The 57,671-nt window shown below is 65.9% G+C and carries 44 protein-coding genes, 1 tRNA gene and 2 pseudogenes (1 of these 47 running past the window's edge); 20 read left to right on the forward strand and 27 right to left on the reverse strand.

The window, feature by feature from the left end:
- Nucleotides 1-160: 160 nt before the first annotated feature.
- The 4 genes from ACETK3_RS07950 to ACETK3_RS07965 all read right to left on the reverse strand — a co-directional run bounded on the left by ACETK3_RS07950 (nucleotide 161) and on the right by ACETK3_RS07965 (nucleotide 5,803).
- On the reverse strand, nucleotides 161-1,735 hold the full coding sequence (locus tag ACETK3_RS07950; protein WP_237430560.1) for an APC family permease: 1,575 nt from the start codon (nucleotides 1,733-1,735) through the stop codon (nucleotides 161-163).
- 150 nt (nucleotides 1,736-1,885) lie between these two features.
- Nucleotides 1,886-3,526 (reverse strand): GMC family oxidoreductase, encoded by a 1,641-nt coding sequence (locus ACETK3_RS07955; RefSeq protein WP_373992717.1) that lies wholly within the window; start codon nucleotides 3,524-3,526, stop codon nucleotides 1,886-1,888.
- The gene (locus ACETK3_RS07960) at nucleotides 3,527-5,065 is read right to left on the reverse strand and encodes an aldehyde dehydrogenase family protein (RefSeq protein ID WP_373992718.1); all 1,539 of its coding nucleotides are present in this window, start codon (nucleotides 5,063-5,065) and stop codon (nucleotides 3,527-3,529) included.
- Nucleotides 5,066-5,188: 123 nt separating this feature from the next.
- A complete protein-coding gene (locus tag ACETK3_RS07965) occupies nucleotides 5,189-5,803 on the reverse strand; it encodes a TetR/AcrR family transcriptional regulator (protein ID WP_237429136.1) in 615 nt (204 codons plus the stop codon).
- A gap of 141 nt (nucleotides 5,804-5,944) precedes the next feature.
- Between ACETK3_RS07965 and ACETK3_RS07970 the strand changes: the two genes are divergently transcribed.
- Nucleotides 5,945-6,118, forward strand: a complete 174-nt coding sequence (locus tag ACETK3_RS07970) for a hypothetical protein (protein WP_373992719.1) — start codon at nucleotides 5,945-5,947, stop codon at nucleotides 6,116-6,118.
- A 63-nt stretch (nucleotides 6,119-6,181) separates the two neighbouring features.
- On the opposite strand, the pseudogene ACETK3_RS07975 reads toward ACETK3_RS07970, so the two are convergent.
- Nucleotides 6,182-7,459, reverse strand: a pseudogene (locus tag ACETK3_RS07975) (benzoate/H(+) symporter BenE family transporter).
- A gap of 91 nt (nucleotides 7,460-7,550) precedes the next feature.
- Complete coding sequence (catA, locus tag ACETK3_RS07980) at nucleotides 7,551-8,432, reverse strand: catechol 1,2-dioxygenase (RefSeq protein ID WP_236820703.1); 882 nt, start codon at nucleotides 8,430-8,432, stop codon at nucleotides 7,551-7,553.
- Nucleotides 8,433-8,761: 329 nt separating this feature from the next.
- Here catA and benA point away from each other — a divergent pair, with 329 nt between their 5' ends.
- From benA to ACETK3_RS08005, 5 genes are all read left to right on the forward strand, one after another.
- Nucleotides 8,762-10,147 carry a benzoate 1,2-dioxygenase large subunit gene (gene benA / locus ACETK3_RS07985; protein WP_373992720.1) on the forward strand — a complete coding sequence of 462 codons (1,386 nt, stop codon included), beginning with the start codon at nucleotides 8,762-8,764 and terminating at the stop codon, nucleotides 10,145-10,147.
- A 35-nt stretch (nucleotides 10,148-10,182) separates the two neighbouring features.
- The gene (gene benB / locus ACETK3_RS07990) at nucleotides 10,183-10,719 is read left to right on the forward strand and encodes a benzoate 1,2-dioxygenase small subunit (RefSeq protein WP_306969560.1); all 537 of its coding nucleotides are present in this window, start codon (nucleotides 10,183-10,185) and stop codon (nucleotides 10,717-10,719) included.
- A 126-nt stretch (nucleotides 10,720-10,845) separates the two neighbouring features.
- Nucleotides 10,846-12,417, forward strand: coding sequence for a benzoate 1,2-dioxygenase electron transfer component BenC (gene benC, locus ACETK3_RS07995; RefSeq protein ID WP_237429132.1), 1,572 nt, complete (start codon nucleotides 10,846-10,848; stop codon nucleotides 12,415-12,417).
- Nucleotides 12,417-13,244 carry a 1,6-dihydroxycyclohexa-2,4-diene-1-carboxylate dehydrogenase gene (locus ACETK3_RS08000; protein ID WP_373992721.1) on the forward strand — a complete coding sequence of 276 codons (828 nt, stop codon included), beginning with the start codon at nucleotides 12,417-12,419 and terminating at the stop codon, nucleotides 13,242-13,244. Before benC ends, ACETK3_RS08000 begins: the two co-directional genes overlap by 1 nt.
- Before the next feature lie 59 nt (nucleotides 13,245-13,303).
- Nucleotides 13,304-16,135 carry an AAA family ATPase gene (locus ACETK3_RS08005; RefSeq protein ID WP_306969556.1) on the forward strand — a complete coding sequence of 944 codons (2,832 nt, stop codon included), beginning with the start codon at nucleotides 13,304-13,306 and terminating at the stop codon, nucleotides 16,133-16,135.
- Nucleotides 16,136-16,160: 25 nt separating this feature from the next.
- Here the strand turns inward: ACETK3_RS08005 and catC are convergent, their stop codons facing one another.
- The 4 genes from catC to ACETK3_RS08025 form a co-directional block, all read right to left on the reverse strand.
- Nucleotides 16,161-16,439, reverse strand: coding sequence for a muconolactone Delta-isomerase (catC, locus tag ACETK3_RS08010; protein ID WP_236820697.1), 279 nt, complete (start codon nucleotides 16,437-16,439; stop codon nucleotides 16,161-16,163).
- Nucleotides 16,440-16,467: 28 nt separating this feature from the next.
- Nucleotides 16,468-17,568, reverse strand: a complete 1,101-nt coding sequence (locus ACETK3_RS08015) for a mandelate racemase/muconate lactonizing enzyme family protein (RefSeq protein ID WP_236820696.1) — start codon at nucleotides 17,566-17,568, stop codon at nucleotides 16,468-16,470.
- A complete protein-coding gene (locus tag ACETK3_RS08020; protein ID WP_236820695.1) occupies nucleotides 17,565-18,494 on the reverse strand; it encodes a LysR substrate-binding domain-containing protein in 930 nt (309 codons plus the stop codon). The genes ACETK3_RS08015 and ACETK3_RS08020 overlap by 4 nt, the downstream gene beginning before the upstream one ends.
- A gap of 74 nt (nucleotides 18,495-18,568) precedes the next feature.
- Nucleotides 18,569-19,942: an aromatic acid/H+ symport family MFS transporter gene (locus tag ACETK3_RS08025; protein ID WP_306969552.1), complete on the reverse strand. Its 1,374-nt coding sequence runs from the start codon at nucleotides 19,940-19,942 to the stop codon at nucleotides 18,569-18,571.
- 331 nt (nucleotides 19,943-20,273) lie between these two features.
- On the opposite strand from ACETK3_RS08025, the gene ACETK3_RS08030 reads away from it, so the two are divergent.
- A complete protein-coding gene (locus tag ACETK3_RS08030; RefSeq protein WP_237429127.1) occupies nucleotides 20,274-20,972 on the forward strand; it encodes a maleylpyruvate isomerase family mycothiol-dependent enzyme in 699 nt (232 codons plus the stop codon).
- 74 nt (nucleotides 20,973-21,046) lie between these two features.
- Here ACETK3_RS08030 and ACETK3_RS08035 read toward each other — a convergent pair whose 3' ends face one another.
- The 3 genes from ACETK3_RS08035 to ACETK3_RS08045 all read right to left on the reverse strand — a co-directional run bounded on the left by ACETK3_RS08035 (nucleotide 21,047) and on the right by ACETK3_RS08045 (nucleotide 25,210).
- Complete coding sequence (locus ACETK3_RS08035) at nucleotides 21,047-22,024, reverse strand: ABC transporter substrate-binding protein (protein WP_373992722.1); 978 nt, start codon at nucleotides 22,022-22,024, stop codon at nucleotides 21,047-21,049.
- A 142-nt stretch (nucleotides 22,025-22,166) separates the two neighbouring features.
- Complete coding sequence (locus tag ACETK3_RS08040; protein WP_306969576.1) at nucleotides 22,167-24,017, reverse strand: glycoside hydrolase family 2 protein; 1,851 nt, start codon at nucleotides 24,015-24,017, stop codon at nucleotides 22,167-22,169.
- Between the two features lie 137 nt (nucleotides 24,018-24,154).
- Nucleotides 24,155-25,210: a LacI family DNA-binding transcriptional regulator gene (locus ACETK3_RS08045; protein WP_236820691.1), complete on the reverse strand. Its 1,056-nt coding sequence runs from the start codon at nucleotides 25,208-25,210 to the stop codon at nucleotides 24,155-24,157.
- A 229-nt stretch (nucleotides 25,211-25,439) separates the two neighbouring features.
- Between ACETK3_RS08045 and ACETK3_RS08050 the strand changes: the two genes are divergently transcribed.
- From ACETK3_RS08050 to ACETK3_RS08065, 4 genes are all read left to right on the forward strand, one after another.
- Entirely contained in the window at nucleotides 25,440-26,726 is a 1,287-nt protein-coding gene (locus ACETK3_RS08050) for an extracellular solute-binding protein (RefSeq protein ID WP_306969548.1), read from the forward strand.
- A gap of 12 nt (nucleotides 26,727-26,738) precedes the next feature.
- Nucleotides 26,739-27,662 (forward strand): carbohydrate ABC transporter permease, encoded by a 924-nt coding sequence (locus tag ACETK3_RS08055; RefSeq protein ID WP_306969546.1) that lies wholly within the window; start codon nucleotides 26,739-26,741, stop codon nucleotides 27,660-27,662.
- A gap of 2 nt (nucleotides 27,663-27,664) precedes the next feature.
- Entirely contained in the window at nucleotides 27,665-28,555 is an 891-nt protein-coding gene (locus ACETK3_RS08060) for a carbohydrate ABC transporter permease (RefSeq protein WP_306969543.1), read from the forward strand.
- Nucleotides 28,556-28,766: 211 nt separating this feature from the next.
- A complete protein-coding gene (locus ACETK3_RS08065) occupies nucleotides 28,767-31,100 on the forward strand; it encodes a chromosome segregation ATPase (protein WP_306969541.1) in 2,334 nt (777 codons plus the stop codon).
- A 102-nt stretch (nucleotides 31,101-31,202) separates the two neighbouring features.
- On the opposite strand, the gene ACETK3_RS08070 is transcribed toward ACETK3_RS08065, so the two are convergent.
- Both ACETK3_RS08070 and ACETK3_RS08075 read right to left on the reverse strand, forming a co-directional pair.
- Entirely contained in the window at nucleotides 31,203-31,901 is a 699-nt protein-coding gene (locus ACETK3_RS08070; protein ID WP_306969540.1) for a type 1 glutamine amidotransferase domain-containing protein, read from the reverse strand.
- A gap of 46 nt (nucleotides 31,902-31,947) precedes the next feature.
- Nucleotides 31,948-32,820, reverse strand: a complete 873-nt coding sequence (locus tag ACETK3_RS08075; protein ID WP_236820685.1) for an aldo/keto reductase — start codon at nucleotides 32,818-32,820, stop codon at nucleotides 31,948-31,950.
- A 139-nt stretch (nucleotides 32,821-32,959) separates the two neighbouring features.
- Here ACETK3_RS08075 and ACETK3_RS08080 point away from each other — a divergent pair, with 139 nt between their 5' ends.
- Nucleotides 32,960-33,949: an LLM class flavin-dependent oxidoreductase gene (locus tag ACETK3_RS08080; RefSeq protein WP_236799989.1), complete on the forward strand. Its 990-nt coding sequence runs from the start codon at nucleotides 32,960-32,962 to the stop codon at nucleotides 33,947-33,949.
- Nucleotide 33,950: 1 nt separating this feature from the next.
- On the forward strand, nucleotides 33,951-35,498 hold the full coding sequence (locus ACETK3_RS08085; RefSeq protein ID WP_306969537.1) for an MFS transporter: 1,548 nt from the start codon (nucleotides 33,951-33,953) through the stop codon (nucleotides 35,496-35,498).
- Nucleotides 35,499-35,672: 174 nt separating this feature from the next.
- Here ACETK3_RS08085 and ACETK3_RS08090 read toward each other — a convergent pair.
- The 4 genes and pseudogenes from ACETK3_RS08090 to ACETK3_RS08105 form a co-directional block, all read right to left on the reverse strand.
- Nucleotides 35,673-36,272: pseudogene (locus tag ACETK3_RS08090) on the reverse strand (FAD-dependent oxidoreductase); the annotation flags it as partial.
- Nucleotides 36,273-36,290: 18 nt separating this feature from the next.
- Complete coding sequence (locus tag ACETK3_RS08095; protein WP_237429121.1) at nucleotides 36,291-37,217, reverse strand: AEC family transporter; 927 nt, start codon at nucleotides 37,215-37,217, stop codon at nucleotides 36,291-36,293.
- 53 nt (nucleotides 37,218-37,270) lie between these two features.
- On the reverse strand, nucleotides 37,271-37,696 hold the full coding sequence (panD, locus tag ACETK3_RS08100; protein ID WP_200830651.1) for an aspartate 1-decarboxylase: 426 nt from the start codon (nucleotides 37,694-37,696) through the stop codon (nucleotides 37,271-37,273).
- A 169-nt stretch (nucleotides 37,697-37,865) separates the two neighbouring features.
- Nucleotides 37,866-38,780, reverse strand: a complete 915-nt coding sequence (locus ACETK3_RS08105; RefSeq protein WP_237429120.1) for a LysR family transcriptional regulator — start codon at nucleotides 38,778-38,780, stop codon at nucleotides 37,866-37,868.
- Between the two features lie 155 nt (nucleotides 38,781-38,935).
- On the opposite strand from ACETK3_RS08105, the gene ACETK3_RS08110 reads away from it, so the two are divergent.
- Together ACETK3_RS08110 and ACETK3_RS08115 are read left to right on the forward strand one after the other, a co-directional pair.
- Nucleotides 38,936-40,399 carry an amino acid permease gene (locus ACETK3_RS08110; RefSeq protein WP_237429119.1) on the forward strand — a complete coding sequence of 488 codons (1,464 nt, stop codon included), beginning with the start codon at nucleotides 38,936-38,938 and terminating at the stop codon, nucleotides 40,397-40,399.
- 265 nt (nucleotides 40,400-40,664) lie between these two features.
- Complete coding sequence (locus ACETK3_RS08115; protein ID WP_237429118.1) at nucleotides 40,665-44,183, forward strand: bifunctional proline dehydrogenase/L-glutamate gamma-semialdehyde dehydrogenase; 3,519 nt, start codon at nucleotides 40,665-40,667, stop codon at nucleotides 44,181-44,183.
- An 86-nt stretch (nucleotides 44,184-44,269) separates the two neighbouring features.
- Here ACETK3_RS08115 and ACETK3_RS08120 read toward each other — a convergent pair whose 3' ends face one another.
- Together ACETK3_RS08120 and ACETK3_RS08125 are read right to left on the reverse strand one after the other, a co-directional pair.
- On the reverse strand, nucleotides 44,270-44,584 hold the full coding sequence (locus ACETK3_RS08120) for a hypothetical protein (protein WP_142132330.1): 315 nt from the start codon (nucleotides 44,582-44,584) through the stop codon (nucleotides 44,270-44,272).
- Nucleotides 44,585-44,748: 164 nt separating this feature from the next.
- Complete coding sequence (locus tag ACETK3_RS08125; protein ID WP_236799974.1) at nucleotides 44,749-45,603, reverse strand: LysR substrate-binding domain-containing protein; 855 nt, start codon at nucleotides 45,601-45,603, stop codon at nucleotides 44,749-44,751.
- Between the two features lie 140 nt (nucleotides 45,604-45,743).
- On the opposite strand from ACETK3_RS08125, the gene ACETK3_RS08130 reads away from it, so the two are divergent.
- Nucleotides 45,744-47,123 (forward strand): MFS transporter, encoded by a 1,380-nt coding sequence (locus ACETK3_RS08130; protein ID WP_237429117.1) that lies wholly within the window; start codon nucleotides 45,744-45,746, stop codon nucleotides 47,121-47,123.
- A gap of 105 nt (nucleotides 47,124-47,228) precedes the next feature.
- Here the strand turns inward: ACETK3_RS08130 and ACETK3_RS08135 are convergent, their stop codons facing one another.
- Both ACETK3_RS08135 and ACETK3_RS08140 read right to left on the reverse strand, forming a co-directional pair.
- A complete protein-coding gene (locus ACETK3_RS08135; protein WP_236799972.1) occupies nucleotides 47,229-47,369 on the reverse strand; it encodes a hypothetical protein in 141 nt (46 codons plus the stop codon).
- A 94-nt stretch (nucleotides 47,370-47,463) separates the two neighbouring features.
- A tRNA-Gly gene (locus ACETK3_RS08140) sits at nucleotides 47,464-47,534 on the reverse strand.
- 265 nt (nucleotides 47,535-47,799) lie between these two features.
- Here ACETK3_RS08140 and ACETK3_RS08145 point away from each other — a divergent pair.
- Entirely contained in the window at nucleotides 47,800-48,261 is a 462-nt protein-coding gene (locus ACETK3_RS08145; protein ID WP_236799971.1) for an SRPBCC family protein, read from the forward strand.
- Between the two features lie 60 nt (nucleotides 48,262-48,321).
- Here the strand turns inward: ACETK3_RS08145 and ACETK3_RS08150 are convergent, their stop codons facing one another.
- A complete protein-coding gene (locus ACETK3_RS08150; RefSeq protein ID WP_237429116.1) occupies nucleotides 48,322-50,052 on the reverse strand; it encodes a CAP domain-containing protein in 1,731 nt (576 codons plus the stop codon).
- Between the two features lie 142 nt (nucleotides 50,053-50,194).
- Here ACETK3_RS08150 and dcd point away from each other — a divergent pair, with 142 nt between their 5' ends.
- The gene (gene dcd, locus ACETK3_RS08155; protein ID WP_236820676.1) at nucleotides 50,195-50,770 is read left to right on the forward strand and encodes a dCTP deaminase; all 576 of its coding nucleotides are present in this window, start codon (nucleotides 50,195-50,197) and stop codon (nucleotides 50,768-50,770) included.
- A 55-nt stretch (nucleotides 50,771-50,825) separates the two neighbouring features.
- Here the strand turns inward: dcd and ACETK3_RS08160 are convergent, their stop codons facing one another.
- The 3 genes from ACETK3_RS08160 to ACETK3_RS08170 all read right to left on the reverse strand — a co-directional run bounded on the left by ACETK3_RS08160 (nucleotide 50,826) and on the right by ACETK3_RS08170 (nucleotide 53,964).
- Nucleotides 50,826-52,007 carry a cation:proton antiporter gene (locus ACETK3_RS08160; protein ID WP_237429115.1) on the reverse strand — a complete coding sequence of 394 codons (1,182 nt, stop codon included), beginning with the start codon at nucleotides 52,005-52,007 and terminating at the stop codon, nucleotides 50,826-50,828.
- 5 nt (nucleotides 52,008-52,012) lie between these two features.
- Nucleotides 52,013-52,495, reverse strand: coding sequence for a cation:proton antiporter regulatory subunit (locus ACETK3_RS08165; protein ID WP_142132335.1), 483 nt, complete (start codon nucleotides 52,493-52,495; stop codon nucleotides 52,013-52,015).
- Between the two features lie 65 nt (nucleotides 52,496-52,560).
- Nucleotides 52,561-53,964, reverse strand: coding sequence for an MFS transporter (locus ACETK3_RS08170; RefSeq protein WP_236820675.1), 1,404 nt, complete (start codon nucleotides 53,962-53,964; stop codon nucleotides 52,561-52,563).
- 196 nt (nucleotides 53,965-54,160) lie between these two features.
- On the opposite strand from ACETK3_RS08170, the gene ACETK3_RS08175 reads away from it, so the two are divergent.
- Both ACETK3_RS08175 and ACETK3_RS08180 read left to right on the forward strand, forming a co-directional pair.
- The gene (locus ACETK3_RS08175; RefSeq protein ID WP_237429113.1) at nucleotides 54,161-57,235 is read left to right on the forward strand and encodes a Na+/H+ antiporter subunit A; all 3,075 of its coding nucleotides are present in this window, start codon (nucleotides 54,161-54,163) and stop codon (nucleotides 57,233-57,235) included.
- Nucleotides 57,232-57,671 carry the 5' portion of a Na(+)/H(+) antiporter subunit C gene (locus tag ACETK3_RS08180; protein WP_236799962.1) on the forward strand. Its footprint extends 181 nt past the window's final position, so the window shows 440 of its 621 coding nt (coding positions 1-440); it begins with the start codon at nucleotides 57,232-57,234; its stop codon lies beyond the right edge, outside the window. Before ACETK3_RS08175 ends, ACETK3_RS08180 begins: the two co-directional genes overlap by 4 nt.

Consider the following 57,671-nt stretch of genomic DNA (forward strand, 5'->3'; position numbering starts at 1 on the left):
CCCAAGAACTCAACAGCCGACCACGCAAAACGCTCGGCTGGGACACCCCAGCCGAGCGTCTGCGTGATCTACTAATGACCACATAACACCAGCAGTGTTGCAACGACCCCTAGAAACCGCCAAGCGAGTGCCGCCGTCGACCTTTATTGATGTGGTGTTGTTAGCCTTCGGTTGCCAGGACCGCGTTGGCGGGCACGGCTTCCTCCGGTGCGTCATACCTGGGGTCATTGGACGAAGGATGGGCCGCCACGGCTGCGGCGTGCTCGGCCAGCACGCCGGTTTGGTGCCGGATCTTCAGGCGGTACAGCAGGGCACCGCCAACAACCACGGCAGCCACGAACATCACCCCGCCCCACTGCAGGTACCACTCGAACGGCGGCACCGAGTTGTAGATCTCGGGCCGGGGCCACACCAGGTTGATGGTCATGGCGGCACCCCACAGGACGGCCAGGATGTTCACGGGCAGCCCCCACTTGCCCATGCAGAACCCGGGCTCGGAACCGTCATCCAGGATGGGCCACTTCCTGGCGAACCGCTTGCGCAGCAGGGGCACTGTGACCAGGAGGTAGGACAGGTAGATCAGCACGATGCTGATGCTGGACAGGATGGTGAAGATGGCCGGCTGCATGACGTTGACCAGCAGCGGGATGACCGCCATGATGCCGATGACAATCGCGGCGACCGTGGGGGTCCTGCGGACCGGGTCCACCTTGCTGAGCTGCCGGCTGAAAGGCAGGTTGTTGTCGCGGGCCATGGCGAACATCATGCGGATGGCGGCGGCGTGCACGGCCAGGGTGCAGACCACCACGGCCACCACGATGCAGGCCAGGAAGGCCTTGCCGAAGGGTCCACCCAGGACGGAGAGCACGATGTGCTGCAGCCCGCCGTCGGGAGATCCCACTTGGGGGTCTGCGAGGTCCGGTGCGGCCAGGATGCCGAACAGCAGGATCAGCCCGCCGAGCACGAAGGACGCCGTGACAGCCCGCAGGATGGCCTTGGGTGCGGTCTTCTTGGGGTCCTTGGTTTCCTCACCGAGGGAGCTGGCAGTGTCGAAGCCGTACATGACGTAGCCGGAGGCCATGGCGCCGATCAGGAAGACGCCGAAGAAGCCAAGGTCGTTGCCTTCACCGAAGCCGTTGGTCTGGAAGAAGACCTCCGGTCCGCGCACCACGTGCCAGCCGAGGGCGAGGACCAGCAGCACGGCGGCGATGAGCTCCACGAAGACGCCGATGCTGTTGATCCGGGTCATCAGCTTCACACCGAACGCGTTGATCAGCGTGGAGATGGTGATCATGATGGTGGCCAGCACCACGCCGTTCATGGCGAAGTCGTAGGGGCCGGTGCCGTCACCGACGAACTGGAAGCCCTCCCAGAGCTGGGGGAGGGTGATCTGCAGGGCCAGGGCCACGGAGCCCAGGGCCATGATGGAGGACAACAGCAGCAGCCAGCCGGCCAGCCAGGAGGAGGTTCCGGAGGCGAGCCGCTTGGCCCAGTTGTAGACGGAGCCGGCAACCGGGTAACGGCCCGCCAACTCGGCGAAACACAGGGCCACCATCAGCTGGCCGACGAACACGATGGGCCAGGACCAGGCGTACGCCGGGCCGGCCATGGAAAAGCCGAAGTAGAACAGTTGGAAAACGCCGGTGAGGATGGAGATGTAGCTGACACCCGCGGCGAAGCTGGCGAACTTGCCGATGCTTCGGTCCAGCGTCTGGGTGTAGCCGAATTCGTCCATGCCGCTTGAATCAATACTCTTGCTGGGTTCCAATATGGACTCCTAGATCAGAAAAGCACGATGGGCCGGCCGCCCTGGGGTGCGGCGGAATATTGCTTGGTGGAGGGGCCCGCATTGTTGGGATGTGTGGGCCCCGTTTAGGCCTGCCGCTCAGGCCAGGGACGTGGTGAGCTCCTTCTCTTCCAGGGCGTCGGCGCCGGCGTAATCAGCCTTGATCAGGTCGGCACAGCGCTCGCCGATCATCATGACGGTGATGTTGGGGTTGACGGTGACGTGTTCGGGCATGACGGACGCGTCGGCCACCCGGAGGCCGGTGACGCCCTTGACCCGCAGCTCGGGGTCCAGTGGCGACATGTCGTCGTCGGCCGGTCCCATGCGGACGGTGCCCACGGGGTGGTAGACGGTGTTGTGGGTCTTGCGGATGTAATCCTGCAGTTCCTCGTCAGTCTGCGCCTCGACGCCGGGCGAGAGTTCGCGGCCGGTCCATTCCGCCATGGCGGGCTGGGCGGCGATTTCGCGGGCCTTGCGGATGCCGGCCACCATGACGCGCATGTCGTGGCCGTCCGGGTCCGTGAAGTAGCGGGGATCAACCATGGGCTTGTCGCGGAAGTCGCGGCTGCGCAGCCGGACGGTGCCGCGGGAGCGGGCGTGCGTGACGTTGGGGGTGAGGCTGAAGCCGTTCTCCGTGGTGGGGTAGCCGTGGCGCAGGGTGTTCATGTCGAACGGGACGGAGCCGTAGTGCATCATCAGGTCGGGGCGGTCCAGGCCGTCCTCGGTGGGGGTGAAGATGCCAATTTCCCACCACTGGGTGGAGGTCTGCACCATGGGCTGTTTGGCCTCGAACTGCACCACGCCTTCCGGGTGGTCCTGCAGGTGCTCGCCTACGCCGGGGGAGTCCACCAGGACCGCGATGCCGTGCTGGGCGAGGTGCGCGGCCGGGCCGATGCCGGAGAGCATGAGCAGCTTGGGGGAGTCGATGGCGCCGGTGGACAGGACCACCTCGCGGTGTGCGGTGAGGCGGTGGGTGCGGCCGAAGGCGGAATCCACCACGTCCACGCCGGTGCAGCGCTTGTCCGCGTCGAACACCAGTTGGCGTGCGCGCAGGCCGGTCAGCAGGGTGAAGTTGGGGCGGTCGATGATGGGGTGGATGTAGGAGACGGAGCTGGAGGCGCGGGTGCCGTCAGCTCTGCGGTTGATCTGGAAGAAGTTGGCGCCGTTGACCACCGTGGCGCCGGTGTTGAACTTGGCGCGGGGGATGCCCGCCTGCTCGCACGCATCCAAAAGCGCGACGCCGGCAGGATCTGCCGGGGGCACGTTCATCAGGTGCACGGGGCCTGAGTCGCCGTGGTGGGGTGCGTCCGGTCCGGCATCCTCATTAGTTTCCAGCCGCTTGTACAGGGGCCAGGCGGCGTCGGCGTTCCATCCGGTGGCGCCGTACTTGGATTCCCATTCGTCCAGGTCCTCGCGCGGGGCCCAGAACGCGATGCAGGAGTTATGGCTGGAGCAACCGCCCATCACCTTGGCGCGGGCGTGGCGCATGAAGGAGTTGCCGTTCTCCTGCGGCTCGATGGGGTAGTCCCAGTCGTACCCGGATTCCAGCAGCTCCATCCAGCGGTCCAGCTGCAGGATCTCGGGGATATTGCGGTCATCCGGTCCCGCCTCCACGAGGGCCACGGTCACGTCCGGGTCCTCGCTCAGCCGGGCGGCCACGGCGGCACCTGCGGACCCGCCGCCGATGACGACGTAATCGAAACCGCGTTGGGTGGCGTCGTCGATGTTGTCGAAGTGCATCTAGTTCTCCTTGCCGTGGTCAGCAAACCAGCCGGTGACCTGCGGGCTGGTGTTCTGGTAGATGTGCTTGGCTTCCTGGTATTCGGCCAGGCCCGTGGGGCCAAGCTCGCGGCCGACGCCGGACTGGCCGAAGCCGCCCCACTCGGCCTGGGGGAGGTAAGGGTGGTAGTCGTTGATCCAGATGGTGCCGTGCCGCAGCCGGGATGCCACGCGCTGCGCCTTGCCGGCGTCCTGCGTCCAGACCGCGCCGGCCAGGCCGTAGATGGTGTCGTTGGCAGTGGCGACGGCCTCGTCCTCGGTGCGGAATGTTTCCACGGTGACCACCGGGCCGAATGCCTCGTCGGTGACCACGGACATCCCGCGTTGCACCTGGTCCAGGACGGTCGGCTGGTAGTAGAACCCGGCGTCGTACTTCTCTCCCTGCGGCGCGGCGCCGCCGGTGCGCAGCCGTGCACCCTCCTGGATGCCGCGCTGGACGTAGGCGTGCACCTTGTCCCGGTGCGCGGCGGAGATCAGCGGGCCGGTTTCGGCGGCGTCATCGAAGGGGCCGCCGAGCTTGATGTCCTGGGCGCGGCGGACCAGCTCGTCCACGAAGCGTTCGGCGATGGATTCCTCCACCAGCAGCCGGGCCCCGGCGGAGCAGACCTGGCCGGAGTGGACGAACGCGCCGTTGAGGGCGTTGTCCACGGCGGCGTCGAAGTCGGCGTCGGCGAAGACCACGTTGGGGTTCTTGCCGCCAAGCTCCAGGGCCACCTTCTTGACGGTGCCGGCGGCGGCAGCGGCGATGCGCTTGCCGGTTTCCAGGCCGCCGGTGAAGGAGACGAGGTCGACGGCGGGGTGTTCCGAAAGCGGTGCGCCCGCCTCCGGGCCGGTGCCGGTGACGAGGTTGGCCACGCCGTCCGGCAGGCCGAGGTCCTGCAGCAGATGCATGGCAAGGATGCTGGTGGACGGGGTGAGCTCGGAGGGCTTGAGGACGAAGGTGCAGCCTGCAGCGAGGGCCGGGGCGATCTTCCACGCGGCCTGGAGGAGGGGGTAGTTCCAGGGCGTGATGAGGCCGCAGACACCCACGGGTTCGTAGACGATCCTGCTCACGACGGCGGGGTCCCCGGCGTCCACCACGCGGCCCGCCTGCTGCCCGGCGAGCCTGCCGAAGTATTCGAAGCAGGCGGCGATGTCGTCCATGTCGATGCGGCTTTCCACCATGCGCTTGCCGGTATCGAGCGACTCGGCGCGGGCGAACTCTTCCCGGCGTTCGCGGAGCCCGGCGGCAACCTTCAGGAGGAAGGCGCCGCGCTCCGGTGCCGGGACGCCCGACCAGACGCCGGAGTCGAAGGCGGAGCGGGCGGCAGCGATGGCGCGTTCAGCGTCCGCCCGGCCGGCCTCGGAGACGATGGCCGCCAGCTCGCCGTCGGCCGGATTCCGGATTTCGCGCACAGCGCCGGAGGATGCCGGTTCCCATTTGCCGTTGATGAACAGGGTGGACGCTGTATCGGTTTCGACGCCTGGAACAAGGTCCTGCGTTGATGTGGCGTAAGTCATACGGAGGACAGTAATGCACTTTGAACAAGTGTTCAATAGATTTCTTGAACACTTGTTCAATGCTGCTCATGCAGCTACGGTTGCCTTGCGGCCGGCGTTTTAGGCGTGGTCCGGCCCCGCGTTTTAGTCTCTTTCGCTCAGGTCAGGATCGGGGATCGGCGCGAACGCGATCTCTTCCGTCCGCGCGATACTTCGTTGAATGGAGGCCTTGTCCACCCCGAGCAGCGCCGTCAGCCACATGCCGTTTTGGATGACGACGATGTCCGACGCCCGCTCCCTGCACGCCAGCCAGGGCAGGTCGGGCTTGGCGCTGGACACCAGCGCGGCGAGCCCGTCGATGTACCGGTCAAAGGCGGCGGCGTTGATCTGCGCGTAATCCTCATCCGCTTGGGCCAGGGCCCAAAGATGCAGGCGTAGGGACAGGTACCGGGTGGTGAGCAGGTCGGCGGCCGCCACCCGCCGGAGCGCCTTCCGAAGCTGCTCATCGGGGGACACCGACGGGTCCGGGGCAACGAGCAAAAGATCGTGTTCATCCACCCTGCCCAGGGCTGCCCGGATCAGGGTGGTCTTGTCATCAAAGTAGTAGTTGACCAGGCCCAGCGCCACGCCGGCTTCGCGCGCCACTGCCCGCATACTAACGCCCGAAATACCGTGCCGGGACAGCAGGTCCATTGCTGCGTCAAGGATACGCGATTGCCTGTCAGTCTGTTCGCCCGAGTTCACGGCACTGGTCCCCATCTGGCCAGACTATTGCCTAACACTGCACCTGCCTAACCATGGAGCGGCGTACTTGCCGGCCTGTCGATTGATGTTTGAAGCCTTCTTCTGCCGGGCAGGGTACTGGTACACCCGGGATTTATCAGTACAGCTTGGAGAAAGATGGAAAGCGCAAGCCTCGTTGCCCTCTTGTTTGCGGGCGCCATCCGCGCCGGCGGGAGCGCACTGCCACACGCCCCACAGGTCATCGCAGAAGCCCGGGTGGAAGCGGCGGGCGTGGTTGGCGTTCCGGAGCAGGACAGCAACTTTCCTGCACCGGCTGGCTTGGGCGGTTGAACCGGACCCGCGCTGACACGGAAGAATCCCCGCCCGGTTCTGTGGCACGCGCCCGTTCCCGCCTCACGGCTGGGCGTGGTCCGCGCGCTCCAGCAGGCGGGACACCCCGTAGCCGATGACCAGGCCCCAGAAGGCTGCATGGATGTTGAAGAGGTTCATGCCGGAGATGGCCACCACGAACGTTACCAGCGAGCCCAGGGTGAAGCTGGTGGCGAAGGCCGTGACGAAGGCCTGCTGGAGGGCCCGCAGCATCGCGATGCCGCCCAGCGCCAGCACAAACTCCTTGGGCGCGGCCAGCATCAGCCGGGTCAGAGTGGGAGCAAAAGCAGCGAACACCAGGGCCAGCAGGCCATACGCCACGGCGGCCGTGTATTGGCGCTCCCGCTTCCCGGACGAGGTCAACAGGGCGTTGGTGGGGCCTGTGACGCAGGCCGAAACGGCGCCGAAGCCGGCGTTCAGCACTTAAAAAGCGCCGGAGGCAATGGCGAAGGCATTCACGGGCGGCTGATGGCCGGCGGCACGGAGGACCGCGATGCCCTGGCCATTTTGAACGAACAGGACGGTGAGGGCCAGCGGAACCACCAGTTCGAGCTGGGCAGCCCACGTAAATTCAGGGGCAGTGAAAACCGGGGTGGCCACGAGCGGTCCGCCGGACGGAAGGTTGAACTGGCCGCTGGCCGCTACGGCGATGCAGCCCGCCACCAGTGTGCCCAGGACCGGCGGCAGGAACCTGCCAAGCATGGGAACTGCGGTAAGGACCAGGAACGCGGCCACCATCGGAGCAGCCACGGCCGGGTTGTCCTGGGTTGCGGCGACGATGTCTGTGCCGAACTTCAGGAACACCGCAGCCACCATGGCCATTACGAGCGGCATGGGCACCAGCGCCATGGCTTTGCGCACCACCCCGGTGGCGCCCAGGGCGAGGATCAGCACGCCGGAGGTGAAGAAGGCCCCGACGACTTCGGGGAAGGCCAGGTGCTGAAGGGACGGCCCCAGGAGCACCGTGCCAGGGATGGACCACGCGAAGCCCAAGGGCTGCCGGTAGATGAGCGACATCAGCAGGGTCGCCGCGCCGCCCGAGAAAAGGATGCCAAAAACCCAGGACGACAGTTGGCCCTGGGTCAGGCCGCCGGCCGTGCCGACGGCCAGGGTGACGGCGATGGGTCCGGACGCCGCGAAGATGAGCCCGATCGCCCCGTTGGAGACGTACGACAGGCCCAGGTCGCGAAGAACCCGGCGCGGACCCGCGGGCCGGACCCCCGGGCGCTCCAACAGGGGTTCCGGCGCCGGCGGGGCTGACCCGGCGGATGTGGCGGCCGGGTCGGGGCGGGTATGGCTCATCGGAACTCCTGGCTGGCGCGGAAAAACCGGAGGCGCTCCGAAGCATCAGCTCCGGAGCGCCTCCGTGCGGGGGTATCTCCCAGTTTGCGTGCTACTTCTTCTGGCCCTGCTTTGCCAGGACGTAGTCATAAACTACTTCCTCGCCCTTTCCGTCGGAACGGGGGCGGGGGTCCAGCATCAGTTCAGGCTTCACCGCCGAGGCGATGTCGTCCGCGTTGTGGGGGTCGCCGGGGAAGTACAGCTGCTGCGTGACCGGCTCGTAGCCCGGCGCGGACACCTTGATGTGGATGTGCGCCGGACGCCAGGCGTGCCAGCCCGCGGCGTTGATCAGCTGTCCGCAGGCGCCGTCCGTGGGGATCTGGTAGGGCGCCGGACGCATGGTGTTGATCTCGAACCGGCCGTCGTCCGAGGCCTTGACGGTGGCCCGGAAGAGCCACTCGGGCATGCCCGGGGCGTACTGGGAGTAGAAACCGGCGGCGTCCGCGTGCCAGATCTCCACCTGGGCACCCTGGATGGGGTTGCCGTCGGTGTCGGTGAACTGGCCGGTGAACCGGAGCGGGGTGCCCTCTTCGTCGTCGCGCATTTCCACGGTGGCAGGCGTCTGGAGTTCCGGGGAGTTGGGGACGTAGTAGGGGCCCTCGATGGTGCCCACGGTGCCGGGTCGGTCCTGGGAGTTCACGTCCTCAACGGTGTGTTCAAGCCAGACGTCGAGGAACAGCGGCCATTCACCGTCCGTGCCCACCTTGATCAGCCATGCTTTAAGGGCGTTGTATTCCTCATAGGTGACCTGGTGCTCCACGACGATGTCGTTGGCGGCCTTGATCAGTGCGCCGGCCAGCAGGCTCACCCGTTCCTTGGATACATCCACCCGGGAGAGCTTGCCTGACGCGGCGAAGCGTTCGGTTGCCTTGGAGCCTGCTTCGACGGCGGTGCCTTCGTTTTCCGTGCGGCTGTCCGTTGGGGTCTGGGTCATGACGATGTCCACCTTCTTCATTGAATGGGACAGGAAGGGCTCCTGCTCCCCACGCGGCCTGCTGGGCGGAACGTTCCACCTGCCCTGCTCGGCACCGCGTGATCTCGGTCTCAATCGTAGGGCCGCAGATAAGGACGCTACAAATATCAACTGGGCGTCTTTTGAGTCATTATCGGTACATAAAGACACCCTTGGTGGAACCTAGGTATTTGCCTGATGTGAGGCCAATCACGAGCGGTAAGAATTGCTGGATAACGTCCGCCGCCGAAGCCTCTTCCCGAGTGGACCTCCGCCCGTCCGTCCAGCAATCTCCAATGAAGGAGCACGCCATGACCGAGAACCTGATCCATGCCCGCGAGGTCCTTGCCGACGCCTTGATCGACGACCGCGAGAACGGCGTCATCCGGGCCAAGCGCGAGATCTTCACCGACCAGGAGATCTTCGAACTCGAGATGAAGCACATATTCGAAGGCAACTGGGTGTACCTCGCCCACGAGTCGCAGATCCCCAACGTGGGCGACTACTTCACCACCTACATCGGCCGTACCCCCGTGGTGATCACCCGGGACAAGGACGGGAAGCTGAACTGCCTGGTCAACGCCTGTTCGCACCGCGGCGCCATGCTGTGCCGCCGCAAGACGGACAACCGCACCACCTTCACCTGCCCGTTCCACGGCTGGACCTTCAAGAACTCCGGCGAGCTGCTCAAGGTCAAGGACTCCCGGAACGCCGGCTACCCTGAGACCTTCAACAAGGAAGGCTCGCACGACCTCACCAAGGTGGCCCACTTTGAGTCCTACCGCGGCTTCCTGTTCGGCTCCCTGAAGGCCGACGTGCTCCCGCTCGAGGAGCACCTGGGCGATGCCACCAAGGTCATCGATTCGATCGTTGACCAGTCGCCCGAAGGCCTGGAAGTGCTGCGCGGTTCCTCCACCTACACCTACGACGGCAACTGGAAGGTCCAGGCCGAGAACGGCGCGGACGGCTACCACGTCACCGCCGTGCACTGGAACTACGCAGCCACCACGGCCCGCCGCAGCGCCGGTGACTCCGCCAACAAGACCAAGGCCATGGACGCCGGCAAGTGGGGCAAAGTCAAGGGCGGGTTCTACTCCTACGACCACGGGCACCTGCTGCTGTGGCAGGAATGGACCAACCCCCAGGACCGCCCGTTGTGGGACCGCCGCGACGAGCTTGTGGCCAAGTACGGCGAGGAGATGGCGAACTTCATGATCAACATCTCGCGCAACCTCTGCCTGTACCCGAACGTCTACATCATGGACCAGTTCTCCTCCCAGATCCGCCACTTCCGGCCGATCTCCGCGGACCAGACAGAGGTGACCATCTATTGCATCGCCCCCAAAGGTGAGTCGCAGGAGAACCGCTCCAAGCGCATCCGCCAATACGAGGACTTCTTCAACGCCACGGGAATGGCCACCCCGGACGACCTGGAGGAATTCCGCTCCTGCAACAAGACCTACTGGGCCACCAGCGCCCCGTGGAATGACATGACCCGCGGCTCCACCCACGAGATCACCGGCCCGGACGAGCAGGCGCAGGCGCTGGGCATGACAAGGGTGATCGCCTCCGGCGTGCGCACCGAAGACGAGGGGCTCTACCCCATCCAGCACGGGTACTGGAAGGAAGTCATGGACCGGGCCCTGGCCGAGGAAGAGGAGCGTTCCGCCCTGGAATCCGTTCCCGTCACCGCCTGAGAGAGCCCACAGGAACCACAGAGAGCGCAGAACCCATGACCAACCTGACCCACACCACCCCGGTCCTCAAGACCGCGGAGGAGATCGCAACCCTCGAAACCGTCCGGGCGTTCCTCTACCGGGAAGCCCGCCTCCTGGATGACCGCCAGTTCGATGAATGGCTGGAGTGCTACCACCCGGACTCCGAATTCTGGATGCCGGCCTGGGACGTGGACGACCAGCTGACGCAGGATCCCCAGAACGAGATTTCCCTGATCTACTACGACAACCGCGGCGGCATCGAGGACCGGGTGTTCCGGATCAAGACCGACAGGTCATCAGCCACTTCCCTCCCGGAGCCGCGCACGGGCCACAACATCACCGACGTCGAAGTGTTGGCGAACGACGGCGGCAAGGTGGAGGTGCGCTTCAACTGGTTCACCCTCTACTTCCGCTACAACACGACGGACACCTACTTCGGCACCAGCTACTACACGCTGGACCTGTCCGGCCTGCAGCCGGTGATCCTGAAGAAGAAAGTGGTCCTGAAGAACGACTACATCCACCACGTGGTGGATGTCTACATGATCTGACCTGCCCGCAGCCGGCGCCGGGACATACGGGCGCTGCGCGGCAGCTTCCATCCCTGTGCCCGCCGGGCACGCCACAACTTTTTTACCCGGGACGCGACGACGCGCCCGGCCAGTCAGGAGGACCCCATGGGCCACAAAGTAGCCCTCAGCTTCGAAGACGGCGTCACCAAAGTCATCAAGGTCGGCGATTATGAGACCGTCATGGATGCCGCCTACAAGGCGCGCATCAACATTCCGTCAGACTGCCGGGACGGCGCCTGCGGTACGTGCAAGGCGTTCTGCGATTCCGGCTCGTTCGACCCGGGCGACTTCATCGACGACGCCATGACGGAGGAGGAACTCGAAAAGGGCTACCTGCTGACCTGCCAGGCTGTCCCGGAGTCCGACCTGGCCATCCAGATCCCCGCCACGTCCGAATCGGCCAAGACGGCGGCTGCCACCTTCAGCTCCACCGTCAAGGAGCTCAACCGGCACACGGACACCACGGTGTCCTTCACCCTTGAGGTGGACGACCGCGAGGCGCTGGCCTTCCTCCCCGGGCAGTACGTCAACCTCAAGGTTCCCGGCACCGATGCCGAGCGCTCCTACTCCTTCAGCAGCGGCCCCGAGGTCCAGGATGCGTCCTTCATGGTCCGTGTGACTCCACAGGGCGCGATGTCCGAGTACCTGCGCGACCGCGCCGCCGTAGGCGATGCCATCGAGTTCACCGGCCCGTACGGATCCTTCTTCCTGCGCGAACCTAAGCGGCCCCTCCTGCTCCTGGCCGGTGGCACCGGACTGGCCCCGTTGCTGTCCATCCTGGAAAAGCTTGCCGAAAACCCGCCCTCCAGCCCGGTCCACCTGATTTACGGACTCACCCGTGAGGCGGACATCGTGGGCCTGGACTGGCTCCGCGCCTACGAGGCGAAACTGCCCGGCTTCACCTGGGACTACATCGCCTCCGAGCCCGGCACCTCCGCCCCGCACACCGGCTACGTCACGCAGATCATCGAACCGAAGCACCTCAACGACGGCGACGTGGACATCTACCTCTGCGGCCCGCCGCCCATGGTCAACGCTGTCTCCAAGTGGCTGGATACCGAAGGCATCAAGCCTGCCAACTTCTACTTCGAACGTTTCGCACCGAAGGAAACCACCGGAGGCGACGCTGAAACGGGCGCGCCGGCTCCGGTTGAGAAAGTCCAGGCCGACGGCGACACCATGACCCGCGGCGAGGCCGTGTCCTCGCTGGAAACCGGGCGGTTGGATTTCCGCAAGGAGGACAGCTTCGCCCAGCTTGATGCCCGGATGGGCCTGGAGCTTGCGGTCAGCGAACTGCTGCTGGGAAGGCTCAGTGAACACCAACTTCGCCAGTTCCGCCGGCTCGCGGAAGCCACCACCGGCTCGGTGCAGGGCGGGAGCATCACAGATCCCGAGGAGTTCGCGCGCACCAACGAGGAATTCCACGAGTACCTCTTCATGGTCTGCGACAACCCGATGCTCCTGGAGTCCTACCGGCGCCTGGACGTCCACGCCCAAATGGCCGCGGCGTTCGAAGCCGGGACGCCGATCTTCGAACGCGTCACGCAGGACCACCTTGAGATCGTGAGCGCTTTCGAACGAGGCGACAAGGACCACCTGCGCGCCGTCATCACCGCCCATGCCCAGGACGCGAAGGACACCATGGCCGGGGCCATCGACGCCAAGGCCGCCCTCTGATGGCTGCGCCGTATGCCGGGCAATACATGACGCCGGGCAGGTTCGGCGGCAAGGTCGCCGTCGTCACCGGTGCCGCCCAGGGGATCGGCCAGAAGGTGGCCGAGCGCATCGGCGCCGAAGGCGGCGCAGTGGTCCTGGTGGACCGCGCGGACCTCGTCCACGACGTTGCCCGCGGCATCGACGAGGCCGCCAAGGCGTCGGGTTCGGGCGGGGCGGCCACGTCCGTCACCGCGGACCTGGCGACCTTCGCCGGCGCCACCCAGGCCATCAAGGCAGCGCTCGCAGCCCACGGCCGGGTGGACGTGCTGGTCAACAACGTGGGCGGCACCATCTGGGCCCGTCCCTACCAGGAGTACGACGAGGACAAGATCGAGAAGGAAATCCGCCGTTCGCTCTTTCCCACGCTCTGGACTTGCCGGGCAGTCCTGCCGGCCATGATGGAGCAGGGCTCGGGCACGATCGTGAACGTCTCCTCGGTAGCCACCCGGGGAATGCACCGGGTGCCGTATGCCGCGGCGAAAGGTGGCGTGAACGCCCTGACCCAGTCGCTGGCCATGGAGGTGGCCGGGCAAGGCATCCGCGTGGTGGCCACCGCCCCGGGCGGCACGGAAGCCCCGCCGCGGAAGGTCAAGCGGGGGCCGGACGCCGAATCCGCCACCGAGAAGGACTGGTACCAGACCATCGTTGACCAGACGGTGGAGTCCTCGTTCATGAAGCGCTACGGCACCCTGGACGAGCAGGCGGCGCCCATCGTGTTCCTTGCCTCGGACGAGGCGTCCTACCTGACCGGCAGCATCCTCCCCGTGGCCGGCGGCGACCTGGGCTAGTGCATCCAATCGATGCACGCCATGGGGGGCGCCCAGGCCCCTCCGGTAGGATTGCGGCCATGACAGCGGGCTCCACCCAGGGCGAGATGGCGGAGGACTTCCCGCTGGCGGGCCGGGCAGCGGTGTTCGAGCAGCTGCTGGAAATCCTCCGCACCGTCCGCAAAGGCAAGGTGGGAACCGTTGTCCTCTCCGGCCCGTCCGGATCGGGCAAAACCGCACTCCTGGAACTCTTCCTTGACCACTGCCGCACGGCCGCCCGAGGCGTCCGCGTGCTGTCCGCCATGGGGGACGACTGGGAGGCGCAGTTCGCCTTGGCAGGCTACTCCCAGCTCATGCGGACCCTGCCGCTCCGTACGGCAAAGGATTACGACGACGGCCCGGCCCTGGCGCCGGGGCCCGTCGCCGCCCTGACCCCCGACCAGGTGGTCAACTACGCCTCCACCCTCAGCACCCATCTCGAAGGCCTGCAGACGCACGGCAGCGTGGTGGTCGCCGTCGACGACGTCCACAAGCTCGACGAGGAGAGCCTGCGCATCCTCACCTTCGTCATGCGCAGGCTGCACGACAAGCGGGTCCTCTTCCTGCTGACCCTCAACCCTCTAGACGCACCCCGTGTCCCCGCCGGCGTGCTCGACTTCCTCACCGGCCACCAGGTGGTCCGCATTCCGCTGGAACCCCTCTCGCCGCAGCAGGTCCAGGACGTGGCCCGGAGCCTGTTCGGCCTTGACCTCAGCGCGACGGCGGCCCACGGCCTGGTGACGCACACCGGCGGGATTGCCCAGTCCATCGTGGAGCTGCTCCGCGAGCTGCCGCCGGAAACGTGGCAGTCGTGGTTCCCGTCCCTGCCGCCCACCTCCCGGGTGCGCGCCAGGGTCCGCAGCGTCCTGGCCGCCGCGTCCCCCGCCTTGGTCGCCGCCGCGGAGGCCGCAGCTGTGCTCGGCCCCGGCGCCGGCCTGGCTGAGGTGGCCAGGGTGGGCGGCCTGGAATCCGTCTTGCCGGCACTCGATGAGGGACACCGTGCGGGGCTCCTGGGACTGTCCGTGGACCAGTCCCGCTCCGCCGTCGCCTTCCTGGAACCCGGCACCGCGGAAGCCGTCTACGAACAGATCGTCCCCAGCCGGCGCATTGCCCTGCACCGGAAGGCCGCCGAGGCCGTCCAGTCCGAGGGCGAACAGTTGGGCCACCGGGTTGCCGCCACCCCGGCCGCAGACGAAACCCTGGCCGCGGAACTGGAAGACTTCGCCCGGCGGCAGGCCACGGTCGGGGCGTGGCAGGATGCCTCCACCGCGCTGTTCTCCGCCTCGCGGCTGTCCCCCAATATCCGCGCCCGCAACCTCCGGCTCCTGAAAGCCGTCGACGCCCTGGTCGGCTCCGGCAATGTGGCCCAGGCGCAGGCCTGGGCCGGGGCAGTGGATGCCCTGCCGCCGTCGCCCCTGCGCTCCTCGGTGCTTGGGTACCTGTCCACGGTGTCCGGCCAGAACGACAGCGCCCAAAGCCAACTGGAGATGGCCTGGCGGACCAGCAATCCGCAGCATGAACCCGCTGCCGCAGCACAGGTGGCCCAGCGTTTCGTCCTCCACGGGGTGGCCTCCTGGGACGGCCCGATGATCACCGGTTGGGCCGAACGAGCCATGGCTCTGACCGAGCCCGGAACACCGGCGCACATCGAGTCGGAAGCCATCTACGGCCTGGGCCTGTATGCCCAGGGCCGGATATCGGACGCCGAGGCCTCCTACCAGCGGGCCTCAGCCCAGGCGGCCGAGAATGCCCAGAAGCAACGGGTGCAGATGGGTGCCGGCTGGCTGGCCCTGCGCTTGGACAACGCCGAATCCGCGCTGGTGAATTTTGAGTCGGCCGCCCCCACGGAGTACCGCGGGGGATCGCTGCGGATCTCCCTGTGGGCCGAGGCCTGGCTGGCCCGCACCCACCTTGTGCTGGGCAACTGGGATGCGGCCGCCGCCACCATCTCCCGGGCCAGCGTCCGGCTGGAGACCTCGCGGATGCCGCTGATCCGGCCGCTGCTGTATTGGACGGCCGCCGAGCTGTGGTCCATGCGGGGCGACTGGGACCGCGCACGCTACTACGTCTCGCAGGCCGCGGTGCAGCCGGGAACCTACCGCGCCATGCAGGTCCCGGCCAGCCTGGCGCGCGCCCGCTTCCACGAGGCACGGGCGGACTACGAAAGTGCCCTGGCTGCCATGCAGCCGCTGGCGGAGCTGGACCCCTGGACTGATCAGCGGGTGTCCTTTTGGCCCTGGCAGGACACGTATGTCAACGCCCTGGTCATGACGGACAAGCTCGATGCCGCTGAGACGTTCCTGACCGCGTTCGAGCGAGTGCACCGCGAACGGGAAGTCCCCTCGGACCTGGCCCGCGTGGCGTGGGCGCGGGGGCGGCTGCTGGCCGCGCAGGGCGACCCGGACACGGCAAGGGAGTACTTCGAGGCGGCGCTGGGGCACCTTCGCGGGCTCAACCGCCCTTATCTGCGTGCGCGGATAAGTTTCGCGTTCGGGCAAAGCATGCGCCGGGCCGGAAAGCGGCGCCTGGCCTCATCGGTGCTGCGGGCGGCGCGGGATCTGTACGACACCCTTGGCGCGGCCACGTACGTGGAACGGTGCGACCGCGAGCTGAAGGCAACCGGCCTCGACGTCGGGAACCTGCCGGACCCGGCGGATCCCGTGCTCTCCTCGGTGGGCAGCCACCATCAACAGCTCACCGCCCAGGAACAGGCCGTCGCCGAACTGGTGGCTGCCGGGGCAACCAACAAGGAGGCGGCCCGGTCCCTGTTCCTGGCCGAAAAGACGGTGCAGTACCACCTGACGCGGCTGTACCGGAAGATGGGAATCCGGTCGCGCAGCGAACTTGCTGCCGCGTTCCGGGCCAGGGACTGACCCGGAACGCCGCGGGGACTGCTGCCTACTTGACGTCCGACGGGTGCTTGGCCAGCGGAACCACGGTGATGTCCATGTACGGGAACAGCGGAAGGTCCTGCAGAATCCCGTGCAGCTCGTCGTTCGATTCGACATCGAAGATGGAGTAGTTGGCGTATTCGCCCACCACTCGCCAGATCTCGGGCCACTTGCCGGAACGCTGCAGTTCCTGGGAGTAGGCCTTCTCCTTTGCCTTGATGCCGGCGGCTTCTTCGGCGGGCATGCCGGCGGGCAGTTTGACGTCCATATGGACCAGGTACTTCATGGTGACCTCTCGGTGGAAGGAACGGGTGTCAGTCGGTGCGGTAGTGGGCCAGCTTGTCCTCGTCCACATCGGTGCCTGCGCCGGGAGTTTCGGGAACGTGAATCCGGCCGCCGGTGATGGCCAGTGGTTGCGCCAGCAGGTCATCGGTCATATCCAGGTAGTTGGACAGCTCCGCCGCACGCCTGGCGGTGTGGGCGAAGGCTGCGCCGAACACCACGGAGGCGACCGTGCCCACCTGGGTGTCGATCTGGTTGCCGATGTAGACGTCGATGCCCATGCCCTCGGCCATGCCAACGATCTTGGCGGCCTCGGTGAAGCCCGACCGGGCGGTCTTCACGGACAGCAGGTTGGCCCCGCCGGTCAGGATTTCGCGGGCCGCCTCGCCCAGGTTGGCGGCGGATTCGTCCGCGGCAATGGGAATGGGGGAGTTGGTGACCAGGCGCCGGCGGCCCAGGACTTCGCGGGCGTCGTCCGGCTCCTCAAGGAACTGCAGGCCGAGGTCGGCGGTGCGGCGCAGCACCTCGGCGGCCTCGTTGGCCGTCCAGCCGCGGTTGGCGTCCATGTACAGCTCGGCGTCCTCGCCCAGGCCCTCCCGCAGCACCCTGGCAGCCTCGATGTCCAGGTTCAGCGGCCGGCGGCCGGTCTTCAGCTTGAAGGTGTTGATGCCGTAGGTTTCCCGGAACTCCAGGGCCAAGGCCAGGAGTTCCTTGGCGGGTTTGAATCCGAGCATGTGGGAGACGCGCAGCGAATCGGTATAGCCGCCCAGCAGCTTGGTCACGGGCTGCCCCAGGGTCTTGCCGATGACGTCCCAAACGGCGATATCCACCGCGCCCTTGGCCGTCTGGTTGTGGATGGTGCGCGCCAGGACGGCCTGGATCTTTTCCCGGTCAAAGACGTCGGTGCCCACCAGCTGCGGGGCGAAGACATCCTGCACTACCGCCACGATGGACTTCTGCGTCTCACCATAGGTGTAGGGGCGGGGCGGGGTGTCCGCAGTGCCCACCACGCCGTCGTCGGTGTGGACGCGGACCAGGACGTGGTCGGCCTCGTGCACGGAACCGGAGGCGAAATGCAGCGGGTGGCGGTACGGGATCGAGTAGGGGATCGCCTCGATGGCTGCGATCTTCATGACGGGAGGAGCCTTTCATCAGCGGGAGCGGGGGTGCCGGCAGGGGTGGCGTCAGCGGTTGCCCTGGCCACGATGTCCAGGAAGTTTTGCAGGAGGGCGGACCGGTGGCCGCGCAGCCAGGCGACGGCGAGTTCCACCGGCGGAACGTTGTCGATTTCCCGGTACGCGACGCCTTCGAGCTGGAAGGCGCGCACGCTGGACGGCATGACGGCGATGCCGCCGCCCGCAGCCACGAACGCCAGCATTGTGGAGGTCTCACCCACCACTTGCGTGATCCGCGGCTGGAAGCCCGCCTGGCGGCAGAGGTCCGAGGTAATACGGTTCAGCACGGACTCCGGAGCGTAGGCGATGAAGTCCTGGTCCTGCAGTTCATGCATGGCCACGGGCCGGTCCACCGCCAGGGCGCTGAAGGAGGGAAGCGCGACGACGAGTGGCTCCTGGCTGACCACGCGGTAGTCGATTTCTTCGGAGGCAACGGGGGGACGCAGCAGCGCCGCGTCCAGGGTCCCGTTCCGCAGCCCCGCTTCCATGGACGGCGTCAGCATCTCCCCGTTCAGCGCCAGCGACAGGCCGGGCAGGACCTGCTTGGTGAGCCGCGCTATCCGGGGCATGACCCCGTAGGTTGCCGATCCGGAAAACCCCACCCGGAGGACGCCGGTGGCGCCCTTGCCCACTTGGTAGACATCGGCCCGGAGTGTCTCGACGTCGTTGACGATCTGGCGGCCGCGGTCCAGCAGGAGCTGGCCCGCCGCCGTCAGGTCCACCCGCCGGGTGGTGCGGTTGAGCAGCTGGACGCCCAGTTGGTCTTCCAGTTGGCGGATCTGCTGGGACAGGGGCGGCTGCGCCATGTGCAGGCGCTTTGCCGCCCTGCCGAAGTGCCGCTCCTCCGCCACCGCGATGAAATAGTTCAGCTGGCGGATGTCCATCCGGTGCCACCTTCCAACGGGCCGGGGGAGGCGCGGCGCGGCCTCATTGATTCATAGAGTAACCATAAAAAGCCTTACTTAGATACTTTTTCGACGTAATCTTGCTGTTCCTCCGCTGCGGGCACAGCTTCTTCGAGCTTGGGCTGGCGCGGCACCAGGACAGTGACGGCGCCGCCGAGCAGGGCTACCGCTCCGTACAGGTAGAAGGCTGTTGCCCCGCCGATGCCCGCTGCGGCCAGCCAGCCGCCGATGATCGGGCCCAGGACCCCGCCGAGCCGGCCCACGCTGGCGCACCAGGCGACGCCGGCGGCGCGGGCATTGGTGGTGAAATAGTTGGACTGGAAACCGTAGACCAGCACCTGGGTGCCCAGGGTTCCCACCCCTGCGGTGGCAATGAAGGTGAAGAGCAGCGGCAGCGGGAAGCTGAACGTCATCAATCCCAGGGAAATGGTGGCGAGGGCAAACGTGGCAGCGATAACCCGCTGCGGTCCGTTCCGGTCGGCCATCCTGGAGGCCACCAATCCGCCCACCACAGCGCCGAGGTTCAGGGCCAGCGGGAAGAAGAGGGCATAGGTCCGGCCGTAGCCGTAACCCTCCATGATCTTGGGCAACCAGGTGTTGAGCCCGTAGGTCAGGAGTAGGCCGCAGAAGGACATCAGGCCCAGCAGGATGGATGCCACGGCGAACTGGCGGGAGAAGACGGCGGCGAACCCGGACTTCCGCGGAGCGGCGCCGGCCTCCCGGATCACCTGCTCTTCGGCGAGCGGCACCCCGGTGCGCCATGCAGCGGCCAGGGCTTCCTCCTCCCGGCCGCGGGCCAACAGCCACCGCGGGGACTCCGGAAGCTTCCGCCAGGCAATGGGCAGGATGACCAGGAGGGGCAGGGACCCAATGACGAAGAGACCGCGCCAGCCGATGCTGTCCAGGAAGGCGATGCCCAGGACGGACGCCAGCACTCCGCCCGCGGGGACCCCGGAGTAGACGATCGCGTTGTAGAACTGACGCCGTCCCGCGGGCGCGAACTCGGCCATCGTGGCGCCGGCGCTGGCGATAACCACGCCCAGGCCCAGCCCGGTGGCAAACCGGAGGGCCCCGAATGCGGTGACGTCAGTGGCCAGGGCGGTGGCGAACATGCCCAGGGAGAACCAGGCGATGCCCGCGAGCATCAGCCGGCGGCGGCCGAAGAAGTCACCGATCGCCCCGCACGCCAGTGACCCCACCAGCACGCCGATCAGGGCCCAGGACCCCAGGAGGCCGGCCGTGGCCGCATCGAAATGACCAATTTGGCCCGCGTCCGCGAGCAGTCCCGGAAGGACGGTGCCGTAGACCACCAGGTCGTAGCCATCAAAAAGGAGGGCGGCGCAGATGATGAAGGCCACCCAGTTGGCTGTCCGGACCTCCTTTCCCGGGTTTCCGGAGATCGTGGATTGGGGGTGCGGCAGGGTCATGGCGCAGGTCCTTTCAGGGGGGCGGGTGTGGAGGCGTTGCGGTATTCGGATGGATCCGGACCGCGGCCTCGGCACCCCAGCCTGACAGCCAATGTGACACGCGGCATATGAGGGAAATGCCCGGTTTCCCGCCGGGGGTGCATTGTGCCGTTTCCGCATATCAAAGGGGCTGTATTTGCAATGGATCCAGCGCGAACAGGCCCAATGCGCCCGGTGGCGGCGGCTCTTTGGGGGGTGGCGGAAGGACCAGTCTCAGTCCATACGCGGCCGGTATGAACCAGGCGGGCCGTAACCATGGCCGGGGCCATGACGCCCCGGTTAGGCTGGCGGAATGATCAATCCAGCACGGCTGCACTCAGACCTGTCCCGCTTGGGCCGGGAGACGGACATGTTCCTGGCCACGGTCTCCTCCTTGTCCGATGAAGAACTGGCTGCCCCCTCGCTGTGTGAAGGGTGGACCCGTGCCCACGTCATCGCCCACGTCGCATCCAGCGGACGTGCCCTGGTTGGGCTGATCGACTGGGCCACCTCCGGGGAGGAACGCCAGCTGTACGCGTCCCCTGAAGCGCGCGCCGAGGCAATTGCCGCCCTTGCTGCCATGCCGCGGGAGGACCTCCTGGCTGAAGTGCGGGACTCGGCAGCCGCCTTCGCCGGGGAAGCCCAGCGGTTGACCGGAGAACTTGCGGCACCGGAAGTAAAGATTGGGGGACGGGACCTGCCGGCCACGTCGATCGTGGCGCTGCGGATTGCCGAGGTGGTGGTGCACCACCATGACCTGGAAACCGCCTGGACCATCGAAGAGGCTGACCCCGATTCGCTGTTGAACGCCATCGAGGCCGTGGTACGTGCCATGCGGGCCAAGGGCGCGCCAGGGATGACGCTGGTTACCGAGGAACGCGACGAGTGGGTCATCGGTGACGGCGGCCTGCGGGTTGAATCGGACCGGGAGGGCCTGCTGAAATGGCTGGCACGCGGGGACGCCGAAGATGTTGAGGCGGCAGGCCCGGTGCCCGCGCTGCCCTCCTGGTAAAGCAAAGAAAAATCCCCGCCGGGCTCCAGCGAATTGCTGGTTCACCCGGCGGGGATTCCTTCGTCGGCAGGCCGCTACTTCTTGGGCAGGCCCGCCGGGTTCAGCTCGGACTTCTGGATGGCCTCGGAGGAGAGGCCCCAGCGGTCCAGGATCTTGGCGTAGGTGCCGTCCTCGATCAGGTGGTTCAGCGCAGCCTGCGCCGCGACTGCCAGCCCATTGCCCTTCTTCGTGGTGAAGGCAATCTGTGCCGTCAGCGGCCAGCCGCCGTTATGCGTGCCCACCTCCTTCGTCTTCCCGTCCTGCGCCGCCTTGTAGGCGGCGGCCGCGTTGGGTCCGAACGTCAGGTCCGCACGTCCTGACTGGAGCGCCAGGCTCGAGGCGGAGTCGTCGTCGTAATACTGGAACTCAACCGGCGCCAGGCCGTTCTTCTTGTTCTCGTCGTCCCAGCGCACCAGGATGGCTTCCTGGTTGGTGCCCGAGCCCACGATGATCTTCTTGCCCGCCACGTCCTTGGCTTCCTTGATCTCACCGATGCCGGAATCACTCTTGGCATAGAAGCCCAGCAGGTCGTTGCGGTAGGTGGCGAAGTCGAACTTTTCCTTGCGCGCCTCGGTGACGGTCTCGTTGGAGAGCACGGCCTCGTACTTGGATGACTCAATGCCCAGCGGCCAGTCGGCCCAGGCCACGGGCAGGACTTCGACCTGGAGTCCCAGTGCCTCGCCCACCGCGTAGGCAATGTCCACCTCGCTGCCGATCAGGGTCTTGTTGTCCGTGGCGAACAGGCTGAGCGGTGCCGCGCCGCCCGTGGTCACCACGGTGAGCTTGCCGTCGGCCTTGATGGCTTCCGGGACCAGGGCTGCTGCCGCGGAGTCTACGGAGGCTTTGAAGCGGTCCTGCTGGGGCGAAAGGTTGAAGGTCTTGCCGGTGGAATTGGTGGCGGACGACGACGGTGCTGTCGCCGCCGAGGCGCCGGGATCGGAGCAGGCAGCCAGTCCCAGCAGCGCTGAGACGGCAAGGGCCACGACGGCGGCCGGCTTGGTTTTGAAGGCCATGGTTCCTCCTTGGAAAGGGGCGAAAGATGCAACGGAATGTGCGCGTTGCAGCAACTATCCGGCAGCCCCGGAGGGGGAATCAAAGGCCCTCGAAACCCTGGGATACAGGGAGTAACCGCAGTTAACCGGAGGACCGCGGCGGTCACATTCCGGGTGCGTCCCTTTCCTCCATGGCCTCGATGGCTGCCGTCCGGGCCTGGCTGGCGCGGAGCCGGTCAACATCGAACTTCGTGCTGCGGTCGAAGTTGAAGACGCCGTTCTTCTCCTGGAACACATCGGTCAACTGCGTGTAGCAGTAGCCGAACATGTCGGGGTTCTCCAGCAGGGCTTTGCAGAGCCCGTCGAAGCGTTCGTAGAACTCTTCCTCACTGCCTACACGTTGTCCGTAGCCCCAGGAAGTGGCAACGTCTGTTCCGAGCCCGGCCTCCTGGGCAGCGCGCCGTGCCTCCTCTTCGTTCCACCAGATCCCGCCGAACTCGGAGACAAAGTACGGTTGTCCCGCGTAGGGGACGGAGTACTCCTGGCCGTCGTGGCTGCGGTTGATGAAGGGCTTGCCCTCGGAGAGGCCCTGCTGCTCGATCCGGAAGCGGTCCGGGTCCTGTTCATAGGAGTGGGAGTCGTAGATGTCCGTTTCGCGGATGCGGTGGGAATAGCCCGAAGCGTCAATGACGGGCCGGGTGGGGTCTGCCAGTTTGGTGGCCCAGAACATGGCTTCCGTAACATCGTCCAGCACTGTGGGCCTGTCATGCATGACCTGGTGCGTCTCATTCAGCGGGCACCAGCCGATGATGCTGGGGTGGTTGAAGTCCCGCTTCAGCACCTCGAGCCACTGCGCTACGAAACTCGCGGTGGGCTTTTGGTTGTGCCCCAGGGTCCCGCCTCCGGAGACCCCCCAGTCGCCGAACTCGCCCCACACCAGGTAGCCCAGCCTGTCGGCGTGGTAGAGGAATCGCTCCTCAAAGACCTTCTCGTGCAGGCGGGCACCATTAAAGCCTGCGCGCATCGCCAGCTCGATGTCTTCCACCAGGGCAGCGTCGCTGGGTGAGGTCATGAGCGACTCCGGCCAGTACCCCTGGTCCAGGATGAGCCGCTGGAACACAGCCTTGCCGTTGATCCGGACCACCTTGCCGTCCAGTGCTACGGAGCGGACCGCGGCATAGCTGGCGACCCGGTCGACGACTGTGCCGGCGGCATCGCGCACGGTCACCTCGAGGTCGTACAGGAACGGATCCTCGATGGACCAGGGGCGAAGGGATTCAGCCGGAATTTCCAGCCGCAGGGACGGGGTGAGATCCAGGTCTGCCCTGGCGGCCGACTCCACGGTAACGCCGGCTTTATCGCTGAGTACTGCACTGACGCTGTGCCCGGCACGGTTCTGGCTGACGGGCACTTCCAGCGTGATGGCGGACTCTGCCAGGTTGGGCGTCATGCGGAGCCGCTTGATATGGACCTCCGGAACGGCCTCCATCCATACGGTCTGCCAGATACCGGTGGTGCGGGTGTACTGGCAGTGGGTGTTGTTGTACCAGGTGGCCTGCTTGCCCCGCGCCTGCATTTCGTGCCGCGAATCCCTGGCCCGGACAACGATCAGAGCTTCCGCGCCTGCTTCGGCAACGCCGGTGAGGTCGGCGCTGAAGGGGGTAAAGCCGCCGCGGTGCCGCGCTACTTCGACGCCGTTCACCCACACTGTGGCGTCATGGTCCACCGCACCAAAATGCAGCAGGATGCGCTGCCCTGCCCACTCCTGCGGAACGGTTACGGTTTGCCGGTACCAGACAGCTTCCATGAAATCGACGTGCTCCACGCCGGACAAGGCGGACTCCGGGGCGAAGGGCACCAGAATTTCGCCCTGGAGTTCGCGGGTGACCAGGCCCCGCTCCAGTCCCGAGTCGGATGCATCGATTTCGAAGCCCCAGGTTCCGTTGAGGTTGATCCAGTTCTGGCGGAAAAGCTGTGGGCGGGGGTGCTCCGGCTTGGGCTGGGCGGAAGTCACATCGGAGTTCGTCAAGAGCTGTCCTTCTTGGGAGGGGCGGTGGATTCCTCTCCAGTGAACAACAGGATCAGCAAATTTTCAACGTTAGAAATTTGTTGAAGCCCAGGGGTGCTTGGTCCCGGTTGCGTAGCCCCGGGCTAATACGTGGATTCGCGGTCCTTGAGCTGGTGGCTGATGACAATCTCCTGCGGGCCCGTATCCGTGCCCCCGATGCCGGCCAGCAGCAGACGGCACGCTTCCTCCGCCAGTGCAGCCATGTCGGGGGCAATGCTGGTCAGTGATGGAGACATGAATTCCGCTTCCGGAATATCGTCCCAGCCGGCAACTGCCATCTGCCCGGGTACGGCAACGCCGCGGCGCCGGAAGGCGCGCAATGCCCCTACTGCCAGGACGTCGCTGGCGCAGATAATGCCGTCGCAGGCGAGACCGGAATTAAGGAGCCGCAGGGCTGCCAGTTCCCCTTCCTGCCGGCTGTAGGTCCCGACGTCGAGCACCAGCCGCGGCTCGAAGGGAAGGCCTTGTTCTTCCAGGCCCCGGCGGAATCCGTCAAGCCGCAGGGACGCGGTGCCTTCGCCGCTGTCGGGACGTCCACCAATGAAGCCCAGCTGCCTGCGCCCCCGGGCGGCGAGATGCTGCACCAGGTCACGGGCGGATCGGTCGTTGTCGATGCTGACGTGGGGCACGCCAGCGCCGGTAAGCCTTTCGCCCAGCAGCACCATGGGCGTTGTGTCCGTGCGTGTCCTGAAGAGTTCCAGGTCCATGCCCAGGGGGCTGTAAATCACGCCGTCCACCAGCCGGTCCCGGTAGCCCGTCAGTACCGTGCGCTCGGTTTGCAGGTCCTCTCCGAAGACTTCGGTCAGGACTGTGTAGCCCCGGCGTTTGGCCGCCGCGATGAGTTCCTCCGCGAGCTTGCCGAAGTACGGCGAAGAAATTTCGGGGATGGCGAGGACCAGAGTGTGGGAAGTGCCCTGCCGCAATTGGCGGCCGGCAAGGTTGGGGCGGTAGCCGAGTTCGGAAATGGCGGCCAGGACCTTTTCCCGGGTCCGCGCGCTGACGTTTGGCCTGTTGTTGACAACGTTGGACACGGTCTTCCACGAGACACCGGCCAGCAGCGCCACATCCTTGACGCTGGCTTCGCCACTCCTGGTTCGCGGGACGGGAGGCTGGGCGGGTGGATTACCTGCGGAATTCAACGTCTAGGCCCCTTCGGTAAGTGTTTCAGCGGGTACGGCATGCCAACCCTTGACAAACTCTAGCGACCCCTCCATTGTTTCTAACGTTAGAACTTCATCAAAGACGTAAGTTCACAAGCGTTGCGTCGGGCAGGAACCATCGATGTACGAACCGAGAAAACCCGGGCCCTCACGGCCCCACGGGGAGAGTTACCTCTCCCCGGAACCAGCGGCTGGCCCCCGGACAGGCATGAGCAGACGTTCAATCCTCCGCTCGGCAGCTGCTGCCACAGGGCTGCTTGCAACTGGAGGACTGAGTGCCTGCGCGAGCCCGCAGTCCGCTACAGCCATCCAGTCATGGGATCTGTTCTCCGGCGCGGACGGCGTCAAAATGCGCGGCATGATCAGCAAGGTCAGTGCAGCCCAGCAGCTGAACGTGCGGCCGGTTACCTTGGCTTGGGGTTCTCCCTATTACACGAAACTTGCCATGGCGGCTTCCAGCGGCAAGGCGCCGGATACAGCAATCATGCACCTGTCCCGGCTTGCCGGCTTCGCACCCGAACGGCTCCTGCAGCCGTACGACATGGATCTCCTTGCCCGGCATGGTGTGGTGCAGGAGGATTTCGCCCCGGCCGTTTGGGAGCGCTGCATCCACAATGGGAAACTCTTCGCGGTCCCCATGGATACCCACCCCTTCATCCTGCTTTACAACAAAGACCTGGCAGCGAAAGCCGGGATAAGCGACGCCACGGGAAAGCTCAAGGACATGGCCTCGCCCCAGGCATTCATGGACGCGGCGGCCAGAATGGCCGAAGCCACCGGAAAGCAGGGGCTGTCCTTCGGCCACGTCCTGGACTCGGCACAGTCCTGGCGCTTGTTCTGGGGTTTCTACAACCAGACAGGTGCCTCCTACCGGCTGACCCCGGGTGAGCCGGCGGAACTCGACAAGCCCAAGGCGACAGAAGTGCTTTCGTTTCTTATCGAACTCCTGGACGGTAATAAGGCAGCGAACAACCAGACATACCACGGTGCCATCGCCGACTTCACCACCGGAACCACGGGCATGATCTTTTCCGGCGAATGGGAATTGCCGGCGTTTGTTGAGGCGGTGCCCAATCTTGGGGCGATGCCCATGCCGACCCTCTTCGGCCAGCCTGCAAGCTACACCGATTCCCACGTGTGGGTGCTGCCGCGCCAGGTGCAGGATGACGCGGGTTTCGAGGCCGCGCACAAGTTTGTTGCCGGCATCCTCAAGAACGGCCTTACTTGGGCGCAGGCGGGCCACATCCCGGCCTATGCCCCCATCAGGGCCACCCAGGAATACCGCGCGCTGGTTCCGCAAGTGGACTACGCGGCGGCGATTGAGACGCCCGCCTTTGACCCCGCCGTCTGGTTCGCGGGAGCCGGAACTGATTTCCAGAACCAGCTCTCCCAAATCCTTTCGGCCGCCCTTCAAGGCACTGTGCCCGCGAAAGACGCAGTGGATTCGATAGTGGATTACCTCCAGACGATGCTTTCCACTCCCAACCCGACATGACCTGGTGAAAACATGCTGAGAGAGCTATCTGAAACTAAGCCGGCCGCCGCCCTGGAAGGCCGCCGGCCGGCAGCAAAACCGAAACAGGCCAGCGGCTTCTGGTACGTGGCGCCCTTCCTGGCGGCTTTCACGCTGTTCCTTCTGTGGCCGATTATCTCCGGACTGTGGATGAGCCTGACCAACCAGAGCCTCACCGGGGCCGGGGGTGGATTCGCCGGGTTCGGCAACTACCTGGAAGCGTTCGGGGACAAGGCGGTGTGGCAGTCCCTGGGCAACACGGCAGTGTTCACCCTCCTCACCGCGGCGCCCTTGGTGGCGTTGTCGTTTGTGATGGCGCATCTTGTGTACGTAGGCCTGCCGGGCCAGTGGCTGTGGCGCCTGAGTTTCTTCGCACCCTATCTGCTGCCTGTTTCGGTAGTGGCGGCCCTGTGGCAGTGGATGTTCCAGCCCGGCTTCGGCCTCATCAATGCCACCTTGAGCGCGTGGGGCATCAAACAGGTCGGTTTCCTCGACACCGAAGGCGTGGCGATGTTCTCGGTGGTCCTGGTGACTATCTGGTGGACCGTCGGGTTCAACTTCCTGCTGTACCTGTCAGCCCTTCAGAACATCCCCGACCATCTCTATGAAGCGGCCCAGCTGGATGGCGCCGGTCCATGGCGCCGGCTGGTATCCATCACCATCCCCATGGTCAATCGAACCACCGTCATGATCGTCATGCTCCAGATCCTTGCCTCACTCAAGGTGTTCGAACAGATCTACCTGCTGACGAACGGTGGCCCCCGTGGCAGCACCCGGTCCGTGCTGGAGTACATCTATGACACCGGTTTCAGCGGATACCGGCTGGGTTATGCCTCCGCAATCTCGTACCTCTTCTTTGCTCTCATCGTCGTCATCGCAGTGCTCCAACTGCGCGTGATGAACAGGAAGGCCTCCTGACCATGCCAACGAAAACTGAAACCCTGCGGGTCCCAGGTCCTACAACGGGAACTGGTGCCTCCCGGGCCGGAAAAACCGGAGTCCTGAAGATTGGCGGGCTCATCGCGTTGGCGGTCCTGGCATTGATCTGGCTGCTGCCCATCCTCTGGGGCATCACCACGTCGCTGAAGACAGAGGCCGACGCCGCAGGTTCACCCTTCAAAGCGCCCGCAGGCGGATGGAATTTTGACGCCTACCTCCAGGTGCTGCGGCAGGGGGACGTGCCCCTGTGGATGTTCAACAGCCTGGTCATCTCCGTTGCCGTCACCGTCCTTACGGTCGGAATCTCGGCGCTGGCAGCCTACGGCTTCTCCCGGACAGAATTCCGCGGACGGAAGTGGCTGTTCGCCCTGACCGTGGCCGCAATCATGGTTCCGGGGCAAATCCTGATCGTGCCGCTGTACCAGCAAATGAACGCCATGCTGCTGACGGACACGTGGGCGGGCATCGTCCTGCCGCAAATTGTTGCTCCCATGATGGTCTTCATCCTCAAAAACTTCTTCGACACCATTCCGAGGGAGCTGGAAGAGGCTGCCAGGATCGACGGCGCCGGCGGTCTGCGGGTATTCCTGACCATCGTGATGCCACTCTCCCGGCCCATCCTGGTTGCCGTATCCATCTTCGTGTTCATCGGTGCCTGGAACAACTTCCTGTGGCCCTTCATCGTGACCAACAATCCGGACCTGCTGACCCTCCCCGTGGGGCTGGCGACCATCAAGAATGCCTACGGGGTCCAGTATGCGCAGACAATGGCGAGCGCGATCCTGGCTGCGCTGCCTTTGTTGGTGATGTTCATGCTCTTCCAGCGGCACATCGTGAAAGGCTTCGCCACTTCCGGCCTCGGCGGGCAGTAACCGGCTCGAGCAATACTCCTGGCTGTCCCGCCTGAAAGGCCCTATCTGTCCCGTGCGGCATGTGGGGCCTTTCACATATTCAGCAGAAAGCGAGTACTTGGGGGAAAAAGACAAGTGGTGATTACGCGTGTTCTACCCCTGCACCGGAATTTACGGTTGACCCATGAGGCGGCCAGAGTGGGCCGCCACAATGGTCTTATCAGGAGCTCGCATGCCTACTTCCCCGTCCCCCTCTGTTCGTGCCCGCCGTTTGGCTGCGGCCGTGGTCCTGCCCGGAATGCTTGCCACCAGCCTGGTGCTGGTCCAGCCCGCGGCGGCAGCCCCCGGCACGGCCCCCGGAATCTGTAACGGCGTGGTCAACCAGCTGGCGCACCGCGGCGCCGTCCAGGAGAACCTCCTGAAGGCCGCCGCCAAGAAGAACGCCGACGCCATTGCTGCCCGGCAGGCGGAGAAGGCTGCCCTTCAGGCCCAGGCAGATGCACTGGCGGCACAGAAGGCGGACGCGGAGAAGGCGCTGGCTGACCTTGCAGCCCAAGAGACGCAGCTGAACACCGAGGAAGAATCAGCACAGGCATCTCTCGACAAGCTGACCGCCGAGCAAACGAGCCTGGGTGCCCAGGTAGCGGAAGCGAAAGCCGCCCTCACCGACCTTCAGGCCCAGCAGGCAAGCGTGGAGGGCCAGCTCGCGCCGCTACAGGAGGAACTGGCGACTGCAAAGGCCGCCTCCGCGGACCTCCAGGCACAGGCCGACCAGCTGGCAGCAGATCTTGTAGCCAACAGCGCAGCCATTGCGGCCGCAAAGACACAGCTTTCCGGGCTGCAAGGGGCTGCCGAACAGGCGGCGGCCGAGCTTACTGCCAAGGATGGCGAGATCCAGCAGGCCCAGGACCAGCTGACGGCACTGACCGGTCAGGCGCAGCAGGCGGCAGATGCCGCCGGCGCTGCCCAGCATGCGGTTACCGATGCAGAGGCCCAGCTGAAGGTGCTTGAGACGGCAGGTGCCGCCGCGACTTCAGAGCTTCAGGCCCAGCAGGCCAAGGTTGACGCCGCCAAAGCGACATTGAACGGGCTGCAGGAAACCGCTGCAGCCGCGGACGCCGCTGTCAGCAGCAAGAAGGACCAGATCGCTGCCGCACAGGCCGAGCTCGGTACCCTGCAGTCCACTGCCGCCGCTGCCAAGGCAGCCCTCGATGCCAAGAACGCCGAGATCACCGCAGCCCAGACAGACCTGCGGACTCTTCAAACCAACGCGGCGGCCGCTGCAAAGGCCGTCAGCGACAATAGCGCCAAGATCGCAGCTGTGGACGCCGAGATCACTGGCCTCCAGAACCAGATCGCCACGGTGAACAGTCAGATTGCCTCGAAGCAGGCCGCGCTGATACAGGCCCAAAAGGACCTGACTGCGCTGCAGACACAGAAGACCAACCTCGAGGCTCAAATTGCCGATCTCACCAAACAAATCGATGCCATCAACGGCAACTCCATCAAGAAACGGAATCTCCAGGACCAACGCGACGCTGCCGCGGCCCAGCTCACCACGGTGAACGGCCAGATCGCCGATACGAGCGCCACCATCTCTGGTTTACAGGGCGACCTGGCAACCCTTCAGGCCCGGGTGAACGACCTGAACTCCCAACTGCTGGCCAAGCAGCAGGAAAGCAGCACTCTGCAGCAGAACGCTGCGCCGCTGCAGGCTTCGTTGGAAGCCGCCAATGCCGCGGTTACCTCAAAGCAGAACGACATTGCCACCCTCAAGGCCCAGGTGCCTGCACTCCAAACTGCCGTCAACCAGGCGAATACGGCGGTGACTTCCAAGCAGGCGGAGCTCACCTCCCTGGAGGGGCAACTCCCGGGCTTGGAGCAGGCAGCAAAGGACGCCGCCAGCGCGGTGCTGGCCCAGCAGCAGGTACTGGATGGAATGACGGCAGAGCTGGCCAGCCTCACCGAGAACGCAGATCAAGCCCAGCAGGCCATTACCGCCCAGCGGGCAGTTCTCGACGGTTTGAACGACACCTTGGTCCAGGCAAACGCTGCGCTTGCAGAGGCCAACACTGCAGTGGATGACAAGAAGGCTGAAATTTCAGCTCTTCAAGATCAGCTCCCGGCACTGCAAGCCACATTGGATTCGGCCAACACGGCCGTCGCCTCGAAGACAGCGGACATCGCGTCGCTCAACAAGCTGGGCGACGACCTGGTGACCCGGATTTCGGCGCTCAATGCCCAGATCGCCAGTGCTGAGTCCAGCGTCCTCGGCCTCCAGGGCCGAGTGACGCCGCTGCTGGACCAGCTCAATGGCCTCAATGGCGAGATCAGCGCGGCGGAAGCAAACCTAAAGACGCTGCAGAGCCAACTGAGTGCGGTGGACGCCCAGGTTACAGCTGCCCAGGACACTCTCCGGACCCTGCAAGCCAAGAAGGGGAACTACGCGGATCCCATCAAGGTACAGAAGTTGCTGGTATCCAGCCTGCAAACCCAGCTGGCGGACATCCAGAAGCAGATCGCGGCGATCGATCCCACCATCGGGAACGGGGGCTGCGCCGCTTGATCAACGAGGCATGAAGACCGGCGTCCAATGGCGTACGCCGCAAGGAGGGGACCAGTTCTTTGCGAACTGGTCCCCTCTGCTGTCGCCTGGAAAGTGGTCCAGCTAGCTCAGCGCGGCCAGCACTTCCTTGGCCACGTCCTCGCTGGACTGCGGGTTCTGCCCGGTGATGAGGTTGCCGTCCCGGACCACATTGGAGGACCAGGCGGCGCCATTTTCGATGACGGCGCCCTTCTCCTTGAGCGCGTCCTCCACCAGCCAGGGGGTGTTTTCGCCCGTGCCCCCGCCAAGTTCTTCCTCGTTGGTGAAGACCGTGAGGCGCCGTCCCTTGAAAGTGAACCCGCCGTCGTCGTCCGTTGCGCTCAGCAGCCCGGCGGGACCGTGGCAGAACGGTGCGATGATCTTGCCGCTTCGGTCTGCTGCCACCAGGATGCGGCCCAGGTCGGCATCCTTGTAGAGGTCCGCCATGGGGCCGTGCCCGCCGGGCATCACCACGGCGTCGTAGGAGTCAATGTCGACGTCGGCCAGGACCAGCGGGTGCGCCAGCTCGCCGTCGATCCGGGCCAGGTAGTCCTTGAACCCCTGCGCACGTTCCTCGCCGCCGGCCGACTCAGGAGCCAGGCTTACCTGGTCCACGGTGGGTTTCCGGCCGCCAGGGGTTGCGATGTGGACCGTGTTGCCGGCCTCGGTCAGGGTCTGGTGGGACACCACCAGTTCCTCCGCCCAGTAGCCGGTGGGGTGTTCACTGCCGTCCTTCATGGTGAGGGAATCTGCGGCCGATACGACCATCAAAATGTTTGCCATGGTGTTTCTCCTGTCTTAGCTGACGTGAGTGGCTGGAAGCCGCTTGCTACTTGCCGGCTGCTTCAAGCTCAGCGTACGTGTCGTCGTCGAGCGTGATGCCGGCGGCGGCCATATTCTCCTCGAGGTGCTCCACGGAGCCGGTGCCGGGAATCGGCATCATCACGGGGGAGCGGCGCAGCAGCCAGGCGAGTGCCACCTGGGAGGTGGTGGCGCCCAGCCGCTTGGCGGCCTCATCCAGCGGGCCACCCGGCTGCGCGAGTTCGCCGGCGGAAATCGGAGCCCACGGGATGAAGCCGATTCCGTTCTCCTCGGAGTAGCGCAGCACGTCCTCGGAGCTGCGGTCCGTCAGGTTGTAGCGGTTCTGGACGGTGGAGACCGTGAAATGCCTGCTTGCAGCTTCCAGCTCCTCAACGCTCACCTGGGATAGGCCCAGGGCGCGGACCTTGCCTTCGTCCTGGAGTTCGCGCAGCACGCCGAACTGCTCCTCGGCGTCCACCTTGGGATCGATCCGGTGCAGCTGCAGCAGGTCCAGGGTGTCCACCTTCAGCTTGCGCAGGCTCAGCTCGGTCTGCTGGCGCAGGTATTCGGGCCGGCCAACGGGAATCCACTTGTTGGGCCCGGTGCGCGTGAACCCCACCTTGGTGGCGATCTTCAGCCCCTCCTTGTACGGGTGCAGGGCCTCGGCGATGATTTCCTCGCTGATGTTGGGGCCATAGGAGTCAGCGGTGTCGATGAAGTCCACGCCGAGTTCGACGGCGCGGCGCACTACGGCGATGGCGGCCTTGCGGTCTGCGGGCTCACCCCAGACACCGTCGCCCACGATGCGCATGGCACCAAAACCGAGCCTGTGCACGGTTCCCAGGTCCTTGAGATCGATCGTTGCGGACAGTTCCAGCTGGTTCGTTGAATCATGGCTCATAGGGGCGGCAACATCGTAAGGGTGCTGAGTATTCCGGAGAAGACGAAATAAGCCGGGCTCCGGCGTGGTTATGCATCAAGTGCCCGCCGCAATCCGGCCGGTGCTTCTTACGAAACGTTCCTGAAAGGCCGCAACCGACGTGACTCTTCCCCTTTCCATCCTTGACCTGGCAACCATCGGCAAAGGCCAGACGGCGGCGGAGAGCTTCGCGGGCAGCGTGGCCATGGCGCAAAGCGCGGAGAAGCTGGGCTACCGGCGCGTGTGGTACGCCGAGCACCACAACATGTCCTCCATCGCTTCCTCCGCCACCAGCGTGCTGATCGCGCACGTGGCCGCACACACTGAAAGCATCCGGCTGGGTGCCGGTGGCGTCATGCTGCCCAACCATTCCCCGCTGACCATTGCAGAACAGTTCGGCACCCTGGAAACCCTGCACCCGGGCCGTATCGACCTGGGCCTGGGCCGCGCGCCGGGCAGCGACCAGAACACCATGCGCGCGCTGCGCCGCGACCCGATGTCCGCGGACAGCTTCCCGCAAGACGTCCTTGAACTGCAGGGCTACCTGACCGGTCCCACCCGCATCCAGGGCGTCGAGGCTACCCCCGGCAAGGGAACCAATGTTCCGCTGTACATCCTGGGCTCGTCCCTGTTCGGCGCCCGCCTGGCCGCGCAGCTGGGCCTGCCCTACGCCTTCGCCTCGCACTTTGCCCCGGCCGCCCTGCAGGAAGCGGTGGCCATCTACCGCCGCGAGTTCAAGCCGTCAGCCCAGTTGGACGCCCCGCACGTCATTGCCGGCGTCAACGTCATCGCCGCCGACTCCGCTTCTGAAGCGCAGGCGATGTTCCAAGCCACCAAGCGCGCCCGCGTCTCCCTGTTCTTTGGCGGCGGCCGGGAATTCACCGACGACGAGGCGGACATGATCCTGGATTCGCCGCAGGGCCGGCACATGGCACAAATGATGACCTACTCCGCAGTGGGGACGCCCGACGTCGTGATCGATTACCTGGACAGCTTCGGGAAGCACGCCGACGCGGACGAGCTCATCGTGGCGCACCAGAGCCCCGGCACCCAGGACCGCCTGCGGTCCGTGGAGTTGCTGGCCCAGGCCGCTGGGCTGGTGGCGGTCTAACATGGCCGGCGCGGCGAACGCTAAAGACGGCGTAGGGTTCCGGTCCGATCGCGGGCCCATCCTCATTGCCCTGATGCTGTCCACGGGACTCGTGGCCATCGATTCCACCATCGTGGCCACCGCGGTGCCATCGATCGTCCGCGACGTGGGCGGCTTCTCGTCCTTCCCCTGGCTGTTCTCCGCCTACCTGCTGGCGCAGGCGGTGTCCGTGCCGATCTACGGCAAGCTTTCCGACATGGCGGGCCGCAAGCCCATCATCCTCACGGGCATCGGCCTGTTCCTGCTCGGTTCCGTGCTGTGCGGCGTGGCTTGGAGCATGCCCTCCCTGATTGCCTTCCGGGCGCTGCAGGGACTCGGCGCCGGTGCGGTGTTGCCCGTGGCCGTCACCATTGCCGGCGACATCTACACCCTGCAGGAGCGCGCGAAGGTCCAGGGCTACCTGGCCAGCGTCTGGGCCGTTTCCTCTGTGGTGGGCCCCAGCCTGGGCGGCGTCTTCTCCGCACTGGGCATCTGGCGCGGCATCTTCCTGGTCAACGTGCCGCTCTGCCTGCTGGCCGGGTGGATGCTGGTCCGCACACTCCATGAGGACGTGGAACGCGCCACCCACAAGGTGGATTACGCCGGCGCCGTGCTGTTGGCCGGCTCGCTCGGGCTGCTCATCCTCGGCGCCCTCCAGGGCGGCCAGGCGTGGGCCTGGGATTCTCCCATCAGCATCGGCGTGTTCGTGGTGGGCGCAGTCCTGCTGGTCGCATTCCTCCTGGTGGAACGCCGGGCAGCGGAGCCCATCCTGCCGGCCTGGGTGGTGTCCCGCCGGCTGCTGGCCACCACCGCGCTGGTCTCCTTCGGCGTCGGCGCGGTGATGATCGGCCTGACCTCCTACGTGCCCACCTTCCTGGAAGGCGCCCTGTCCTCCTCGCCACTGGTGGCCGGCCTGGCGCTCGCCGCCCTGACCCTCGGCTGGCCGCTTAGCGCCTCACAGGCCGGCAAGTTTTACCTGCGGATCGGCTTCAAATCCACGGCGCTGATCGGCATCGCCGTCTCGGTGGTGGGCCTGCTGATCCTGTCGCTCACCGCCTCCTCACCCAACGTGGCGCTGATCGCGGTCAGCTGCTTCGTCGTCGGCCTCGGCCTGGGCCTGCTGGCCACCCCCACCCTGATCTCGGCCCAGTCCAGCGTGCCCTGGCATGAACGCGGCGTGGTGACCAGCACCAACATGTTTGCCCGGTCCATCGGCAGCGCCCTGGGCGTCGCCGTATTTGGTGCCGTGGCCAACTCCATCTATGACGGCAGCAGTGGTGGCGAGGCCGATCCCGCCATGGTTATTTCCGCGTCCGGGGCCGTCTTCCTTGCCGCGCTGGTGGCCGGGCTGCTGACCGTTGCCGCAGTGCTGTTTATGCCGGCGGTGAAGGCTGACAGCGTGGAGCAGGCCGGGGATGGGGCCGCGGCAGTCGAAGAACAGGCAGGCGAAGGCCCGGCAGCCACGGAGCCCGCTGGCAACGCTGTTCCCAGCCGCGCTGTTCCCACCCGAGTAAAGGGCCGCAACAGCTAGCGGGACGCCCGGAAAATTTCGGGCGCGGGGCGGGTCCCGGTGGCAAGGTCGGCCAGGATCCGCCCGATCACGGGCGTGAACTTGAAGCCGTGGCCGGACCCTCAGCTTCGGGATCCGGATGGCTGGGTTGCCGCCGCCCGCAACCTTGCCCAGCAGCTTCTCCGTCCAGCCGCCCGCCGTCACCACGGCCTGGGCTGCGGTGACCACCTCCGTGCCCGCAGCCGATTCCAGCGTCAGCCGCACGCCGTCGTCGAACACCTGGAAGTCCATCACCCTGGTGTGGTGCCGGATGTCGGCGCCCCGGGCAGCGGCCAGCCGCTGGAAGGCGGGAAGTGCGGCTTCCGGATTGAGCTGGCCGCCGTCGGGCATGTGCAGGACCTGCCGGTCGAACCGGATGCCGCGCCACCGTTCGCCGGCCTCGGCCGGGTGCAGGAACTCGGCGCGGATGCCTGCAGCAGTGAGGGCTGCGGAAATTTTCTTTGGGTCAAAGCCGGGTCCATGGGTGACGACGCCGGTGCGCGCCAGCAGTTGCTCGCCGCTTTCCTGTTCCAGTTCCTCCCACAGCGCCAGCCCCTCGGCCAGCATGGCCACATAGTCCGGCTGGTGGTAGCCCGGGTTCAGGTTCCGGGTGGCGCCGTGGGACGCACCGATCTTGTGGCCGGGGCCGAACTGCTCCACCAGCGTCACCTGTCGGCCCCGGCGCGATAACGCCCAGGCAGCCGCGGAACCCATGGCCCCTCCGCCGATCACCACACTGTCCAACACAGAATTCATCAGCCCTCCAAGCTACGGTTACGCCAACAACAGCGCCACGCCGATCATCGCCGGCACCGCCACCACGGTGGTGATCAGCACCGTATCTTTCGCGACCGTGAGTCCCGTCTGGTACCGGCTGGCCGCAACGAACACGTTCTGGGCCGTGGGCAGGGCCGAGGTAACCACCACGGCGAACAGGGCATGCCCGTCCATTCCCAGCGCCAAGCGGGCGAAAAGGTAGGCAAGGGCCGGCTGGATGCCGAGCTTGAAGGCGCTGGCCAGCAGGGTGTCCAGGCGCCGGCCGGCGGAGGCCTGCAACGGCCGGGTGCCGTTCAGGCTCATGCCGAACGCGATCAGCATGGCAGGAATAGCCGCGCCGCCGATCAGGTGGATGGGCTCCATGACCAGTTCCGGAACCTGGAAGCCGGTGCCGGCCACCAGCAGCCCCAGGCCGGAACCCACGATCATGGGGTTGCGCAGGATCATCAGGAAAAAGCCCAGGACCGTGGTGCGGTGCGTGCTGGTGCTCGAGTCCAGGATCATCAGGAACATCGGGGTGAAGAAGGCCAGCTGGAAGATCAGCAGCGGCGCCACGTAGCTGGCGTCGCCCAGGACATATACCGCAATAGGAATACCCAGGTTCGCGGAGTTCGCCAGGGAAGCAGACATGGCCGACATCAGTGATTCAGGCAGTGCCCGCTTCAGCCAGAACCTGGTGATCGTGAAGAAGATGGCTGCCGTGACGATGGCGGCCACCGCCGTGACGAGCAGAGGTTCGGCAAAGACTTCCTGCAGGCGGGCCTTGCTGAGGGTTTCGAAGAGCAGTGCCGGGCTGGCAACGAAGAAAGTCAGGCCACTGAGGACGGGCCGGGCGTTGTCGCCCAGGATCCTTTGCCGGCCCACGAACCAGCCCACCAGGATGATGCACCAGACAACGAAGAACCCGGCCAGCACCCCTAGCAAAGGATGCCTCGCGGGGCATGGAAGAAGGGTCTACCGGAGTTCACGCTCCGGGATCACACGGTGGCGTTGTTGAGCGCGAACGGCGGGCGCACGACGCCGGGGGTAAGGCCCTCGGCGGGATCGTTGCCCAGCTGGATCACCCGGTTGTTTTCGTCCACGTGGACCACGCGTGGCTCGAAGGACTTGGCTTCTTCGGTGGTCATCTGGGCGTACGTAATCAAGATGATGATGTCGTTCTCATGCATCAAGTGCGCCGCTGCACCGTTGATGCCGATCACGCCGGAGCCGCGTTCGCCGGCGATGGTGTAGGTTTCAAGCCGCGCGCCGTTGGTGACGTCCACGATGGAGACCAGCTCGCCGGGAAGGATGTCGGCGGCCTCCAGCAGGTCGAGGTCAACGGTGACCGAGCCCACGTAGTGCAGGTCGGCGTGCGTGACGGTGGCCCGGTGGATTTTGGACTTGAACATTGTTCGATTCATAACGGGTCCAGTCTAGACCTGCGGTTCCATGCCCGCAGTGACGTACGAAACATAGGGCCCCAGATGACGCGGCTGCGCAGCGAGGCGCGATTTCGTTGCGCAGGGGACGCGCCTGCGCAACCCCAAGCTCTTTGAATGCGCAGCTAAGGACACATACGACGGCGGCCGGTCACCCGGCGTCGTTCCTTGCCACCGCTGCCGCGGCCGCAGCCAGGGTTTCCCGGGCGGCAAGGATCGCCGGGCGCTGGGCGCTGGAGCGGCGGACGGAGGTGAAGATGGTGCGGTGAGGCTTCCCGGGAAGCTCCAGCAGCTGCGCCGTGGTGCCCCTGCCGGTCCACACCAGGTCCGGCATCAGGGCCACCGCATTGCCCGACTCGATCAGGCGGGCCTGGGCCTGGAGGTCGGCGGTTTCAAAGCGGACATCGGGTTCGAAGCCGGCGCTGCGGCACGCCTGTTCCGCCCAGTGCCGCGATGCGGCACCCCTCGGTTCCATGACCCAGGCAAGCCCAGCCGTGTCCGCGAGCGAACGGACCTCCGGCCCGCCGTCGGACGCCGGGGGCACGGCCAGCCGGATGGCGTCGGTGGTCAGCTTCACCCGGTCCAGCTCCGGGTAGCGCGGTGCCGCGTGGCCGGGGTACTGCTCCGCGATCACCAAGTCGAAGTCGCGCGCCCATGTCTCGTGCAATGCCGTCTCGGGCTCGCGCTGGATCATCTCGATCCGGACCTCGGGGTAGGTGGTTGCCATGCGGGTCAGGGTGTCCGGCATCAGGGCCAGCGCCGCCGACTGGAAGACAGCGATTTTCACCGTGCCGGTGACGGTCGTCAGCGAGGCGGCCAGGTCCGCCTCCGCCTGTTCCAACGTTTCCAGCAGCTGTGCGGTATGGGCCACCAAGACCTCTGCCTGGGGTGTCAGCTGCACCCGCCGCCCCGTTTTCCGGAGCAGCTCCACGCCCACTTCCTTCTCCAGGAGGGCCAGCTGCTGCGAGACAGAGGACGGGCTGTACTGCAATGCCTCCGCCACCTCCGCGAGCGTCCCGCGGATACTCAACTCTCGGAGCAGCCGAAGCCGGCGGACGTCAAGCATGGCGGATTCCTAACTGAAACTAACGAATATAGGTTAGAAGTAGTCACTTTATCTAACGGAATGGCGAACGCATACTGTTGGAATCGAGTTACCCCCGTCACAGCCAGTTCCCTTGGCGTGCCGCGGCGGGGTCGCACCCCAAGCAGGAGTTCCTGATGAGCAGTAAAGATTTGACCCAATCGATCATGCGGCGCAAGCCGATCGATGACATCGAGGAAGAGAGCAAGCACAGCGGACTGTTCAAGTCCCTCGGGCTGTGGCAGCTCACCGCCATCGGCGTTGGCGGAATCATCGGCGTCGGCATCTTCTCCCTCGCGGGACTGGTGGCCGCCGGCAGTGAAGGAAACCCGGGAGTGGGGCCCGCGGTGCTGATTTCCTTCCTGATTGCAGGCCTCGCCTCCGCGGCGGCCGCCCTGTCCTACGCTGAGTTCGCCGGAATGATTCCGCGCGCGGGCTCGGCCTACACCTACGGCTACGTTGCCCTCGGCGAGGTGATCGGCTGGTTCATCGGCTGGGACCTGCTGCTGGAATACATCGCCATCGTCGCGGTGGTGGCCATCGGCATCTCCGGCTACCTTGACGCCTTCCTGGCCGGCATCGGCATCCACATGCCCGCCTGGATGACGTCCACTGTGGATGAGGGCAAGGGCGGCATCGTCAATATCCCGGCCATCCTGGTCTGCCTCCTGGTCACCTGGATCCTGTCCCGCGGCACCAAGGCCTTCGGCCGGTTCGAGCTCGTTGCCGTGGCGATCAAGGTCATCCTGATCCTCTTCATCATCGGCCTCGGCGTCTTCTACATCGACACCAACAACTACAACCCGTTCATGCCGAGCGGCTTCGGCCCCGTGGTGGCAGGCTCCGCTACGGTGTTCTTCGCAGTGTTCGGGTACGACGCCATGAGCACCGCGGCAGAGGAAGCCAAGGACGGCAAGAAGCACATGCCCAAGGCAATCGTGCTCTCGCTCATCATCGCCATGCTGCTCTACGTCGCCGCCACCCTGGTCCTGACCGGCATGCAGAACTACAAGGACATCGACCCCAAGGCCGGCTTCGCCTCCGCCTTCACGTCAGTTGGCCTGCCCGTGATCGCCACCATCATTTCGGTGTTCGCCGTCCTGTCCATCCTTACCGTGATGCTCACCTTCCTGCTGGGCGTGACCCGGGTGTGGTTCTCCATGAGCCGCGACGGCCTGCTCCCCGGCTGGTTTGCCAAGACCGACCGGCACGGCACCCCGCAGCGCGTCACCTGGATCGGCGGCATCGCGTCCGCCTTCCTGGCTGGGGTGTTCCCCATCAAGGCGGTCGCGGACCTGACCAACATCGGCATCCTGGCTGCGTTCGTCGTCGTGTGCCTGTCCGTAATCATCTTCCGTTACAAGCGGCCTGATGCTCCCCGTACGTTCCGCCTGCCCCTGATGCCCGTGATCCCGGCGTTCGGTGTCCTGGCCTCTGCCTTCCTGATGCTCCAGCTGCACTGGGAAACCTGGCTGCGGTTCGTGGTCTGGCTGGTCATCGGCCTGGTCATCTACTTCGGCTACGGGCGCAAGCACTCGCTCATGAACCCCAACAGCCCCCGGCACCAGGAACTCGCGGACCTGCACCGCCCGCTCACCTGACCTCCCCCCAGACGCCCCGTCACTTCCTGCCGCGGTTCTCCCAACGCGTCATCAGATAAAGGTCCGTCCCGCCGAGCCCTCTCCCACGTTCCTTGGGGGAGGGCTCGCGGCTTTCCGGAAGGGTAATCGGGAGGGAACGAGGGGGTGGAAAAACATTCGGTTTTCCTAACCTGTATTGGTTGGAAAAGATCGCTTTATCTTATGTGAGTGGAAGCTCATACTGATGGAAAGACCTCCTCCCACAGCAAGAAAGATCGGGAAAACCATGACCCACGTTGCAACGGAACCGACAACCTCGGCCGGCACCGCACCGCAGACCGTCGACGTCGACGTCCCCCAGGCAAAAGCCCTCGCCACTGAAGCGGTGGCCCTGGTCCGGCACTGGCTCACCGAGGCCGCCAAGGTTCCGGTGGACGCCTCCGCCCAGCAGCTGGCCGGCGTCCTCAAGGACCCCAACGGCCTGGAGTTCACGGTGGGCTTCGTCGACGGCGTTGTCCGTCCCGAGGACCTGAACGTCGCCGCCCGCAACCTGGCAGCCCTGGCCCCCAAGGTTCCGGCCTTCCTGCCCTGGTACATGCGCAGCGCCGTGGCGCTCGGCGGCACGATGGCGCCGGTGATGCCGCAGGTAGTCATCCCCATCGCCCGCAAGGTGCTGCGCGAAATGGTGGGCCACCTGATCGTTGACGCCACCGACGCCAAGCTTGGTCCCGCCATCGCCAGGATCAGGAAGGACGGCATCAAGCTCAACGTCAACCTGCTGGGCGAGGCAGTACTCGGCGAGCACGAGGCCGCCCGCCGGCTCGAGGGCACGCACGCACTGCTGGCGCGACCCGACGTCGACTACGTCTCCATCAAGGTCTCCTCCACGGTTGCCCCGCACTCCGCCTGGGCCTTCGACGAAGCCGTGGAACACGTCGTCGAAAAGCTCACCCCGCTCTTCCAGCTCGCCAACTCCTTCGCGGGCCCGGGAAGCAGCACCGGCGGCAAGGCCAAGTTCATCAACCTGGACATGGAGGAGTACAAGGACCTGGACATGACCATCGCGGTCTTCACCAGGATCCTGGACCAGCCAGAGTTCAGGAACCTCGAGGCCGGGATCGTGCTCCAGGCGTACCTTCCCGACGCCCTGTCCGCCATGGTCCGGCTGCAGGACTGGGCAGCCCAGCGGCGCGCCAACGGTGGCGCAGGCATCAAGGTCCGCGTGGTCAAAGGCGCCAACCTCCCCATGGAACACGTGGAGGCTTCCCTCCACGACTGGCCCCTGGCCACATGGGGCACCAAGCAGGACTCGGACACCAGCTACAAGCGGGTCATCAACTACGCGCTGCACCCCGACCGGATCAAGAACATCCGGATCGGTGTGGCGGGCCACAACCTGTTCGACATCGCCTTCGCCTGGCTCCTGGCCAAGCAGCGCGGCGTGGAGTCCGGCATCGAGTTCGAAATGCTCCTAGGCATGGCGCAGGGCCAGGCCGAAGCCGTCAAGAAGGACGTCGGTTCCCTGCTGCTCTACACCCCGGTAGTGCACCCGGCCGAGTTCGACGTCGCCATCGCCTACCTGATCCGCCGTCTGGAAGAGGGCGCCAGCCAGGACAACTTCATGTCCGCAGTCTTCGAGCTCAGTGAAAACGAAGGCCTGTTCGAGCGCGAAAAGCAGCGCTTCCTCTCCGCGCTGGAGGCGCTAGACAACACCGTCCCGCTGCCCAACCGCCGCCAGGACCGTAACCTCCCGCCGGAACCCATGCCGCACACCGGCTTCCGGAACACCCCCGACACGGATCCCGCGCTGCCGGCCAACCGCCCCTGGGGCCGCGCCATCCTGGAGCGCGTTCCGTCCTCCACCCTGGGCAACGCCGCCGTGAAGGCCGCGTTCATCAACGACGAGGAAACGCTGAACTCGGCCTTTGCCAACGCTGTGGAGAAGGGCAAGGACTGGGGCGGGCTTTCGGGTAGCGAGCGCGCCGAGATCCTGCACCGCGCGGGCGAGATCCTGGAGGCCCGGCGCGCCGACCTCCTGGAGGTCATGGCCAGCGAGACCGGCAAAACCATTGACCAGGGCGATCCCGAGGTCAGCGAAGCAGTGGACTTCGCCCACTACTACGCCGAATCCGCACGGAAGCTGGACACGGTCGACGGCGCCACGTTCGTCCCGGCCAAACTCACCGTTGTCACCCCGCCATGGAACTTCCCGGTCGCCATTCCGGCAGGGTCCACCCTGGCGGCACTCGCCGCCGGCTCCGCCGTCGTCATCAAACCCGCCAAGCAGGCCGCCCGCAGCGGCGCCGTCATGGTGGAGGCACTCTGGGAGGCCGGCGTGCCCAAGGGCGTGCTGACCATGGTGCAGTTGGGCGAGCGGGAACTCGGCAAACAGCTCATCAGCCATCCTGCCGTGGACCGCGTCATCCTCACCGGCGGCTACGAAACCGCCGAGCTGTTCCGCTCCTTCCGGAAGGACCTGCCGCTGCTGGCCGAAACCAGCGGCAAGAACGCCATCATCGTCACACCCAGCGCAGACCTGGACCTGGCAGCCAAGGACGTGGCCTACTCCGCCTTCGGCCACGCCGGCCAAAAGTGCTCTGCCGCTTCGCTGGTGATCCTGGTGGGCTCGGTGGCCAAATCCAAGCGGTTCCACAACCAGCTGATCGACGCCGTCACGTCCCTCAAGGTGGGCTACCCGCAGGACCCCACCAGCCAGATGGGCCCCATCATCGAGCCCGCCAACGGCAAGCTGCTGAACGCGCTCACCACCCTGGGCGACGGGGAGAACTGGGCCGTGGAGCCCAGGAAACTCGACGATACCGGCCGGCTCTGGAGCCCGGGCGTGCGCTACGGGGTCAAGCGCGGTTCCTACTTCCACCTCACCGAATTCTTCGGCCCGGTCCTGGGCGTAATGACCGCCGGGACCCTGGAAGAGGCCATCGCCATCCAGAACCAGATCGAATACGGCCTGACCGCGGGCCTGCACTCCCTGAACGCCGAGGAGCTCGGCGTCTGGCTGGACGGCATCCAGGCCGGCAACCTCTACGTCAACCGCGGCATCACCGGAGCCATCGTGCAGCGCCAGCCGTTCGGCGGGTGGAAGAAGTCGGCAGTCGGACCGGGCACCAAGGCGGGCGGTCCCAACTACCTGGCCGGTCTGGGCGACTGGGCTCCGGCCACCAGTGCCGCCAAGGCCGAGATCACGCACGCGGGCATCCGCCGGCTCCTTAATGCTTCCGGCCCCGCGCTGCAGCCTGCCGAGCTTGAGTCCGTCGAACGGGCGTTGGCATCCGACGCCCACGCCTGGGCCGAGGAGTTTGGCACCGCCAAGGATGTTTCCGGGCTGAGCGCCGAACGCAACATCTTCCGCTACCGCAGCCTCCCGGTCACCATCCGGCTTTCCGAAGGCGCGCCGCTGGCACACCTGCTGCGGACGGTGGCGGCCGGCATTCTGGCGGGCTCGGCGCTCACGGTGTCCAGCGCCGTCGAACTTCCCGCCCAGCTGCGCTCCGTGCTCACCGCCCAGGACATCGAGGTGGCGGTGGAGTCCGACGCCGGCTGGCTGGCTTCGGCGGAACGCCTCGCCTCCGAAGGCAGGCTCTCCGGCGCCCGGATCCGTCTGATCGGCGGCGACGCGTCAGCGCTCGCGGAGGCGACCGGCGGACGGCCCGACCTTGCCATCTACGCGCACGCAGTCACTGAGGCCGGACGCGTTGAACTTCTGCCGTTCCTGCACGAGCAGGCTGTCAGCATCACGGCACACCGTTTCGGTACCCCGAACCACCTTTCAGACGCGCTGATCTAGGTACCCAGGACCGGCCTACCAAGGTCCGCCCACGCGAAAGGCCGGGCAGCCACTCAGAGTGGCTGCCCGGCCTTTCGCATAAGGCTTTAGCCCAAATACCAGCCGGGCGGAGTCCAGGTGACCGGGACGCTGTGGGCTGAGAAATCCTCGCAACGGGTGCAGGTGTAGGCCACTTCGCCAAGGGTGGCTACCGTTCCGTCCCGCCGGTAGGTGGGGGGAATGTACGACTCAAGGTAGACGAACTCATCGGTTCGGCATTTGTCGCAGGTGGGTTTCCCGACGTATCCGGAGTCCACGGAGGCGTGTCCGGTTCCGAGGGTGTTCTGGCGCGTGGACGGCCGCGGTGCAGAGTACGGGCGTGCGTGTGCAGAACCGAGATGGATGTTCCTGGCTGTCGTCATTGGCTGCCTGTCCCAAGCGTTTTCCCATGCAGGGGACGCGCTTGATTTAGTGAACTGGCCTGCTGCTTGACCTTGAAAAATCAGCATAGGCTATGCCAGTTCCCCTATCAATGGACACGAACCCCCTAACTCCCCCAAATACTGGAAATCATGCCGGAAGAGAGTTAAGTTTGCCGGTTAATGGTCCGGCCGACGATCGACTGGGTGAGGGCGTCGATCACCTCGGCGTTCGCCAGCGGATTGCGGATCAGGGTGAAGTCCACATCGCCCACGGCGGGAAGGTCGAAGCGACGGGTGATGATCTTCAGGTCTTCAGGCACCAGCGAGGTCGGCATCACGGCCACGCCGATCCCGGCCCGGACCGCTGCCAGCACGCCGCTGATCTGCCGGGTGGTGCAGGTGATCCGCCAGGTCCTGCCGTGCGCTTCGAGTGCATCGATGGCGAGTTTCCGGCTGAGGCTGGGCGCGGGGTAGGCGATCAGGGGTACGGGGGTGCCCGGCTCCATCACGGTCTGCTCCAGGCCCACCCAGGAGAAGGAATCGTGCTGGACCACGGTGCCATCCTTTGCCCCTGCCACCCATTTCACGAAGACCAGGTCCAGCTGGCCGGCGTTGAGCTTGCGGTACAGCTGGTCGCTTTGCCCCACCGTCAGCTCCAGGTTGATCTGGGGGTAAATCTGCCGGAACTCGCGCAGGATGCGCGGCAGCCCGGTTATGGCGAGATCGTCCGCGGTGCCGAACCGCAGCCGGCCCCGCATCGCCGAACCTGAAAAGTAGCGGGCTGCGGCGTCGTGGGCGGACAGAATGTTCCGGGCGAATCCGGCCATGGCGTCCCCGTTGTCCGTCAGCCGGACATCGCGGGTATCGCGCGTGATCAGGCTGCGCTTGGCCGCCGCCTCCAGCTTGCGGATGTGCTGGCTGATGGTCGGCTGGGCCAGCCCGAGGCGCTCGGCGGCTTTGGTGAAGCTGAGCGTATCGGCGACGGCCAGGAAAGAGCGCAACTGGGCTGGTTCGAACATGTGGACTCCGGTGACTCTGTAGCTGCGGTCTTATTGCGTATTGCAATACGAGTTATAGGGACCATACGCCTCCATAATCTGCTCCGCCAGCCTAGCGTTAAGGGCATCCCAGACCGCCCGCAATATTTGAGGACATCCCTGTGGCACCCCCTCCGCCTTCGTCGGCCTCCATCTCCCAACCAGTCATCGACGCGGCGGGCTCAGCGCCGCCCAACAACCAGACCCAGCCGATTCCGGTCGTCGCGGAGCGGCTCCCGTGGAAGCACACCTTCATCTCGCTGAAGGTGCCCAACTTCCGGATCTTTGCGGCCGGCCACTTCATCGCGGTCATCGCCATCTGGATGCAGCGGATCGCCCAGGACTGGTTGGTGCTCCAGCTGTCCGGCTCCGTGACAGCCGTTGGCATCACCGTGGCTCTGCAGTTCCTGCCCTCCCTGCTGCTGGGGCCCTGGGGTGGCATGATCGCCGACCGGTTCGCCAAGCGAAAGATCCTCATCTTGTGCCAGAGCGTGGCCGCTGTCCTTGCCGCAACGCTTGCCACCCTTGCCCTCAGCGGCGTCATCATGGTGTGGCACGTCTACGGCATTGCCCTGGTCCTGGGCCTGGTGACAGTCCTCGACCAGCCGGCGCGCCAAGTGTTCGTCAACGAACTCGTAGGCCCCACCTATCTGCGGAACGCCATCAGCGTCAACTCCACCACCTTCCAGCTGGGCGGCCTGATCGGCCCGGCCATCGCGGGCCTGCTGCTGACGGCGGTGGGCGCCGGCTGGGCTTTTGCGGCCAACGCCCTGGCCTGCTGCTCGACGGTGGTGATGCTCCTGGTCCTGCGGAAGGACCAGCTGTTCGTCAGTGCACCCACGCCCAAGAGCAAGGGAATGCTGCGGGAGGGGCTCCGCTATGCCCTGAGCAAGCCCACTATCTACTGGCCATGGCTGATGGCCGGATTCGTTTCGGTCTTCGCCATGAGCCTGCCCGTAATCCTCGCCGCCTTCGCGGACCACGTCTTCCAGGTGGGCGCCGGTGGCTACGGTGTGCTCAATGCCCTGGTGGCACTTGGTGCCCTGTCCGGCGCCGTGGCGTCCACCCGCCGTCGTCAACTGCGCCTTCGGTCCGTGGTGTTCTGCGCCGGCATGTACGGCCTGATGCTCTGCCTTGCTGCGCTTGCGCCGTCCATGGTGTCCTTCGGGGCGGTGATGGTGCTGTCCGGATTCTGGTGCCTCATGTTCCTGACCGGCTGCAACCAGCTGGTGCAGGTCAGTTCCAACCTGGGCATCCGCGGCCGCGTGATGAGCCTGTACATCATGGTGCAGATCGGGGGCCAGGCGCTGGGCGGCCCCATGCTGGGCTCGATCGCTGAACATGCCAACCCGCATGTTGCCCTGTTGGTCTCCGGCGGCGTGCCCGCGCTGGCGGCCATCACCGTCGCCGCGATCCTGGCGCGGAAGGGTGGCCTGGCGGTCCGGATGGACATGAAGGCCCGGCGCCCTTTGAGAATCGTCAGCAGGCACGCGGGTGCCTAGCGAACGGGCCCGGTAGGGCCGGTCGCCTGCCTGCAGCGAACACAAGACCCCGCCATCAGCCGCGATGACGGGGTCTTGTGCTGGCCCAGCGGGATGTTCGCTGGGTTACTTCTTCTTCGCCGCTTTGGTGGGGGTGATGTCCAAGGAGCCGGCAGGGGCAGCTGCGGCCCTCTTGTCTGCGCGCTTTTCCTTGATGGACTTGCCGGACTTTTTTGATGCCGTTTGACGCGGGGACTTATCAGCCATGATTGCTCCTGTAGCGGAGCCGAAAGGCTCCTTGCTACCGACGGTACACCCTGGCACCTAATGGAACTGTGGAGGGCCGTTGTGCGGGCACGAGAGCGGCTGACGGGAATCGAACCCGCGTATCAAGCTTGGGAAGCTAGCGCTCTACCATTGAGCTACAGCCGCAGCGCCCTCGCTCGAGCGGGGCAGAACTTAGCTTAGCGCAGATCTGCAGGCTCCCCGCCAACCCGGCCAGCAGCGCCTCCGTGTCCTTCAATGCAAGACCTGCAACCCGCCGCAACCCGGGGCGTCATCCAGTAACTCTTCAATAACGTCCGCGGTGCCTGCTAGGCCCGGCCGAGGGGCGCTGGCTAACCTGATCCGGGTAGCGGCCGCATTTGGGGGAGGCAGCTATTGCGGCAGCCGACGTCAACCACAGGAATTTTTTTACATGGCAATCGCAGAGCACGAGGTCCTCATAGAACGCGACGCCATGCCCGTGTACCAATACCTCCTTGACGCGACCAATCTTCCCGCCTGGCGCAGTGACGTCCGGAGCGTGAAGCTCGTTCGGGGGCCCGCCGATGCCAACGGCGCGCTGTACCGCAAAATGGTGGCCGGCCGCTCCGGCCTGAGCATCCCGGCGGAACTGGAGATCACCAACCTGCGGCCAGGGGCAGAAATTGAATTCCACATCGTCTCCGGTCCCGCAACCCGCTGGGGCGGCTACTACCTCAGCAGCGAGGACGCCGGGACCCGCGTGCGGTTCGCCATGGAAGCAAAACGCGGCGGCCGCTTCGGCTTCCTCAGCAGGTTCACGTTCCTGGACGGGATGCTGCAGCGCCGCGTCAGCTCCGACGTGGCCCAGCTGGACCGGCTGAAGCACGTGCTGGAACTGCAGCCCGCACTCTGACGCTGCAATGCCGGGTGCTGGTGCCGGGGTTCGGCTACCGGTGCCGGCAGACAGCCTGGCCTACTGCGCCAGCCGCTGCCCGCTCCAGGGGCCGGTTATGTTCGACGGCGACGCGAGGCTTCCAGAGCTAAGGTCCCAGTACTGCACGGTGTCATTGGCCCGCCGGAGGGCCACGCCCGTGGAGTTCAGCCCGGTGACATTCCGCAGCGCCCGGATTCCCGTGACGTCCGTCCACCCCGTTGCGACGGTGGGCCTGGCCTCCGCGCGGACCGCGGTGGTGCCCCACCCGCGGTAGAGCTGTACGGTGCCGTCGGTCTTCAGCGCGAGGACGTCCTGGAAACCGTCGGCGTCGTAGTCCACCATGGAGAGCCGGGAGGCGTAGATGCCAGTGGCAATGGTGACCCGGTCCGCGATGTCGCCGGTTCCCCTGTTCGCATACATGAACAGGTTGCCGGCGCCGTCCAGCGCCAGGATCTGGGGCATGCGGTTGTTGGCGCACCAACCACCCACGGCCAAGGTCAGGGTGTTCCAGCCACCCGTACCGAGGGTGATGGGCGCCTGGAACCCACCGGTGGCGATGCCCCTGTACAGGGTCAGGTTGCCGCCGGTCCACTGGGTCAGGACGTCATAGGCGCCGTCCCGGTCCCAGTCGGTGACAAAGACTTCCTTGGCTCCGCCAAAGCCGGAGCCGATGACCTTGGCCGCGGCGTAGGTGCGGGGGCCGGTGGACGCCCGGTTCAGCAGTTGGCCGGCGGAGTCGACGGAAACGAGGTCCGCCGGGCCGGTGATCGCCGCTGCGGCGAGATTGAGGGTGGGCGGCATGTGCTTGACGGGTGCGTCGCACAGGCTTGGCGGCGGGGGCGGGAAAGCTCCACCCGACCCGGCGCCACCCGGGGAATCGAGGGTTCCCGCCGGCAGTGTGGTGTATCCGAAGAAGTTCACCACACCCCAAATCCGGTACGTGGAGTTCGTATAGGAGATCCCGGCGCCCATCACGTTGAAGCGCGGGTCGAGAAGCATGGCATTGTGGCCCGGTGAACCCTTCCACCACTCCACAAGCTGGGCGGCGTCCCGGTCGGTGCGGATGGCGATGACTTCACCGGCTCCGTTGTTGGGGTTCAGGGCGCGGGGATCAGTCCAGAAACTCGCGCGGTGTTCGATTACCTCACGCGTGGCGATGTTGTCCGACCATTCTTGCGACAACCCGGCCACAGTGGGGTGGTACTTGACCTTGTTAAGGCCGTTGGCCACCCGGTACTCGTTGATCTTGGTGAACACGGTGAGGATGGCGGACGCGTTGCTGTCCGGTACCAGTGCCTCGGTGGAAAGGGGGGCGGAGGAATCGGGAGCCGCGAGCTGCGTTGTGGACGGTGAGGACAGTTCCTGGTCCGGTGCCCACAGCGGAGGGATGGAAGCCGTTTGGGGTGTGGCCGGGAAAGCGGAAGTGGGTGGCGGAGACGCCGAAGTTTCCGTGGAGGGCGCAACCCCGGCATCGGACGGAGGGGCGAGGTCGGGTGCGGACGTGGCCGTTGGGGGAGCGGGTGCAGGGTCCGGTGCGGGGGCTGCCCCGGTCAGGGGCGAAGCGACGCGGATATCGGGGTCCACGGCAGGGGTGAGTTTCCCTGCCGTGTCAGCCTGCATGGACGTTCCGCTGCCACGGACCAGCGGAGCCTGCAGTGTGATGCTCGCTGTGCCCGAGGCCTGGCCGAAGGGCAGCGGCTCGGGGGGTGCGGCGGCAGACGAAGAGACCAGCGCCAATGCACAGAGCACGCCAATAAAAGACGGTGCCACTAATTTATTCACAACATCCCCAGCTCTGTTACGCCATCCGGGAGACCATTCCGGCGGCTTTCATTCGCAACATTAGCCCCACCAGGCCACAGCAACAACGGGAAAGTGTGGCTGTGGATAACCGATACGGTAATTTGGGACGGTGCTGATCTCTGACCGCGACATTCGAGCCGAAATTGATTCCCAGCGGATCGTGCTGGAACCGTACGATCCGGCGATGGTCCAGCCGTCGTCCGTGGATGTCCGGATCGACAAGTTCTTCCGGTTGTTCGACAACCACAAGTACGCGCACATTGATCCGGCGCAGGAGCAGCCCGAGCTGACCCGGCTGGTGGAAGTGGAGCAGGACGAGGCCTTTATCCTGCACCCGGGGGAGTTCGTCCTGGGTTCCACCTATGAGACCGTGACGCTGCCCGACGACATTGCGGCCCGCCTGGAAGGCAAGTCATCGCTGGGCCGGCTTGGCCTGTTGACCCACTCCACTGCCGGCTTCATCGACCCCGGCTTTTCCGGCCACGTCACCCTTGAGCTGTCCAACATGGCAACACTGCCCATCAAGCTGTGGCCGGGGATGAAGATCGGCCAGCTCTGCTTCTTCCGGCTGACTTCGGCGGCGGAGTACCCGTACGGCCAGGGGGAGTACGGAAACCGGTACCAGGGCCAGCGTGGCCCCACCGCCAGCCGCAGCCACCTGAACTTCCACCGCACCAGCATCTAGAGCACCAGCAGGCAGCCGCGCGCCAAAGCTCCTGCGCTTCCAATGCTTTGAGGGGCTAGGTCTGCGGGGCGACCGCCCGCGGCCGGATGAACGGCTTGGCCAGCGGCTCCACATAGCGCGCGGCCAGCGGACCCAGCACCGCCATCAGCAGCACGTAGGCGGTGGCCAGCGCCGCGAGCTCATGCGGAACCGCTCCCGAGGCAACGGCAAGGCCCGCGATCACGATGGAGAATTCGCCGCGCGCCACCAGTGCGGCGCCCGCCCGGAAGCGGCCCGGCCGGGCGATTCCGGCCTGCTTGGCGGCCCAGATTCCCGTGATCATCTTGGTGCCCGCCGTGGCCACCGCCAGGACCAGGGCCCAGCCCAGGACCGGCGGAATGGAGGCGGGGTCCGTGTTGAGCCCGAACGCCACAAAGAAGATAGCGGCAAACAGGTCCCGCAGCGGCTCAAGGATGCGGGTGGCATTGTGCGCGGTGGAGCCTGAGATGGCGATGCCCAGCATGAACGCGCCCACTGCCGCAGAGACCTGCATGGCGGATGCGGCGCCCGCCACCAGCAGGGCGGCCCCGAGGACGTTGAGCAGGAAGACCTCGGAGTTCTCGCTGTGCACGGCCTTGGACACGTGGTGCCCGTGCCGCAGCGCCACCATCAGGACCACGGTGACCACCGCCAGGGCAGTCCCCACCGTGGTCAGCCCGCCCAGGAAACTCACCCCGGCCAGGGTGGCCGTGAGGATGGGCAGGTAGACGGCCATGGCCAGGTCCTCGAACACCAGGATGGACAGCACCACGGGTGTTTCGCGGTTACCAAGCCGGCCCAGGTCCGTAATGACCTTGGCGGCGATGCCCGAGGAGGAGATGTAGGTGACCCCGCCCATGACCATGGCACCCACGCCGCCCCAGCCCAGGAGCAGCGCGAGCCCGGCTCCGGGGAGGAAGTTCAGGACGAGGTCCAGGATGCCGGCCTGCCAGGAACGGCGCAGCCCGGTAAAAAGTTCGGCAGCCGTATATTCCAGCCCGAGCATAAGCAGCAGGAGGATGACGCCGATTTCGCCGGAAAGATGGGCAAATTCGTGCATGCCTTCGAGCTTGACGACGCCGCCGGCGCCGAAGGCCAGCCCGCCCAGCAGGTAAAAGGGGATGGGCGACATCCCGATCCGTCCGGCCAGCCTGGCCAGGAGGCCGAGGCAGAACACAACGGCCCCCAGTTCAACGAGCGTCTGGGCCAACGGGTCCATGGGAACTAGCCGTGGCGCAGGATATGGGCCGCTGAGTCGAGGCCTTCCTGGGTGCCCACTGCCACCAGCAGGTCGCCGGGGTGGAGGACGACGTCGGGCCCGGGCGATGGCAGCACCTCACCCTCGCGCATGATGGCCACGATGGAGACGCCGCTCCGGGTGCGGATGGACGCCTTGCCCATGGGCTGGTTCTGGAACGGGGAGTCGGCGGCGATGGAGAACTGCCGGGTGACGATGCCCGGGACGTCCTTGTGCTCCTCCGCGAGCTTCATTGCCAGGTGCGTGCCGCCCAGGAGGTTGCCAAGGGTGGCTGCTTCATCGCTGGTGAGCGGAATCGAAGCCTGGCAGGTATCGGGGTCGTCCCAGGTGGAAACGATGAGTTCCGTCTGGCCCTCCCGCCGCTCCACCACACCGATGCGGCGTCCGGAGGCGGTCATGAAATCCTTCCGGAGGCCCAGGCCCGGAAGGTTCGTTTCGTCCACGTTCATGGGTCCAGCCTAGTCCGCCTTCCACCACTTGGCGGAGTCCCGGACCAGGCCCCCATCGCGGTGTTTCAGCCGGCGGGAACGACGGCGACGGGAGCCTTTGCCGGTGGCTTCACCGGCAGCAGCACCAGGAGTCCTGCCAGGAGGACCACCATGATGCCCAGGATGCCCCACCGTTGTGCCTGGCCGGCAGGCACCAGCGGGGTTGCCAGGGTGATGCAGAGGGTGAACAGGGCGGGTGCAAGGAAGCTGACGGCCCGGCCGGTGGTGGCATACAGCCCGAAGAGTTCGCCGGACTCCCCGTGCGGTGCGAGTCTGGCCAGGTAGGCGCGCGACGATGACTGGGCCGGCCCGACGAACAGGCAGAGGAACAGGCCGAACACCCAGAACGTGGTGCTGCCCGCCCATTGCATGCCGAAGAAGGAATAGTTGCCGTTACCCAGGACCAGGATGGCAGTCCCGGCCACAAGCAGTCCCACCAGGGAGCCGGTGATGACGGCTTTGGGGCCCACCTTGTCGTCAAGGAACCCGCCGAGCATCGCGCCGATGGCCGCCACTACGTTCCCGAAGATCGCGAAGAAGATCACCTGGGAAAGGGCAAAGCCAAACGTGCCGGCCGCGATGATCCCGCCGAACGTGAAGACCGCGGCCAGGCCGTCACGGAATACGGCGCTGGCTAAGAGGAAGTAGATGGTGTGGGGGCTGGTGGCGTAGATGGCCTTGATCCGCCGGAACAACAGGCCGTAGCTGGCAAGGAAACCCAGGCGGGCGGCCTGGGGTGACCGGGGTAGTTCAGGGACGGCGAACAGGACGGGAAGGGCGAAGACGAAGAACCACAGGGCTGAGAAGACGGCCACCAGTCGGATGTTGAGGCTGTCCTGCGTGGACGCGCCAAACCAGTCAAAAGCCGGCTGGACAAAGAGTTGCAGGACGATCAGGAGGGCCACGATCCCGCCCAGGTAGCCGGCGCCCCAGCCGAATCCACTGACCTTTCCGATGTTCTGCGGCGTGGAAACCTGGGCCAGCATGGCGTTGTAGTTGACGCCGGCGAATTCAAAGAACACGTTGCCCAGGGCGATCAGGCAGGCCCCGAGGAGCAGGAACTCCGGCCGCGGGAACACGAAGAAGCACAGGGCCGTGAGGATGGCGACGGCGGCCGAGTTCACTCCCAGCCACAGCTTGCGCCGGCCGCCCGCGTCGGAGCGCTGGCCCGTCACGGGTGCCAGCAGCGCGATGGCGAATCCGCCCACGGCCAGCGCGGCGCCCAGCACGGCCGATGCGCTGTCCTCGCCCCCAAAGGCGTTGGACGTCAGGTAAACGGTGAAGACGAAGGTAGTCATCACTGCGTTGAAGGCCGCCGAACCCCAGTCCCAGGAGGCCCAGGCCAGGATGCGCCCCTTGCTGGAGGACGGGGTTCCGGCTTCGAGTTCCGAGGCCGGCTGCATTGCCCCCGGCGCGCTGGCGCTGTTCATACGATGAATCGTATCCGCCCGTGGCGAACACTCCGGGGAGCTCCGGCCCGTGCTGCCGGGGATTCTGCCCGGGTGGGGAGCCATTGAACGGGAAGGCTGGCAGGCACGCCTTGATAAACTAAACCCTCCCGGACCTAACTTTTTGCCGCCTGCTCCAACTTTTGACAATCGAATCCCTGACGTTGCGGAGAATACAGTGATCACAGTCCTTGCCGTGCACTTTTCGGTGGCTGTCCTCGCGCCCTTGCTCTTCAGGGTTTGGGGCCGGAACGCCTTTTACGCGCTGGCTGCAGTTCCCGCGGTTTCCTTCGGCTGGCTGATGCTCCAGCACGGCCCGATCTATTCCGGCGCCGGAGCCATCACCGAAACGTTCGACTGGATCCCCAGCCTCCATCTGGAACTGGCCTTCCGCATGGACGCGCTGGCCTGGGTGATGTCCCTCCTGGTGCTTGGCGTCGGCTCCCTGGTGCTGGTCTATTGCGCGCGGTACTTCAAGAGGAAGGACCAGGACCTGGGTGCGTTCGGTGCCCAGTTGTTGGCCTTCGCCGGTGCCATGTTCGGACTGGTCACAGCGGATGACCTCCTGCTGCTGTTCATCTTCTGGGAACTGACCACCATCCTGTCCTACCTGCTGATCGGCTTCGCCCGGACCCGGCTTGCCGCCCGGCGCTCCGCCCTCCAGGCATTGATGGTCACCACCGCCGGCGGCCTGGCCATGCTGGTGGGCCTCATCATGCTCGGCTACACCGCCGGGACCTACCGCATCTCCGGCATCCTGGAGCAGGCCGCCTCGCTGGCAACCGGAACGTCGGGCGCCATGGTGAGCGCCGCCGTCGTCCTCATCCTGGTGGGTGCCATCACCAAGTCCGCCCTGGTCCCGTTCCACTTCTGGCTGCCCGGCGCCATGGCCGCGCCCACTCCCGTCAGCGCCTACCTGCACGCCGCGGCGATGGTCAAGGCCGGCATCTACCTGGTGGCACGGCTCGCGCCCGGCTTCTCCGAGACCGCGTACTGGCAGCCCGTAGTCCTGGGGCTGGGCCTGGCCACCATGCTGGTGGGTGGCTACCGGGCGCTGCGGCAGACCGACATCAAACTGATCCTTGCCTACGGCACCGTCAGCCAGCTGGGCTTCCTCACCATGGTGGTGGGCTTGGGAACCCCCGATGCCGCGCTCGCGGGCCTGGCCATGCTGCTGGCCCACGGCCTGTTCAAGGCCACGCTCTTCCTGGTGGTGGGCATCATCGACCACCAGTCCGGAACCCGTGATGTTCGTAAGCTGTCCGGTGTCTTCCGCTCCTCACGCGCCCTGGGCATCGTGGCCGGAATCGGGGCCGCGTCCATGGCGGGCATTCCACTGCTGGGCGGCTTCGTGGCCAAGGAATCGGTGCTGGAAGCGTTCGTGCACCACGCCCTGGAGCCGCACTCCGGTCCCTGGGGCCCGGTGGTCCTGGTGGGGCTGGTGCTGGGTTCCATCCTCACCTTTGCGTACAGCGCCCGCTTCATGTGGGGTGCTTTTGCGGTCAAGCGCGGCGTGGAGCCCACCCCGTTCAAGGCGATCACGCCCTCCTTCCTTGCCGCCCCTGCCATCCTCAGCCTCCTCACCATCGCCTATGGGCTCTGGCCGGTTCCGGTGGACGACTGGATCCAGCCGTACGCTGCGCTCTTCGCTTCCACAGCGCCCGACGCCGGCACTCCGGCCCAGCAGGCAGGGCACCTTGCGCTATGGCATGGCTTCACCCCGGCGCTTGGGCTGACAGCCCTCACCTTTGTGCTGGGTGCCGCCATGTACTTTGGCCGCAATGCGGTGGCCCGCGCCCAGTCCCTGGTCCCGGCGTGGGTGGACGGCGACCGCGCCTACCAGTTGACCATCGGGGCCCTGGATGACGTGGCGGTTTGGATCACCGGCCGCACGCAGCGCGGTTCGCTGTACTTCTACCTTGCCGTGATCCTCAGCGTGGCATTCGTCCTGCCGCTCGTGGCCATCCTGCTGGGCGGCAGCGCCATGCCGCAGAACATCTACCTGGTGGATCCCAACTCCCCGCTGCAGCTCGTGGCGGGCGTAGGGATCGTGATCGGCGCGCTCGCTGCCGTCAAGGCCAACAAACGCTTCCTTGCGGTCCTGATGGTGTCGGTGACCGGGTACGGCATCGCGCTGGTGTTTGCGCTGCAGGGCGCCCCGGACCTGGCCCTGACCCAGATGCTGGTGGAGACCATCATCCTGGTGGCCTTCGTCCTGGCCATGCGCAGCCTGCCGCCCGAATTGCGGGACCGTACCGGCGGCAGGTACCGGGTGGTGCGTGTCATCATCGGTCTGGGGTTCGGCGTGACCATGGTGTTCGCCGCCATCTTCGCCATGGGTGCCCGCACGGCCATTCCCATCTCGCTGCAGTTCCCGCAGCTTGCATATGAGGGCGGCGGCGGGCTGAACGTGGTCAACGTGACCCTGGTGGACATCCGTGCCTGGGACACGTTCGGTGAAATCAGCGTGCTGGCGCTCGCCGCCACCGGCGTGGCCAGCCTGATCTTCGTGCGGGGGCGCGGTGACCGGCTGCAGTCCTCGGCTTCCGTTGCCGAGGGCACGGTGGGACGCTACCGCGGCGTGGACCCCGGCTCCCGTGACGCGGCAGCCCTGGCCATCAGCCGGAAGTTCGCGGCCTCGGCCAGCGACGCCTGGATCGTGGCCGGCAGGACACTGGCACCGGAACGCCGTTCCATCATCTTCGAGGTAATCACCCGGCTGATCTTCCACTCCATGATCATCTTCTCGCTGTACCTGCTGCTGGCAGGCCACAACCTGCCCGGCGGCGGCTTTGCCGGCGGCCTCACGGCAGGGCTGGCCCTGACCATCCGCTACCTGGCGGGCGGGCGCTTCGAACTCCGGGAAGCGGCGCCGATCAGTGCCGGCGGCCTGCTGGGGTCCGGGCTGGCCCTGGCTGCAATCTCAGGTGTGATGCCCCTGCTGCTGGGCGGCCAGGTGTTCCAGTCCGCCATTATCGAGGTGTGGCTGCCCGTGTTCGGGGACATCAAGTTCGTCACTTCAACCATCTTCGATATCGGCGTGTACATCGTGGTGGTGGGCCTGGTGCTGGATGTGCTGCGCAGCCTCGGGGCCGAAATCGATGAGCACATGGAGGAGCGGTCCGCGGAGGGCGGCCACGAACCGGACCACGACCGGCACGGGCAGGAACCCGAACGCCTCGATGGCCCGGACCAGCAGGAACAGGAACCGGACGGGATTCCTGCCGAGACCACCGCGAAGGGCCACGCATGAGCGTCAACCTGACCCTGCTGATCGTGATGGGCGCCCTGTACGCCTGCGGCATCTACCTGATCCTGGAACGCAGCCTTACCCGGGTGCTGCTGGGGCTGATGCTCCTGGCCAACGCCACCAACCTGCTGATCCTGGCCACCGGCGGATACGCTGGCCTGGCTCCGCTGTTTGCCAAGGACACCGCCGCCCAGGACTACAACGACCCGCTGCCGCAGGCCTTGATTCTGACCTCGATCGTGATCTCCTTCGCCGTCACGGCGTTCATGCTGGGCATCATCTACCGCACCTGGGTCCTGGCCCGCCAGGACGAGATCCAGGACGACCTGGAGGACCGCCGCGTGGCGGCCACCCCCAGCTTTGACGCCGAGGACGACGCCGAAATCCCCGCGGAAACCTCCGAGTTCCCGCTCACCATGCTCGGGTCCGACGGCCGGGA

Origin of the sequence: Arthrobacter sp. E44 (genome assembly GCF_041877125.1) — a bacterium.
Lineage (GTDB): Bacteria > Actinomycetota > Actinomycetes > Actinomycetales > Micrococcaceae > Arthrobacter.

Coding starts and splice junctions, on each gene's coding strand:
- ACETK3_RS07950 (WP_237430560.1), bottom strand. CDS start 1,735: ATGGACGAATTCGGCTACACCCAGACGCTGGACCGAAGCATCGGCAAG.
- ACETK3_RS07955 (WP_373992717.1), bottom strand. CDS start 3,526: ATGCACTTCGACAACATCGACGACGCCACCCAACGCGGTTTCGATTAC.
- ACETK3_RS07960 (WP_373992718.1), bottom strand. CDS start 5,065: ATGACTTACGCCACATCAACGCAGGACCTTGTTCCAGGCGTCGAAACC.
- ACETK3_RS07965 (WP_237429136.1), bottom strand. CDS start 5,803: ATGGGGACCAGTGCCGTGAACTCGGGCGAACAGACTGACAGGCAATCG.
- ACETK3_RS07970 (WP_373992719.1), top strand. CDS start 5,945: ATGGAAAGCGCAAGCCTCGTTGCCCTCTTGTTTGCGGGCGCCATCCGC.
- catA (WP_236820703.1), bottom strand. CDS start 8,432: ATGACCCAGACCCCAACGGACAGCCGCACGGAAAACGAAGGCACCGCC.
- benA (WP_373992720.1), top strand. CDS start 8,762: ATGACCGAGAACCTGATCCATGCCCGCGAGGTCCTTGCCGACGCCTTG.
- benB (WP_306969560.1), top strand. CDS start 10,183: ATGACCAACCTGACCCACACCACCCCGGTCCTCAAGACCGCGGAGGAG.
- benC (WP_237429132.1), top strand. CDS start 10,846: ATGGGCCACAAAGTAGCCCTCAGCTTCGAAGACGGCGTCACCAAAGTC.
- ACETK3_RS08000 (WP_373992721.1), top strand. CDS start 12,417: ATGGCTGCGCCGTATGCCGGGCAATACATGACGCCGGGCAGGTTCGGC.
- ACETK3_RS08005 (WP_306969556.1), top strand. CDS start 13,304: ATGACAGCGGGCTCCACCCAGGGCGAGATGGCGGAGGACTTCCCGCTG.
- catC (WP_236820697.1), bottom strand. CDS start 16,439: ATGAAGTACCTGGTCCATATGGACGTCAAACTGCCCGCCGGCATGCCC.
- ACETK3_RS08015 (WP_236820696.1), bottom strand. CDS start 17,568: ATGAAGATCGCAGCCATCGAGGCGATCCCCTACTCGATCCCGTACCGC.
- ACETK3_RS08020 (WP_236820695.1), bottom strand. CDS start 18,494: ATGGACATCCGCCAGCTGAACTATTTCATCGCGGTGGCGGAGGAGCGG.
- ACETK3_RS08025 (WP_306969552.1), bottom strand. CDS start 19,942: ATGACCCTGCCGCACCCCCAATCCACGATCTCCGGAAACCCGGGAAAG.
- ACETK3_RS08030 (WP_237429127.1), top strand. CDS start 20,274: ATGATCAATCCAGCACGGCTGCACTCAGACCTGTCCCGCTTGGGCCGG.
- ACETK3_RS08035 (WP_373992722.1), bottom strand. CDS start 22,024: ATGGCCTTCAAAACCAAGCCGGCCGCCGTCGTGGCCCTTGCCGTCTCA.
- ACETK3_RS08050 (WP_306969548.1), top strand. CDS start 25,440: ATGAGCAGACGTTCAATCCTCCGCTCGGCAGCTGCTGCCACAGGGCTG.
- ACETK3_RS08055 (WP_306969546.1), top strand. CDS start 26,739: ATGCTGAGAGAGCTATCTGAAACTAAGCCGGCCGCCGCCCTGGAAGGC.
- ACETK3_RS08060 (WP_306969543.1), top strand. CDS start 27,665: ATGCCAACGAAAACTGAAACCCTGCGGGTCCCAGGTCCTACAACGGGA.
- ACETK3_RS08065 (WP_306969541.1), top strand. CDS start 28,767: ATGCCTACTTCCCCGTCCCCCTCTGTTCGTGCCCGCCGTTTGGCTGCG.
- ACETK3_RS08070 (WP_306969540.1), bottom strand. CDS start 31,901: ATGGCAAACATTTTGATGGTCGTATCGGCCGCAGATTCCCTCACCATG.
- ACETK3_RS08075 (WP_236820685.1), bottom strand. CDS start 32,820: ATGAGCCATGATTCAACGAACCAGCTGGAACTGTCCGCAACGATCGAT.
- ACETK3_RS08085 (WP_306969537.1), top strand. CDS start 33,951: ATGGCCGGCGCGGCGAACGCTAAAGACGGCGTAGGGTTCCGGTCCGAT.
- panD (WP_200830651.1), bottom strand. CDS start 37,696: ATGAATCGAACAATGTTCAAGTCCAAAATCCACCGGGCCACCGTCACG.
- ACETK3_RS08105 (WP_237429120.1), bottom strand. CDS start 38,780: ATGCTTGACGTCCGCCGGCTTCGGCTGCTCCGAGAGTTGAGTATCCGC.
- ACETK3_RS08110 (WP_237429119.1), top strand. CDS start 38,936: ATGAGCAGTAAAGATTTGACCCAATCGATCATGCGGCGCAAGCCGATC.
- ACETK3_RS08115 (WP_237429118.1), top strand. CDS start 40,665: ATGACCCACGTTGCAACGGAACCGACAACCTCGGCCGGCACCGCACCG.
- ACETK3_RS08120 (WP_142132330.1), bottom strand. CDS start 44,584: ATGACGACAGCCAGGAACATCCATCTCGGTTCTGCACACGCACGCCCG.
- ACETK3_RS08125 (WP_236799974.1), bottom strand. CDS start 45,603: ATGTTCGAACCAGCCCAGTTGCGCTCTTTCCTGGCCGTCGCCGATACG.
- ACETK3_RS08135 (WP_236799972.1), bottom strand. CDS start 47,369: ATGGCTGATAAGTCCCCGCGTCAAACGGCATCAAAAAAGTCCGGCAAG.
- ACETK3_RS08145 (WP_236799971.1), top strand. CDS start 47,800: ATGGCAATCGCAGAGCACGAGGTCCTCATAGAACGCGACGCCATGCCC.
- ACETK3_RS08160 (WP_237429115.1), bottom strand. CDS start 52,007: ATGGACCCGTTGGCCCAGACGCTCGTTGAACTGGGGGCCGTTGTGTTC.
- ACETK3_RS08165 (WP_142132335.1), bottom strand. CDS start 52,495: ATGAACGTGGACGAAACGAACCTTCCGGGCCTGGGCCTCCGGAAGGAT.
- ACETK3_RS08170 (WP_236820675.1), bottom strand. CDS start 53,964: ATGAACAGCGCCAGCGCGCCGGGGGCAATGCAGCCGGCCTCGGAACTC.